At 70.8% G+C, this 57,337-nt stretch carries 52 protein-coding genes (2 of these 52 cut by a window edge); 13 read left to right on the top strand and 39 right to left on the bottom strand.

Annotation, left to right across the window (positions count from 1 at the left end; genetic code table 11):
* On the bottom strand, nucleotides 1-310 hold the 5' portion of the coding sequence (hisI, locus tag ABZ904_RS06370) for a phosphoribosyl-AMP cyclohydrolase (RefSeq protein WP_359389302.1). It extends 92 nt beyond the left edge of the window; 310 of the gene's 402 nt are visible here — the first part of the coding sequence; the start codon lies at nucleotides 308-310; the stop codon falls past the left edge of the window.
* An 82-nt stretch (nucleotides 311-392) separates the two neighbouring features.
* Here hisI and ABZ904_RS06365 point away from each other — a divergent pair, with 82 nt between their 5' ends.
* The gene (locus tag ABZ904_RS06365) at nucleotides 393-1,028 is read left to right on the top strand and encodes a TIGR03085 family metal-binding protein (RefSeq protein ID WP_361821488.1); all 636 of its coding nucleotides are present in this window, start codon (nucleotides 393-395) and stop codon (nucleotides 1,026-1,028) included.
* A gap of 87 nt (nucleotides 1,029-1,115) precedes the next feature.
* Here ABZ904_RS06365 and ABZ904_RS06360 read toward each other — a convergent pair whose 3' ends face one another.
* From ABZ904_RS06360 to hisD, 10 genes are all read right to left on the bottom strand, one after another.
* On the bottom strand, nucleotides 1,116-2,360 hold the full coding sequence (locus tag ABZ904_RS06360; RefSeq protein ID WP_361821485.1) for an MFS transporter: 1,245 nt from the start codon (nucleotides 2,358-2,360) through the stop codon (nucleotides 1,116-1,118).
* Between the two features lie 52 nt (nucleotides 2,361-2,412).
* A complete protein-coding gene (locus ABZ904_RS06355) occupies nucleotides 2,413-3,003 on the bottom strand; it encodes a helix-turn-helix domain-containing protein (protein WP_359389295.1) in 591 nt (196 codons plus the stop codon).
* Between the two features lie 212 nt (nucleotides 3,004-3,215).
* A complete protein-coding gene (hisF, locus tag ABZ904_RS06350; protein WP_359389291.1) occupies nucleotides 3,216-3,971 on the bottom strand; it encodes an imidazole glycerol phosphate synthase subunit HisF in 756 nt (251 codons plus the stop codon).
* Nucleotides 3,972-3,996: 25 nt separating this feature from the next.
* Nucleotides 3,997-4,389, bottom strand: coding sequence for a RidA family protein (locus ABZ904_RS06345; RefSeq protein ID WP_359389289.1), 393 nt, complete (start codon nucleotides 4,387-4,389; stop codon nucleotides 3,997-3,999).
* A complete protein-coding gene (gene priA / locus ABZ904_RS06340; RefSeq protein ID WP_359389286.1) occupies nucleotides 4,386-5,111 on the bottom strand; it encodes a bifunctional 1-(5-phosphoribosyl)-5-((5-phosphoribosylamino)methylideneamino)imidazole-4-carboxamide isomerase/phosphoribosylanthranilate isomerase PriA in 726 nt (241 codons plus the stop codon). Before priA ends, ABZ904_RS06345 begins: the two co-directional genes overlap by 4 nt.
* Nucleotides 5,112-5,114: 3 nt before the next feature.
* Nucleotides 5,115-5,765 (bottom strand): imidazole glycerol phosphate synthase subunit HisH, encoded by a 651-nt coding sequence (gene hisH, locus ABZ904_RS06335; protein WP_361821479.1) that lies wholly within the window; start codon nucleotides 5,763-5,765, stop codon nucleotides 5,115-5,117.
* Nucleotides 5,762-5,926 carry a hypothetical protein gene (locus tag ABZ904_RS06330; RefSeq protein WP_360989265.1) on the bottom strand — a complete coding sequence of 55 codons (165 nt, stop codon included), beginning with the start codon at nucleotides 5,924-5,926 and terminating at the stop codon, nucleotides 5,762-5,764. The genes hisH and ABZ904_RS06330 overlap by 4 nt, the downstream gene beginning before the upstream one ends.
* Nucleotides 5,927-5,930: 4 nt before the next feature.
* Nucleotides 5,931-6,533, bottom strand: a complete 603-nt coding sequence (gene hisB / locus ABZ904_RS06325; RefSeq protein WP_359389276.1) for an imidazoleglycerol-phosphate dehydratase HisB — start codon at nucleotides 6,531-6,533, stop codon at nucleotides 5,931-5,933.
* Nucleotides 6,530-7,639, bottom strand: a complete 1,110-nt coding sequence (locus ABZ904_RS06320) for a histidinol-phosphate transaminase (RefSeq protein ID WP_361821475.1) — start codon at nucleotides 7,637-7,639, stop codon at nucleotides 6,530-6,532. Before ABZ904_RS06320 ends, hisB begins: the two co-directional genes overlap by 4 nt.
* Nucleotides 7,636-8,961 (bottom strand): histidinol dehydrogenase, encoded by a 1,326-nt coding sequence (gene hisD / locus ABZ904_RS06315; protein WP_359389270.1) that lies wholly within the window; start codon nucleotides 8,959-8,961, stop codon nucleotides 7,636-7,638. Before hisD ends, ABZ904_RS06320 begins: the two co-directional genes overlap by 4 nt.
* Nucleotides 8,962-9,391: 430 nt before the next feature.
* Here hisD and ABZ904_RS06310 point away from each other — a divergent pair, with 430 nt between their 5' ends.
* The 4 genes from ABZ904_RS06310 to ybaK all read left to right on the top strand — a co-directional run bounded on the left by ABZ904_RS06310 (nucleotide 9,392) and on the right by ybaK (nucleotide 13,430).
* A complete protein-coding gene (locus tag ABZ904_RS06310) occupies nucleotides 9,392-10,972 on the top strand; it encodes an oxidoreductase (protein ID WP_361821473.1) in 1,581 nt (526 codons plus the stop codon).
* 151 nt (nucleotides 10,973-11,123) lie between these two features.
* On the top strand, nucleotides 11,124-12,152 hold the full coding sequence (locus ABZ904_RS06305) for a hypothetical protein (RefSeq protein ID WP_361821470.1): 1,029 nt from the start codon (nucleotides 11,124-11,126) through the stop codon (nucleotides 12,150-12,152).
* An 11-nt stretch (nucleotides 12,153-12,163) separates the two neighbouring features.
* Nucleotides 12,164-12,904, top strand: a complete 741-nt coding sequence (locus ABZ904_RS06300) for an LON peptidase substrate-binding domain-containing protein (RefSeq protein ID WP_361821467.1) — start codon at nucleotides 12,164-12,166, stop codon at nucleotides 12,902-12,904.
* A gap of 25 nt (nucleotides 12,905-12,929) precedes the next feature.
* Nucleotides 12,930-13,430: a Cys-tRNA(Pro) deacylase gene (gene ybaK, locus ABZ904_RS06295; protein WP_359389258.1), complete on the top strand. Its 501-nt coding sequence runs from the start codon at nucleotides 12,930-12,932 to the stop codon at nucleotides 13,428-13,430.
* Between the two features lie 267 nt (nucleotides 13,431-13,697).
* Here ybaK and ABZ904_RS06290 read toward each other — a convergent pair whose 3' ends face one another.
* From ABZ904_RS06290 to ABZ904_RS06275, 4 genes are all read right to left on the bottom strand, one after another.
* A complete protein-coding gene (locus tag ABZ904_RS06290; RefSeq protein ID WP_359389255.1) occupies nucleotides 13,698-14,384 on the bottom strand; it encodes an AAA family ATPase in 687 nt (228 codons plus the stop codon).
* Between the two features lie 34 nt (nucleotides 14,385-14,418).
* The gene (locus tag ABZ904_RS06285; RefSeq protein WP_361821462.1) at nucleotides 14,419-15,237 is read right to left on the bottom strand and encodes an ABC transporter permease; all 819 of its coding nucleotides are present in this window, start codon (nucleotides 15,235-15,237) and stop codon (nucleotides 14,419-14,421) included.
* Between the two features lie 91 nt (nucleotides 15,238-15,328).
* A complete protein-coding gene (locus ABZ904_RS06280; RefSeq protein ID WP_361821584.1) occupies nucleotides 15,329-16,303 on the bottom strand; it encodes an ABC transporter ATP-binding protein in 975 nt (324 codons plus the stop codon).
* A gap of 111 nt (nucleotides 16,304-16,414) precedes the next feature.
* Nucleotides 16,415-17,626: an NYN domain-containing protein gene (locus ABZ904_RS06275; RefSeq protein ID WP_359389249.1), complete on the bottom strand. Its 1,212-nt coding sequence runs from the start codon at nucleotides 17,624-17,626 to the stop codon at nucleotides 16,415-16,417.
* Between the two features lie 222 nt (nucleotides 17,627-17,848).
* Between ABZ904_RS06275 and ABZ904_RS06270 the strand changes: the two genes are divergently transcribed.
* On the top strand, nucleotides 17,849-18,028 hold the full coding sequence (locus ABZ904_RS06270) for a hypothetical protein (protein ID WP_359389246.1): 180 nt from the start codon (nucleotides 17,849-17,851) through the stop codon (nucleotides 18,026-18,028).
* 112 nt (nucleotides 18,029-18,140) lie between these two features.
* Here the strand turns inward: ABZ904_RS06270 and dnaE are convergent, their stop codons facing one another.
* The gene (gene dnaE, locus ABZ904_RS06265) at nucleotides 18,141-21,677 is read right to left on the bottom strand and encodes a DNA polymerase III subunit alpha (protein ID WP_359389243.1); all 3,537 of its coding nucleotides are present in this window, start codon (nucleotides 21,675-21,677) and stop codon (nucleotides 18,141-18,143) included.
* Between the two features lie 362 nt (nucleotides 21,678-22,039).
* On the opposite strand from dnaE, the gene ABZ904_RS06260 reads away from it, so the two are divergent.
* The 4 genes from ABZ904_RS06260 to ABZ904_RS06245 all read left to right on the top strand — a co-directional run bounded on the left by ABZ904_RS06260 (nucleotide 22,040) and on the right by ABZ904_RS06245 (nucleotide 26,955).
* Nucleotides 22,040-23,365 (top strand): DUF2252 domain-containing protein, encoded by a 1,326-nt coding sequence (locus tag ABZ904_RS06260; protein ID WP_359389240.1) that lies wholly within the window; start codon nucleotides 22,040-22,042, stop codon nucleotides 23,363-23,365.
* A gap of 90 nt (nucleotides 23,366-23,455) precedes the next feature.
* A complete protein-coding gene (locus ABZ904_RS06255; RefSeq protein WP_359389237.1) occupies nucleotides 23,456-24,142 on the top strand; it encodes a hypothetical protein in 687 nt (228 codons plus the stop codon).
* Nucleotides 24,143-24,216: 74 nt separating this feature from the next.
* Nucleotides 24,217-25,059 (top strand): thioredoxin domain-containing protein, encoded by an 843-nt coding sequence (locus ABZ904_RS06250; protein WP_359389235.1) that lies wholly within the window; start codon nucleotides 24,217-24,219, stop codon nucleotides 25,057-25,059.
* A gap of 234 nt (nucleotides 25,060-25,293) precedes the next feature.
* Nucleotides 25,294-26,955, top strand: a complete 1,662-nt coding sequence (locus tag ABZ904_RS06245) for an alkaline phosphatase D family protein (protein ID WP_359389232.1) — start codon at nucleotides 25,294-25,296, stop codon at nucleotides 26,953-26,955.
* A gap of 18 nt (nucleotides 26,956-26,973) precedes the next feature.
* Here the strand turns inward: ABZ904_RS06245 and ABZ904_RS06240 are convergent, their stop codons facing one another.
* On the bottom strand, nucleotides 26,974-27,543 hold the full coding sequence (locus ABZ904_RS06240) for a dienelactone hydrolase family protein (RefSeq protein WP_360989238.1): 570 nt from the start codon (nucleotides 27,541-27,543) through the stop codon (nucleotides 26,974-26,976).
* A 105-nt stretch (nucleotides 27,544-27,648) separates the two neighbouring features.
* On the opposite strand from ABZ904_RS06240, the gene ABZ904_RS06235 reads away from it, so the two are divergent.
* The gene (locus tag ABZ904_RS06235; protein ID WP_359389225.1) at nucleotides 27,649-28,758 is read left to right on the top strand and encodes a mechanosensitive ion channel domain-containing protein; all 1,110 of its coding nucleotides are present in this window, start codon (nucleotides 27,649-27,651) and stop codon (nucleotides 28,756-28,758) included.
* A 12-nt stretch (nucleotides 28,759-28,770) separates the two neighbouring features.
* Here the strand turns inward: ABZ904_RS06235 and ABZ904_RS06230 are convergent, their stop codons facing one another.
* The 6 genes from ABZ904_RS06230 to ABZ904_RS06205 form a co-directional block, all read right to left on the bottom strand.
* Nucleotides 28,771-29,511 carry an SDR family oxidoreductase gene (locus ABZ904_RS06230; RefSeq protein WP_359389221.1) on the bottom strand — a complete coding sequence of 247 codons (741 nt, stop codon included), beginning with the start codon at nucleotides 29,509-29,511 and terminating at the stop codon, nucleotides 28,771-28,773.
* Between the two features lie 89 nt (nucleotides 29,512-29,600).
* Nucleotides 29,601-31,184: a Na+/H+ antiporter gene (locus ABZ904_RS06225; protein WP_359389218.1), complete on the bottom strand. Its 1,584-nt coding sequence runs from the start codon at nucleotides 31,182-31,184 to the stop codon at nucleotides 29,601-29,603.
* 89 nt (nucleotides 31,185-31,273) lie between these two features.
* Nucleotides 31,274-31,741, bottom strand: coding sequence for a GNAT family N-acetyltransferase (locus ABZ904_RS06220; protein ID WP_359389215.1), 468 nt, complete (start codon nucleotides 31,739-31,741; stop codon nucleotides 31,274-31,276).
* The gene (locus ABZ904_RS06215) at nucleotides 31,738-32,682 is read right to left on the bottom strand and encodes an RluA family pseudouridine synthase (RefSeq protein WP_359389212.1); all 945 of its coding nucleotides are present in this window, start codon (nucleotides 32,680-32,682) and stop codon (nucleotides 31,738-31,740) included. The genes ABZ904_RS06220 and ABZ904_RS06215 overlap by 4 nt, the downstream gene beginning before the upstream one ends.
* Before the next feature lie 52 nt (nucleotides 32,683-32,734).
* On the bottom strand, nucleotides 32,735-33,361 hold the full coding sequence (lspA, locus tag ABZ904_RS06210) for a signal peptidase II (RefSeq protein ID WP_360989228.1): 627 nt from the start codon (nucleotides 33,359-33,361) through the stop codon (nucleotides 32,735-32,737).
* Nucleotides 33,362-33,443: 82 nt separating this feature from the next.
* The gene (locus ABZ904_RS06205; protein ID WP_361821453.1) at nucleotides 33,444-34,286 is read right to left on the bottom strand and encodes a TraR/DksA family transcriptional regulator; all 843 of its coding nucleotides are present in this window, start codon (nucleotides 34,284-34,286) and stop codon (nucleotides 33,444-33,446) included.
* A 10-nt stretch (nucleotides 34,287-34,296) separates the two neighbouring features.
* Between ABZ904_RS06205 and ABZ904_RS06200 the strand changes: the two genes are divergently transcribed.
* Complete coding sequence (locus ABZ904_RS06200) at nucleotides 34,297-35,478, top strand: hypothetical protein (RefSeq protein ID WP_361821450.1); 1,182 nt, start codon at nucleotides 34,297-34,299, stop codon at nucleotides 35,476-35,478.
* A 467-nt stretch (nucleotides 35,479-35,945) separates the two neighbouring features.
* The gene (ileS, locus tag ABZ904_RS06195) at nucleotides 35,946-39,086 is read left to right on the top strand and encodes an isoleucine--tRNA ligase (RefSeq protein ID WP_361821447.1); all 3,141 of its coding nucleotides are present in this window, start codon (nucleotides 35,946-35,948) and stop codon (nucleotides 39,084-39,086) included.
* Nucleotides 39,087-39,285: 199 nt separating this feature from the next.
* Here the strand turns inward: ileS and ABZ904_RS06190 are convergent, their stop codons facing one another.
* The 16 genes from ABZ904_RS06190 to rsmH form a co-directional block, all read right to left on the bottom strand.
* Nucleotides 39,286-40,452 (bottom strand): DivIVA domain-containing protein, encoded by a 1,167-nt coding sequence (locus tag ABZ904_RS06190; RefSeq protein WP_361821445.1) that lies wholly within the window; start codon nucleotides 40,450-40,452, stop codon nucleotides 39,286-39,288.
* 52 nt (nucleotides 40,453-40,504) lie between these two features.
* Complete coding sequence (locus ABZ904_RS06185) at nucleotides 40,505-40,795, bottom strand: YggT family protein (protein WP_359389193.1); 291 nt, start codon at nucleotides 40,793-40,795, stop codon at nucleotides 40,505-40,507.
* A 50-nt stretch (nucleotides 40,796-40,845) separates the two neighbouring features.
* On the bottom strand, nucleotides 40,846-41,478 hold the full coding sequence (sepF, locus tag ABZ904_RS06180; protein ID WP_359389190.1) for a cell division protein SepF: 633 nt from the start codon (nucleotides 41,476-41,478) through the stop codon (nucleotides 40,846-40,848).
* A gap of 129 nt (nucleotides 41,479-41,607) precedes the next feature.
* The gene (locus ABZ904_RS06175; protein ID WP_359389188.1) at nucleotides 41,608-42,327 is read right to left on the bottom strand and encodes a YggS family pyridoxal phosphate-dependent enzyme; all 720 of its coding nucleotides are present in this window, start codon (nucleotides 42,325-42,327) and stop codon (nucleotides 41,608-41,610) included.
* 6 nt (nucleotides 42,328-42,333) lie between these two features.
* On the bottom strand, nucleotides 42,334-43,062 hold the full coding sequence (pgeF, locus tag ABZ904_RS06170; protein WP_359389185.1) for a peptidoglycan editing factor PgeF: 729 nt from the start codon (nucleotides 43,060-43,062) through the stop codon (nucleotides 42,334-42,336).
* Nucleotides 43,059-44,255: a cell division protein FtsZ gene (gene ftsZ, locus ABZ904_RS06165; RefSeq protein WP_359389182.1), complete on the bottom strand. Its 1,197-nt coding sequence runs from the start codon at nucleotides 44,253-44,255 to the stop codon at nucleotides 43,059-43,061. Before ftsZ ends, pgeF begins: the two co-directional genes overlap by 4 nt.
* A gap of 278 nt (nucleotides 44,256-44,533) precedes the next feature.
* Nucleotides 44,534-45,319: an FtsQ-type POTRA domain-containing protein gene (locus ABZ904_RS06160; protein WP_359389178.1), complete on the bottom strand. Its 786-nt coding sequence runs from the start codon at nucleotides 45,317-45,319 to the stop codon at nucleotides 44,534-44,536.
* A gap of 185 nt (nucleotides 45,320-45,504) precedes the next feature.
* Nucleotides 45,505-46,599, bottom strand: coding sequence for an undecaprenyldiphospho-muramoylpentapeptide beta-N-acetylglucosaminyltransferase (gene murG / locus ABZ904_RS06155; protein ID WP_359389175.1), 1,095 nt, complete (start codon nucleotides 46,597-46,599; stop codon nucleotides 45,505-45,507).
* Nucleotides 46,600-46,632: 33 nt separating this feature from the next.
* Nucleotides 46,633-47,967, bottom strand: a complete 1,335-nt coding sequence (gene ftsW / locus ABZ904_RS06150) for a putative lipid II flippase FtsW (RefSeq protein ID WP_360989214.1) — start codon at nucleotides 47,965-47,967, stop codon at nucleotides 46,633-46,635.
* A gap of 202 nt (nucleotides 47,968-48,169) precedes the next feature.
* Nucleotides 48,170-49,597 (bottom strand): UDP-N-acetylmuramoyl-L-alanine--D-glutamate ligase, encoded by a 1,428-nt coding sequence (gene murD, locus ABZ904_RS06145; RefSeq protein WP_359389170.1) that lies wholly within the window; start codon nucleotides 49,595-49,597, stop codon nucleotides 48,170-48,172.
* Complete coding sequence (gene mraY / locus ABZ904_RS06140) at nucleotides 49,579-50,652, bottom strand: phospho-N-acetylmuramoyl-pentapeptide-transferase (RefSeq protein WP_359389167.1); 1,074 nt, start codon at nucleotides 50,650-50,652, stop codon at nucleotides 49,579-49,581. The genes murD and mraY overlap by 19 nt, the downstream gene beginning before the upstream one ends.
* Nucleotides 50,649-52,064: a UDP-N-acetylmuramoyl-tripeptide--D-alanyl-D-alanine ligase gene (gene murF / locus ABZ904_RS06135; protein ID WP_359389164.1), complete on the bottom strand. Its 1,416-nt coding sequence runs from the start codon at nucleotides 52,062-52,064 to the stop codon at nucleotides 50,649-50,651. The genes mraY and murF overlap by 4 nt, the downstream gene beginning before the upstream one ends.
* A 4-nt stretch (nucleotides 52,065-52,068) precedes the next feature.
* Nucleotides 52,069-53,589 (bottom strand): UDP-N-acetylmuramoyl-L-alanyl-D-glutamate--2,6-diaminopimelate ligase, encoded by a 1,521-nt coding sequence (locus ABZ904_RS06130; RefSeq protein WP_359389162.1) that lies wholly within the window; start codon nucleotides 53,587-53,589, stop codon nucleotides 52,069-52,071.
* Between the two features lie 216 nt (nucleotides 53,590-53,805).
* Entirely contained in the window at nucleotides 53,806-55,803 is a 1,998-nt protein-coding gene (locus tag ABZ904_RS06125) for a penicillin-binding transpeptidase domain-containing protein (RefSeq protein ID WP_361821436.1), read from the bottom strand.
* Nucleotides 55,804-55,808: 5 nt separating this feature from the next.
* Nucleotides 55,809-56,369 (bottom strand): septum formation initiator family protein, encoded by a 561-nt coding sequence (locus tag ABZ904_RS06120; RefSeq protein WP_360989203.1) that lies wholly within the window; start codon nucleotides 56,367-56,369, stop codon nucleotides 55,809-55,811.
* Nucleotides 56,370-56,558: 189 nt separating this feature from the next.
* Nucleotides 56,559-57,337 carry the 3' portion of a 16S rRNA (cytosine(1402)-N(4))-methyltransferase RsmH gene (gene rsmH / locus ABZ904_RS06115; RefSeq protein WP_359389155.1) on the bottom strand. It continues 178 nt past the right edge of the window, so only the last 779 of its 957 coding nucleotides appear in the window; its start codon lies beyond the right edge, outside the window; its stop codon occupies nucleotides 56,559-56,561.

The following is a 57,337-nucleotide window of genomic DNA, read 5'->3' as shown; positions in this document are numbered from 1 at the left end:
CCACCTGGTCGACCTTGACCAGCAGGGTGTCGGCGTCACAGTCCAGGGCGACCGACTTGACGTGCTGGACGTGGCCGGACGTGTCGCCCTTGACCCAGTACTCCTGCCTGCTGCGCGACCAGTACGTGCAGCGCCCCGTGGTCAGGGTGCGGTGCAGCGCCTCGTCGTCCATCCAGCCGAGCATCAGCACCTCCCCCGTGTCGTACTGCTGGGCGATCGCGGGGAGCAGCCCGTCGGCGCTGCGCTTGAGGCGCGCGGAGATGGCGGGGTCCAGGCCGCTGGGCCTGTTGGGGTCAGACGTGCCGGTCATGCGGACCATTGTGCCGCGCCGCACCGGCGGGCCGGGCCACCGTCCGGTGGGCGGACCCTTCCCCGGGTCGTACGCTGACTGCATGTCGACCCATGCCAAGCGTGAACGACTTCTCCTCGCCGACCTGTTGGAGGCGACGGGCCCGGACGCCCCGACCCTCTGCGAGGGCTGGGACACCCGTGACCTCGCCGCGCACGTCGTGGTGCGCGAGCGCCGCCCGGACGCCGCCGGGGGCATCCTGATCAAGCAACTCGCGCCGCGCCTGGAGAAGGTGATGGAGGAGTTCGCATCGAAGCCGTACGAGGAGCTGATCCAGCTCATCCGTACCGGGCCGCCGCGCTTCTCGCCCTTCTCGCTGAAGCAGATCGACGAGATGTCGAACACGGTCGAGTTCTACGTCCACACCGAGGACGTCCGCAGGGCGCAGCCCGACTGGACGCCGCGCGAGCTGGACCCGGTCTTCCAGGACGCGCTGTGGTCGCGGCTGGAGCGGACGGCCCGGCTGACCGGCCGGGGCGCGCCCACGGGTCTTGTGCTGCGCCGCCCCGACGGGCAGACGGCGGTCGCGCACCGGGGCACGCCGGTCGTGACGGTCACCGGGGAGCCCTCGGAGCTGCTGATGTTCGCCATGGGACGGCAGCGGGTGGCGGACGTGGAGCTGGAGGGCGACAAGGACGCGGTCGCCCAGGTGCAGGAAGCGAAGGAGCTGGGGATCTGAGAGCTGTTCCAGGCGCGCGCCGGGAGCGCGCGCCTGGAACACGCTCCCGGTCGCCGTGTTCGGCACCGTTGACGGCGGGCCGGGCGGTCAGCGAGGGAGTTCGGCACGGCGCAAGAGGCCCGAGCAGAGCGCCAGGATGCCGCTCACGGCGCAGATGACGGCACAGCCCGCGAAGACGGGACCGGTCCCCCACCGCTCCACAGCGACGCCGACCAGTGGGAAGGTGAGCGGTGCGACACCGAAGCTGACAAGGGTGGAGACGGCGGTGACCCGGCCGGCGTAGGCGGGGCCGGCCGCGGCCTGCACCAGCGCTCCGCTCAGTGCCCCGCCCAGCCCGGACAGCATCCCGATCAGCAGAGCGACACCGGTCGCGGCGGCCACGGCCGGCACCTGGGCGAGTCCGCCGATCGCCACCGCACTCGCGACTTCGGCCACCGCCAGGACCAGTCCCGCGCGGGGCAGCCGTCCGCGGAAGGTGAGCAGCAGTGACACGGCCCCCGCTCCGGTACCGAACCCGGCGAGCACCCAGCCCATGCCGGACGAGCCCCAGCCGCGCTGCTGCGCCAGCAGGGTCAGCCCGAGGTTCATCGGACCCACGAAGCCGAGGTCGCTCAGGGCGATGACCGGGACCAGCGCGCGCAGGACGGGGCTCCGGCGTACCTGCCGCAGGCCGTCGCACAACTCGGCCAGGACGCCGTGCCGCTCCTCGATGCCGTCGGGCCCGAGCACCCCGATGCGGAGGGTGGCCAGCAGCGGCAGGGAAGCGGCGATCAGCAGTGCGGCGAGCCCGAAGGCGCCCGCGGTGCCACCGAGCGCGACACCGAGTCCGCCGAGCGGCCCGCCGAGGACGGTGGCGAGCCGGACGGCGAGGCCCCGCATGCCCTGGACCCGGGCGAGCTGAGCCGGCGCGGCGATCCGGGCGGGCAGGGCGCCCGCGGCGGGCAGGAAGACCGCGTCGACGACGCCGAAGAGGACCGCCACCGCGCCCAGCGTCCACAGTCCGGGGCTGGTCGCGAGGAGCAGCGCCGCGGCGGCGATGACGAGGGCGCAGCGCACCGCGCTGCTGCCGACGACCACCCGCCGCGGTCCGTACCGGTCGGCCACCACTCCCCCACCGAGCATCAGCAGCGCCCGCGGCATGGCACTGGCGGCCGTCACGAGCCCCGCCTCGGCGGGCGTCCCGGCCCGTACGGCGGCCCAGGACAGGGCGATGTAGTAGACGCTGTCGCCCATCGCGGCCGAGGTGTACGCGCCCAGCCAGAGCAGCACGTTCGGATCGCGGTGGGCGGGCCGGTCCACGGCGGAGGCCGGGCGTACGGCGGTGACGGTCATCGACGGGTCCCCCAGGGCGCGGGTCGTGGCAGGGGCGCGGAGCGAGGGCGGATCAGATGCGGAACGGGAAGGCGTTCGCGTGCACGGCGACGGTCTCGCGGCCCTCGGTGTCCCCGGCCGCGTCGGAGGCCCGGCCCCGCTCCTCGTACCGGCGCAGGAGAGCCTGGAGTTCTTTGACCAGTTCGAGCAGTTCGCCGGGGGTCAGCCGGAGCACGGACTCCGTGGACTCGGCGGCGCGGTTCCACTCGGGGCCCCAGTACTCCCGCTCGTCCAGGTACCGCCGGTACATCTCGGCGCGCTGCTCGAAGAACAGCCGGCTCGCCGCCGTGTGCGCGGCCGCCTTCTCGGGGGCGTCGCGGAAGTCCTCGTGCCGGATGCTCACACCGTCGGAGGCGGGCTCCCACCAGCGCTCCCGGCTGTCGGTGCTGCGCGGTTCGGCCTCCTCGATGAGCCCGTAGTCGGCGAGCTTGCGCAGGTGGTAGCTGACCAGGGAGACCGCCTCGTCGACCTGCTCGGCCAACTGCGAGGCCGTCGCCGCGCGCGCGATGATCAGCCCTCGGTAGAGCTTCATCCGCAGCGGATGGGCCAGTGCCTTGAGGGTGCCCAGGTCGGTGATGCGGCGGTCTCTCTCCTTGTCGCCCATGCCGTCAGGCTAGATGCGAAGGAAAAATTGCGCAATAAATTTTGCGCAACTTCCCTTTCGCATCCGAACCGGCTCCGGTCAGTTCGCATCCGAACCGGCTCCGGTCAGTTCGCATCCGAACCGGCTCCGGTCAGTTCGCATCCGAACCGGCTCCGGTCAGCAAGAAGCCCCGGTCGCCCGAAGGCAACCGGGGCTCGAGGCCGGGCGCATCGTCACCGCACCGGGTGTCCCGCTCCCCGCAGCGTCTCCTTCACCTCGCCGATCCGCAGGTCCCCGAAGTGGAACACGGACGCCGCGAGCACCGCGTCCGCGCCCGCGGCGACGGCAGGCGGGAAGTCGGCGAGCTTGCCGGCGCCGCCGGACGCGATGACGGGCACGGTCACGTGCTTGCGTACGGCCGCGATCATCTCCAGGTCGTAGCCGTCCTTCGTGCCGTCCGCGTCCATCGAGTTGAGCAGGATCTCGCCCGCGCCCAGCTCGGCGGCCCGGTGCGCCCACTCGACCGCGTCGATGCCCGTGCCGCGGCGCCCGCCGTGGGTGGTCACCTCGAACGCACCGGACTCCGTGCGGCGCGCGTCCACCGACAGCACGAGCACCTGCCGCCCGAACCGCTCGGCGATCTCGCGGATCAGGTCCGGGCGGGCGATCGCCGCGGTGTTGACGCCCACCTTGTCGGCGCCCGCCCGCAGCAGCCTGTCCACGTCCTCCGCCGTACGCACGCCGCCGCCGACCGTCAGCGGGATGAAGACCTGCTCGGCGGTGCGCCGCACCACGTCGTACGTCGTCTCGCGGTTGCCCGAGGACGCGGTGATGTCCAGGAACGTCAGTTCGTCGGCGCCCTCGGTGTCGTACACCTTGGCCATCTCGACGGGGTCACCCGCGTCGCGCAGGTTCTGGAAGTTGACGCCCTTGACGACCCGGCCGTTGTCCACGTCCAGGCAGGGGATGACTCGGACCGCCAGGGTCATGAATCCACGGCTCCTCTTGCTGCTTCTAGCCTCTGAAGGCTTCCAGTTCCACTTCGACCAGGATGCGCGGGTCGATGAAGCCCTCCACGACCAGCAGGGTCGCGGCCGGGCGTACGGAGTCGAAGATCTCCTTGTGGGCCCGGCCCACATCGTCGACGTCCCGCAGATGGGTCAGGTACATCCGGGTCCGGAGCACCGACTCGGGACCGAGCCCGAACTCGGCGATCGCCTCGAGCGCGCTGGTGAACGCCACCTTCGCCTGCTCGTAGGGATCGCCCTCCCCGTAGAGCACGCGGCCCTTGAAGGCCGTCGTACCGGCCACCAGCACACGGTCGCCCGCCGCGACGGCCCGCGCAAAACCGAAGGTCTCCTCCCAAGGGCTTCCGCTCCGCACCCGCCGCACGGCATCCGACGTCATGACGACACAGCCTCCAAGGCCTCTTCCAGGGTGAACGCCCTCGCGTACAGGGCCTTCCCGACGATGGCCCCCTCGACACCGAGCGGGACGAGACCGGCGATCGCCCGCAGGTCGTCCAGGGACGACACGCCGCCGGAGGCCACGACCGGGCGGTCGGTGGCGGCGCAGACGTTCTTCAGCAGCTCCAGGTTCGGGCCCTGGAGCGTGCCGTCCTTGGCGATGTCGGTGACCACGTACCGCGCGCAGCCCTCCTTGTCGAGGCGCTCCAGCGTCTCGTAGAGGTCGCCGCCGTCGCGGGTCCAGCCGCGTCCGCGCAGGGTGGTGCCCCGTACGTCCAGACCGACGGCGATCCGGTCGCCGTGCCGGGCGATCACCTTGGCGACCCACTCAGGGGTCTCCAGGGCTGCCGTGCCGAGGTTCACTCGGGTGCAGCCGGTGGCCAGTGCGGCGGCCAGCGTGTCGTCGTCACGGATGCCGCCGGACAGCTCCACCTTGATGTCCATCGCCTTGGTGACCTCGGCGATGAGCGCGCGGTTGTCACCGGTGCCGAACGCGGCGTCCAGGTCGACCAGATGCAGCCACTCGGCGCCCGCCGCCTGCCAGGTGAGGGCGGCCTCCAGCGGGGAGCCGTACGAGGTCTCCGTGCCGGACTCGCCGTGCACGAGCCGGACGGCCTGGCCGTCACGGACGTCGACCGCGGGGAGGAGTTCGAGCTTGGCCATGGTCTACAGGGTTCCGATCCAGTTGGTGAGCAGCTGCGCTCCGGCGTCGCCGGACTTCTCGGGGTGGAACTGCGTGGCCCACAGGGCGCCGTTCTCCACGGCGGCCACGAAGGGCTTGCCGTGCGTCGACCAGGTCACCTTGGGCGGGTGCAGCAGCGGGTTGGTGGGCTCCAGCCGCCAGTCGTGGACGGCGTAGGAGTGCACGAAGTAGAAGCGGGCGCCCGCGTCCAGGCCGGCGAACAGCTCGGAGTCGGCCGGTGCTTCGACCGTGTTCCAGCCCATGTGGGGGACGATGTCGGCCTCGAGCGGCTCGACCGAGCCGGGCCACTCGTCCAGGCCCTCGCTCTCCACGCCGTGCTCGATGCCGCGGGCGAACAGGATCTGCATGCCGACGCAGATGCCCATCACCGGACGCTCGCCGGACAGGCGGCGGTCGATGATCCAGTCGCCGCGCGCCTCCCTCAGCCCCTGCATGCAGGCGGCGAAGGCGCCGACTCCCGGCACCAGCAGGCCGTCCGCGTTCATGGCCTCGTCGTAGTCACGGGTGATCTCGACGTCGGCTCCCGCGCGGGCGAGGGCGCGCTCGGCGGAGCGCACGTTGCCGAAGCCGTAGTCGAAGACGACGACGCGCGGCTTCGTGCCCGTACTGCTCAATTCCACACCTCCAGCCGCATGACGCCCGCGACGAGACACAGGCCCGCGCTGATCGAGAGCAGCACGATGAGGCTCTTCGGCATCTGCTGCTTGGCGAAGGAGATGATTCCGCCGACGAGGAAGAGGCCGACGACGATCAGGACGGTGGACAGACCGTTCATGGATTTACAGCGCGCCCTTCGTGGAGGGGAGGATGCCGGCGGCGCGGGGGTCGCGCTCGCTCGCGTAGCGCAGCGCCCGCGCCAGGGCCTTGAACTGGCACTCCACGATGTGGTGCGCGTTCCGTCCGTACGGCACGTGCACGTGCAGCGCTATCTGCGCCTGGGCCACGAAGGACTCCAGGATGTGCCGGGTCATGGTGGTGTCGTACTCACCGATCATCGGGGCCATGTTCTCGGGCTCGGTGTGCACGAGGTAGGGGCGGCCGGACAGGTCGACCGTGACCTGGGCGAGCGACTCGTCCAGCGGGACCGTGCAGTTGCCGAAGCGGTAGATCCCCACCTTGTCGCCGAGCGCCTGCTTGAAGGCGGCGCCGAGCGCGAGGGCGGTGTCCTCGATCGTGTGGTGCGTGTCGATGTGCAGATCGCCGTCGGTCTTGACGGTCAGGTCGAACAGACCGTGCCGGCCGAGCTGGTCCAGCATGTGGTCGTAGAAACCGACACCCGTCGCGATGTCGGTCTTCCCGGTGCCGTCGAGGTCGATCTCGACCATGACCGAGGTCTCCTTGGTGATGCGCTCGATTCTTCCGAGGCGCCCCTCGCGAGTCATGCGCTCTGCTCCTTCTTCAGTTCACGTACCGCGTCGAGGAACGCGTCGTTCTCCTGCGGGGTTCCGGCGGACACCCGCAGCCACCCCGGGACGCCGTTGTCCCGGACCAGGACGCCCCGGTCGAGGATCCTCCGCCAGGCCTCGTGGGCGTCGGCGAACCGTCCGAACTGCACGAAGTTCGCGTCGGACTCGGTGACCTCGTAGCCGATCGCGCGCAGTTCGGCGACCAGCCGGTCCCGCTCGGACTTCAGCTGCTCCACGAACTTCAGCAGCGTGTCGGTGTGCTCCAGCGCGGCCAAAGCGGTCGCCTGGGTGACCGCGGACAGGTGGTACGGCAGCCGTACGAGCTGGACGGCGTCCACGACCGCGGGGTGCGCGGCCAGGTAGCCGAGGCGGAGGCCGGCGGCCCCGAACGCCTTCGACATGGTCCGCGACACGACGAGATTCGGCCGACCTTCGAGCAGCGGCAGCAGCGATGCGCCGTGGCTGAACTCGATGTACGCCTCGTCCACGACGACCATGGACGGCTTGGCCGCCTGGGCGGCCTCGTACAGGGCGAGGACCGTCGTGGCGGGCACCGCGTTGCCGGTGGGGTTGTTGGGGGTCGTGATGAAGACGACGTCCGGCCGGTTCTCGGCGATGGACTGCTCGGCGGCGGCGACGTCGATCGTGAAGTCCTCGCCCCGCGGGCCGGAGATCCAGCCGGTGCCCGTGCCGCGGGCGATCAGCGCGTGCATCGAGTACGACGGCTCGAAGCCGATCGCCGTGCGGCCCGGTCCGCCGAAGGTCTGCAGCAGCTGCTGGATGACCTCGTTGGAGCCGTTGGCCGCCCAGACGTTCTCGAGGCCGACCTCGTGCCCGGCGGTCTTCGTCAGGTACTCGGCGAGCCTGGTGCGCAGTTCGACCGCGTCCCGGTCCGGGTAGCGGTTGAGATCCCGGGCGGCCTCGCGCACACGCTCGGTGATCCGTTCGACCAGCGGCTCGGGCAGCGGGTACGGGTTCTCGTTCGTGTTCAGCCGTACGGGGACGTCCAACTGGGGCGCTCCGTAAGGGGACTTGCCGCGCAGCTCGTCCCGTACGGGGAGATCGTCGATTCCGAAGCTCACTTGCTCTCAGGCACCTTCCAGCCGAACCTGGCCTTGATCGCCGCGCCGTGCGCGGGCAGGTCCTCCGCCTCCGCCAGCGTCACCACGTGGTGCGCCACATCGGCCAGCGCGTCCTTCGTGTAGTCGACGATGTGGATGCCGCGCAGGAACGACTGGACGGACAGTCCCGAGGAGTGGCAGGCGCAGCCGCCGGTCGGGAGCACATGGTTGGAGCCGGCCGCGTAGTCGCCCAGCGAGACCGGCGCCCAGGGGCCGACGAAGATCGCGCCCGCGTTCCGTACCCGCTCGGCGACCCGGGCGGCGTCCGCCGTCTGGATCTCCAGGTGCTCGGCACCGTAGGCGTCGACCACCCGCAGGCCCTCGTCGACCCCGTCCACCAGCACGATCGCGGACTGCTTCCCGGCGAGTGCCGGACGGATCCGGTCCTCGATGTGCTTGGTGGCCTCGACCTGCGGCGCCAGTTCCTTCTCCACCGCGTCGGCGAGCTCTGCGGAGTCGGTGACGAGGACGGCGGCGGCGAGCGGGTCGTGCTCGGCCTGGCTGATCAGGTCCGAGGCCACGTGCACCGGGTCGGCCGTCTCGTCCGCGAGGACCGCGATCTCGGTGGGTCCGGCCTCGGTGTCGATGCCGATCCTGCCGGTGAAGTAGCGCTTGGCCGCGGCCACCCAGATGTTGCCGGGGCCGGTGACCATGTCGGCGGGCGGGCAGGACTCGGTGCCGTACGCGAACATCGCGACCGCGGTCGCGCCGCCCGCCGCGTACACCTCGTCGACGCCGAGCAGGGCGCAGGCGGCGAGGATCGTGGGGTGCGGCAGTCCGCCGAACTCGGCCTGCGCCGGGGAGGCGAGGGCGATCGACTCGACGCCGGCCTCCTGCGCGGGCACCACGTTCATCACCACGGACGACGGGTACACCGAGCGTCCGCCGGGCGCGTAGAGGCCTACGCGCTGCACCGGCACCCACTTCTCGGTGACCGAGCCGCCGGGTACGACATGTGTGGTGTGTGCGCTGCGGCGCTGCTCGCGGTGGACCAGGCGGGCACGGCGGATGGACTCCTCCAGGGCCGCGCGCACATCCGGGTCGAGCTGGTCGAGCGCCTTGGTGAGCGCCTCGGCCGGGACCCGTACGGACTCAAGGCGCACCCCGTCGAACTTCTCGGCGAAGTCGATCAGCGCCGCGTCGCCGCGATGATGCACGGCTTCGCAGATCGGACGCACCTTCTCCAGGGCGGCCTGAACGTCGAAGTCGGCTCGGGGCAGCAGGGCACGCAGGGCGGGACCCTCGGGGAGGGCGTCGCCGCGCAGATCGATTCGGGAGATCACAGGGCCAATTCTCTCAGACGGCCTTGCTCTGCTGGACGGCCGTATCAATGGCTGATACAGAGCGTGGGCGCGCGGGCCGCTTCCGTGGCGGCCGGAGCGCGGGTGGTGGGGAGGGCCGGGAGCGGCGAAACGGGCACCACCCGGAACCGGCAGTCGCGCGTGTCGGACCCGCCGCCGTCGCTGCGGCCACCCACCCACGCCACCCGGTCCGCGGCCCGGCCGCGGCGGCCAGGGGCGCTGCCCGGCTCGCGGCTCCCGGGTCTCGCGGGCGGCCGGATCCGATGCCGGAGGCGGCGCCCGGATGGCCGGATCAGGGTGGCCGGTACCGAACCCGGAAGATCATCTTCACCAATAGCGTTCGGTCCGTCACACAGCGGGCATCAACGGTCGGTACCAAACCCGCGAGTAGCCGGGGAGGGAGGGAAGTGCTGTGACCGAGGGTGCCGGCATCCGCACCGGCGAGCCGCCGGAGGACCTGACCGCCGCCGAGGCCGGGATGTGGCAGGCCTTCCGCGACGGCAGCGTCTACGACCTGCGCAGCGGGGACGCCGCCGTGGACGATCCGCACGGCGAGCACCCCTGGGGACCCGAGCGCAGTGTCCGGGCGCGGATCGTGGCATGGCTGCTCCTGGACGGACCGCCCGCGCTGGCGGGCCGGGTCGCCTCCCTCAAGCTGACCGGAGTGCAGATCACGGACACGCTGGATCTGGCCGGCGGCACGATCGTGCCCTACGTGGAATTCAGTGGCTGCCGGTTCGAGAAGGAGGTCCTGCTGCCGGAGGCCCGCTTCACTACCGTACGGCTGGCGGACTGCTCGGTCCCGCGGCTGGAGGCGGCGCGGCTGCAGACCGAGGGCGATCTGCACCTGCCCCGCTGCCGCATCCACAACGGGGTACGGCTCACCGACGCGCACATCGGCACCGATCTGCTGATCAACCAGGCCGTCGTCCACCAGGACCGGCGCGGCCGCTCGATCATCGCGGACGGGCTGACCGTCGGACAGGACCTGCAGGCCGAGATGCTGGAGACGCACGGCGAGCTGAGCCTGCGCAGCGCCACCGTCGGCGTCTCGCTGAGCCTGCGCGGGGCCCGGCTGAACAACCCGTACACCCGGCTGGCGCTGAACGCCCCCCAGCTGACGGTCGAGCGGACGCTGTATCTCACCCCCGCGGGCATCGGCAATCCGCCGCTGACCAGCGGCACCACACCCGCGCGCGGAACGCGGGTGCAGCGCTTCGAGTGCCGGGGCGGGGTCCGGCTGGACGACGGGCGGTTCGGTGACGCGCTCGACCTGGACCAGGCCCGGTTCGTGCTCGACGACGACCAGGAGCTGTCCCTGCGCCGGGTGCAGGCGCCCGAGCTGCGCTTCCTGGGCGAGCGGCCGGAGCGGGGAAAGGTGGTCCTCTCCGGAGCGAGGATCGTGACCCTCGTCGACCGGTGGACGAGCTGGCCGGCCCTCGGCAACCTGCACATGGGCGGCTTCACCTACGAGAACCTCGTCCCTCAGGACGCCTTCCCGCTCGCCCGGCGCCTGGAGTGGGTGGCCGCGGCGACCGCGGAGTACCACCCGGAGCCGTACGAGCGGCTCGCGACCGTGCTGCGCAACTCCGGTGAGGACGAGGACGCGCGGGAGGTGCTGCTCGCCAAGCAGCGCCGCCGCCGCGAGACCCTGCCTCTCGCGGCCAAACTGTGGGGGTACGCGCAGGACTGGACGGTGGCCTACGGCTACCGGCCGGGTCGCGCGGCGGTGTGGATGGCGGTGCTGTGGGCGGCGGCCTCACTCGCGTTCTCGCATGCGAGCCATCCGCCGGTGAACAAGGACGGTCACCCGGCGTGGAACCCCTCCCTCTTCGCCCTCGATCTGCTGCTGCCGGTCATCGATCTCGGCCAGGTGGGCCAGTGGCAGCTCAGCGGCGGCTGGCAGTGGCTGTCCGCAGTGGTGATCCTGCTGGGCTGGATCCTGGCGACGACGGTCGCGGCGGGGGCGACGAGGCTGCTGCGGCGGGGCTGACGGCCTCCGGCCGGGTGGTCTGCGCATAGGTCTCAACACCTATGAAACAGTTGCATTTTACCTATTCTTGACTGCCGGGCGTACAACCAACCAGAGATTCCGTGACAGCTCTGGCGCATCCCCGACCTGCGGCTTTTCAATGGTCGATACCATGGCAATGCTGCGCGCGTTCACCCGTCCGGGCCGGACTTCCCCCCACCTCGCCGCCGGGCTGCCCGCGGACGACGAGGTCCTGCTCGACGCGCCCGACGGGCGCCTCGCACCGGTGCTGGTCGCGGCGGGCCGCGGCGATCACGGCCCGGCGGCCACACTGCTCGCGACCACGCGGGAGGCCGCCGAGTGGGAGGACCGCGACCGGTACGTGGTGCGGCTGGCGGCCTTCGCTCGCTCGCGCGGCGAGTGGTTCGCGGACTGGTGCGCCCTGGCACCGGACGATCCGGACGCGCTGCTGGTGAAGGCGGAACTGGCCCTGGCCGGCGCCTGGGAGTCGCCCGCTCGCGCCGAACTCCTGCGCAAGATAGCCCCGTTGGTCAAGGCGGCCACCGAGGGCGATCCGCGCGACCCGGTGCCGTGGCGGGTGGCGCTGGACCACGCCCACGGCACCGGCGCGGGGCACCGTGAGTTCGAGCGGCTCTGGGGCGAGGCGGTGAGCCGCTCCCCGCACCACTACGGCTGTCATGTGGCGGCCCTGCGCCATCTCTCCTCGTCCTGGCACGGGTCGCACAGCGAGTGCTTCGACTTCGCCGAGACCGCCGCCCAGGACGCGCTGCCCGGCTCCCTGGTGCAGGCGCTGCCGCTTCGTGCGGCCTACGCCTATCTGCGGGACGACGGCGGGGCGGTCGTGGACCGCGGCCGGCTGGACGCGGCGGCGGACCGGGCGGCCGCACTGTCCGTGGGGTATGCGGCGGGCGACCCGGGGCTCGCCGAGACACGCAACCTCCTCACCTTCGTGCTGGTCGGGCTGAGTCGCTGGGAGGACGCGCTGACGCAGCTGCGCATGACCGGCCCGTACGCCACGTCGTTCCCGTGGGACCGCGTCGGTGACGATCCCCTGGGTGTGTTCCTGGACCTGCGGCAGGGCGTGCTCCGGGAGGTGGCGGCGGCACGATCCGCGGATTCGGTGCGCCGGCTCCTTCCGCGGAGTGAGCATGCCGGACGCGCGCCCGCTCGCGACCATTAGGCTTTCCCGTCGTGACCACCGTCCGGCTCCCGCTCTTCCCGCTGAACTCGGTGCTGTTCCCGGGGCTCGTGCTCCCGCTGAACATCTTCGAGGAGCGTTATCGCGCCATGATGCGCGAGCTCCTGAAGACCCCCGAGGACGAACCGCGCCGCTTCGCCGTCGTCGCGATCCGCGACGGCCACGAGGTGGCGCCCAGCGCCCCGGGCATGCCGGATCCGACGGCGCTGCCAGCGCACGGACCCGCCGCGGGCTTCGGCCCCGATCCGGCCAAGGCGTTCCACGGGGTCGGCTGCATCGCCGACGCGGCCACGATCCGGGAGCGGGCCGACGGCACCTTCGAGGCGCTCGCCACGGGCACCACGCGCGTCCGTCTGCTCTCGGTGGACGCGTCGGGCCCCTATCTGACGGCGGAGCTGGAGGAGCTGGCGGAGGAGCCGGGCGACGAGGCGGGCGCGCTCGCCGAGGGCGTGCTGCGGGCGTTCCGGCAGTACCAGAAACGGCTGGCGGGCGCCCGCGAGAGGTCGCTGTCGACGGGCGCGGACCTGCCGGACGAACCGGCGGTGGTGTCCTACCTGGTCGCGGCGGCGGTGATGCTGGACACGCCGACGAAGCAGCGGCTTCTCCAGGCCCCGGACACCGCCTCCCGGCTCCGTGACGAGCTGAAACTGCTTCGCTCGGAGACGGCGATCATCCGTAGTCTGCCGTCGTTGCCGGCGTCGGAGCTGACGCGCGGTCCGACGAGTCTGAACTGACGCGCACCCTCGAGGAACGGCCGGGATGGCTAAGAAGACGAAGAAGCAGCAGCCGGGCGGGACGCCCGCGACGGTGGCGCTGACGGCCGCTGGGATGGAATTCACCGTCCACTCCTACGAGCACGACCCGTCCCATCCCTCCTACGGCGAGGAAGCCGCCGAGGCGATGGGCGTGTCCCCCGACCGGGTCTTCAAGACGCTGGTGGCGGACGTGGACGGCGCGCTGGTGGTCGGGGTGGTCCCGGTGGCGGGCTCGCTGGACCTGAAGGCACTGGCGACCGCGGTGGGCGGCAAGCGGGCCGTGATGGCCGACCCGGCGCTGGCGGAGCGCACGACGGGGTATGTGCGCGGCGGCATCTCTCCGGTCGGCCAGCGCAAGAAGCTCCGCACCGTGCTCGACGAGTCGGCGTCGGCGCACACCACGATCTGTGTCTCGGCGGGCCGCCGCGGCCTCGAGGTGGAACTGGCCCCGGGTGACCTGGCGAACGTCACGGAGGCGACCCTGGCGCCGATCGCACGCGCGTGACCGTCCGACGTGACCGCTCGACGTACGGGCCGTTCTCGGCTAGTACGGCAATATGTCGAAGAGGACGCGCAAGCGCAAATGGCGCATGAAGAAGGGCCACGCGAACCACGGCCACCGTCCGGCGTGAACACGCCCTGAATCCGGCGCCGGGCAGCCGCCCTCGGCTGCTTCGGCGCTCGGCGGAGTCCCGGGAGGGGACGGAGGCGGCAGCGGCCTGGATCCCACGGGCGTCCACCCGCGCCGTGGACCCTGTGAGCCGTGTACCCCTTACGCGGGCGGCACGGCCGACCCGTACGGTGCCCCGTACGGGTCTGGGTCGCGCGGGCCGAACAGGGCCGTGAGCCCGAGGTGGACCACCAGCGTGGCCACCGACCACGCCAGCAACGCACCCTTCGCGCCCAGCTTCAGCGGCGCGGAGAACGTCACGCCCTTGCCCACCGCCTTGGCGTGCGCGATCACGTTCTGGGAGGGTCCCAGCCAGACCCCGATGCGCCAGGCGATCAACGATCCGAGCAGCCCGCCCACGGCCAGCGCCACGACCAGCGGCACCCCGCCGCGCCTGCGCACCAGGAAGACGATCAGGGCGCTGACGACACCGAAGCCGATGGCGAGCAGGGTGAACGTCCCGTCCACCCCGATGGCCTGCTCCCCCTCGGTGTCCTTCAGATAGACGACCCAGTTCTTGTCGACCAGGTCCCCGACCAGCGGCACACGGGGCGCCAGCCACGCCCACAGCACCCCGAGCAGCACCCCGGCGAGCGCGACGCCCACCGTGATCACGGCTGCGTCCCGCACCTCGGTCTTCATACCGGGGCCCTCCGTCCCGTACAGGGAGGTGGCACCGTGCGGGGCGGGTCCGGCTCCCGGCGGGACGGACATTGCTTGCCAGGCATGGGGCGAAGAATGCGGGGACTGTTCGTGCGGCGGCGGAGGCGGAGTCAACGGAGCGGTCACCTTCACATCCTGCCAGTCGAGTCTGTCAGAGGTGTCATCGGACGGCCGCCCGGCGGTAGGCCCAGGTCGCCAGGGCCAGCGAGGCCACACCGACAGCCGTGCACACGCCGAGGTCTCCGAGTACGGACGCCCAGTCAGGACGGTTCGCGAAGGTCCGCGCGAGCGCCTCCACACCGTACGTGGACGGCAGCAGATCCCGTGCGAACCGCACGGCCTCCGGCATCCGGTGCGCCGGCAGCACCCCGAGGAGCAGCGCTGCCGACATACCCAACTGGCCCAGCAGCGTGGCGAGCTCGGGCCGCGGTGCGAGCAGGCCGAGTGCGGCGCCGAGCCCGGACAGCGCGGCCCCGGCAAGGGGGATCACCGCGACCAGCACCCACAGATGGGCGAGCGGCAGCCCGAACAGCGCACTCCCGAACACGGCCGTCACCACGGTCCCCGGCACGGTGAAGGACGCGTACGCCCCCGCCGCTCCCAGCACCACCGCGGCCGCCGGCACCGGCAGGGTGGCGTAGTGGTCGAGCCCGCCGCTGCCGCGCAGCTGGCCGAAGTACTGCGCCAGCAGGTTCAGTCCGACGTACGCGACCACCAGCACGGACGACCCGGCGACCACGGAGCGTGCGTCGGCCCCGCCGTTCACCACTCCCCGCATCATGATCATGATGCCGACCGACTGGAACGTCGCCACGAAGAGCAGCGGGATCCGCGCGACCCGGGCCCTGGACAGCTGCGCCCGGTACACGGCGGCGAGCGAAGGCCACAGCCGCGCCCTGGGGCCGAGGGCGGCCGCGTCCTGGAAGCCGCCGTCCACCGCCGCTGCGCCGGGCAGAACCTGTGCGGGTACGACACTCACGTCGCGCTGCTCCTCTTCGTTCCTGCCGCCGCCCCGCCCCCGACGGACACGGCGCCCTTACCGCTGCGTACGGCCACGGTGCCCCGCGCGCTCATGCCTTCACCAGCCCCTGGGTGCTGCCGCCGCCGAGTGCGAGGTAGACGTCCTCCAGGCTCGGCGTGGCCAGTGTGAAGTCGTCGAGGGCGGTGAAGGCGGCACCGCCGGTGACGGTGGCGACGGCGGCGCGTGCCTCCTCGGGGGCCATCCGCAGCGACCATCGGCGGCCTGACTCGACGGCGCGGGCACGCAGCGCGGCCACCTCGGGCACCTCCAGCGGCGCCTGCTCGCGCCACACCAGTTCGACCCGCACCTCGCCCGCCACCCGCTCCTTGAGCCCCGCCGGGGTGTCGCAGGCGATGACACGGCCCCGGTCGAGCACGGCGACCCGGTCGAGCACGGTCTCCGCCTCGATCACGTTGTGGGTGACCAGCACCACGGTCGTCCCAGGCTCGGCCCGCCGCCGGTCCACGGCAGCCCACACGGCCCGGCGGGCGATGGGGTCCATCCCGGTGGTCGGCTCGTCGAGCACCAGCAGGGGCCGTTCGCCCACGAGCGCGGCGGCGAAGCAGGCGAGCCGGCGCTGACCGCCGGAGAGCTTCTTGAGCGGGCGGGAGGCGACCGCCGTGAGCCCGAGTTCCTCGAGGACGGCGTCCCGCTCCGCACGGGCCTGCCCGAGACCGAGACCGCGCAGCCTTCCGGTCGTCTCGGCGGCGAGCGAGACGGTCAGCTCGTCCAGGGCGCTGGACTCCTGCCCCAGATAGGCCAGGATGCGCGCGGCCCGCTCCGGGTGGCGCACGATGTCGTGCCCGAGGATCTCGACGCTGCCGCGGTCGGGGCGCATCAGTCCCGTCAGCTGCCGTACGAGGGTGGATTTGCCGGCGCCGTTCGGCCCGAGCAGCCCGAAGATCTCCCCGCGCCGGATGTCCATCCGCACGTCGTCGGTGGCCCGCACCTCGGGGGTTCCCGGCGTGCCGCGCCGGCCCCGTACCGCCGGGTAGGTCTTGGTCAGCCCGCGCACGGCGCACACGACATCGCGACCCTGCGGTTGTGCCTGTGCGGTGCGCGTACTCACAAGGGACGAGGGTACGGGGTGCGGCGCACCGCGCGGTTCCCGGGGCCCGGACACCGGCCCGGTGGGTCATTCCCCCGCGGAGGCGTGTTCCGTCGCCGTGCGCTGGTCGATCTCCCGCCAGAACCCCGCCCGGATGGCGTAGCGGTCGTGCTCGTCGATCTGGTCGTCCTTGTGCGCGAGCAGGCCGAACCGTGCCGCGTACCGGAGCAGTTCCCCGTCGATGCGGTGCGGCACGCGCGGATACATGCCCGACAGCTTCTGCAGATGCGACTGGTCGGCGAGCCGCCCGATCCAGCGCCGCGCGAACACCTGTCCCACCTCGTAGGGATCGCCGCCGACCGTGGTGATGTCCTCCTCGCGGTCGGCCCAGCGCTGCTCCGCTGTGGTCAGTTGAGCCAGCGTCGGCAGCGAGGCGGCGTCCGGCGACTCGGCCGCGACGGGCCGGTCCACCCAGCCCTTGTCGGAGGACCACCGCAGGGTGGCCCCTGCGGGCTGCACAGCCTGGGGTCCGGGTGCCCGCAGTGCCGCGAGGTCCTTCGGCGTGGGGACGCCCCTGGGGGCCTGTGTGCGCTCCTGGGCACCGTTCGGCGAGCCGGCCGCGACGGTGTGCTGCGGCTCGACGGACGGCCCCTCCGTGGCGGCGGGGGGCGCCGACTCGGGCAGCGGCGCCGACAGGATCGCGGCGATCTCCGGCCGCGGCGCGGGCGGGGGCGCGCAGATCCCGCCCAGTTCCTTGGCCCGTACGGCCTGGGTGATCCATGCCCGGTCGAGCACACGCCGTTCGTCGGCCTCGGCGACCAGGTCCTCGGACTGGTTGTAGTCGCCGTCGGCCGCCTGCACGGCCCACAGGTGCACGGCGACCCCGTGCTCCTTCGCGGCCATCATGCCCGGCAACAGGTCCCCGTCGCCGGTCACGAGCACGACATCGGAGCAGGCGCGGTTGCGCGCCAGCTCGGTCAGCTCGGCGTGCATCGCGGCGTCGACGCCCTTCTGGGCCCACCGCCCGTCACTGCGGGTCAGCGCGCCGAGACGCACGGTCACTCGCGGCATCACCCGCAGCCTGCGGTGCTCGGGCTGCGGTACGCGGTCGGGGGCGCCGTCGAACCAGTAGATACGCAGCAGCGGCCGTTGCGTGTCCGCCTCGGCGCGTTCGCGCAGCCCCTGGATGAGGGCCATGTGGTCGACAGTGATCCGGGACCTGGAGGGCTCCCCGGCGAGCAGGCTGGCGGCAGCCCCCAGCAGATACCCGGCGTCCACCAGGACGATGCAGCGGTCCACGCGTTCCACCCTCTTTCCGGGAGGTTTGCTTCGGGCTTCTTTCGAGTCTGCCCGACGGCGCCGAGGTTAACGGCCCGAACTCGATCTTCGGCGTGGCGGAACGGGGCCTTTCCTTCTCACTACCTTTGTCACACACGGTAATTGCACGAAATGCGTTCTTTATCAGCCTATGTGAATCTGGTCCCGGCCCTGGCCCCTAGATCCCCCACAGGAGGCATCACCATGGCCAAGAACAAGAACCGCAAGCAGGCCGGCCCGCAGAACCGCTCCTCACAGGCCAAGGAGACACAGGAGCAGGCACACAGGCCCGCAGCGGAGACACATCAGTCCTCGGTGCCGCAGGCCCAGGGCAGTCCCGCGGATGTCGCCCGTAAGAAGCAGAAGAGCTTCGGCCACAACTGAAGCCGGTGCCAGGGCCTTTGAAGCCCGGTGGGGCTGCTGAAGCCCCGATACGCACAGAGGGGCGCACCCATCAATGGGGTGCGCCCCTCGCGTCTGTGGGCGGTCCGGGCGATCAGCCCGCCAGGCAGGCGGGTCCGAGCAGGACCTTCAGATCGCCGTAGAGCGCCGGGTCCGCCTTGACCCGGTGGCGATCCAGCCTGAGGACGGTCGTCTTGCGTGGTCCCTGGAGTTTGATCCGCACCTCGCTGTCGCCCTTGTGCTGGCTGAGGATCTCGCCGAGGCGGCTCACCATCGGCGGGGTGACCTTCACCGCCGGGATGGTGAGCACCACGGGCGCGTTGGTGCCCGCGTTCGACAGGTCCGGGATCATCAGCTCCATCGCGACCAGCCGCGGCACGTCCTCGCGCTTGTCCAGGCGGCCCTTGACGAACACCACGGCGTCCTCGACGAGTTGGGTCGACACCAGCTGGTAGGTCGCCGGGAAGAACATGCACTCGATGGAGCCCGCGAGGTCCTCGACCGTGGCGATCGCCCAGGCGTTGCCCTGCTTGGTCATCTTGCGTTGGAGGCCGGAGATGATGCCGCCGATGGTGACCACCGCGCCGTCCGCGTGCTCGCCCCCGGTGAGCTGGGCGATGCCCGCGTCGGCCTTGTCGGACAGCACGTGCTCCAGGCCGAAGAGCGGGTGGTCGGAGACGTACAGGCCGAGCATCTCCCGTTCCTGGGCGAGCAGATAGGTCTTGTCCCACTCGTCGTCGGTGAAGGTGACGTCGAGGCCGAAGCCGGGCTCGCTGCTCTCCTCCTCCATGCCGCCGAAGAGGTCGAACTGGCCCTCCGCCTCCTTGCGCTTGACCGCGACCACGTTGTCGATCATCGGCTCGTACTGCGCGGTGAGGCCCTTGCGGGTGTGCCCCATCGTGTCGAAGGCGCCGGCCTTGATCAGCGATTCCGTGGTGCGCTTGTTGCAGACCACCGCCTCTACCTTGTCGAGGTAGTCCGGGAACGACGCGTACTTCCCCTTGGTCTTGCGGGTCTTGATGACCGACTCGACGACGTTCGTACCGACGTTGCGCACGGCGGAGAGGCCGAAGAGGATCACTTCGTCACCCTGGGCGGCGAAGTTCGACTCGGACTCGTTGACGTTCGGCGGGAGCACTCTGATGCCCATGCGCCGGCACTCGTTCAGGTAGACGGCCGACTTGTCCTTGTCGTCCTTGACCGAGGTGAGCAGCGCGGCCATGTACTCGGCGGGGTGGTTCGCCTTCAGGAAGGCGGTCCAGTACGACACCAGGCCGTACGCCGCGGAGTGGGCCTTGTTGAAGGCGTAGCCGGCGAACGGGACCAGCACGTCCCACAGGGCCTGGATCGCCTCGTCGCTGTAGCCGTTATTGCGGGCGCCCGTCTGGAAGATGGTGAAGTTCTTCGCCAGCTCCTCGGGCTTCTTCTTGCCCATCACACGGCGCAGGATGTCTGCCTCGCCCAGCGAGTAGCCCGCGATGATCTGGGCGGCCTTCTGCACCTGCTCCTGGTAGACGATCAGGCCGTAGGTGACGTCCAGGACCTCCTTGAGCGGCTCCTCCAGCTCCGGGTGGATCGGCGTGATCTCCTGCTGGCCGTTCTTGCGCAGCGCGTAGTTCGTGTGGGAGTTCATGCCCATCGGGCCCGGGCGGTACAGGGCCGACACGGCGGAGATGTCTTCGAAGTTGTCCGGCTTCATCAGCCGCAGCAGGGAGCGCATCGGGCCGCCGTCGAACTGGAAGACGCCGAGTGTGTCGCCGCGCTGGAGCAGATCGAAGGTCGTCGGGTCGTCCAGCGGCAGACTCAGCAGGTCGATGTCGGCGCCCTTGTTGGACTTCACCATCTTGACGGCGTCGTCCATGATCGTCAGGTTGCGCAGACCGAGGAAGTCCATCTTCAGCAGGCCGAGCGACTCACAACTCGGGTAGTCCCACTGGGTGATGGTCACGCCGTCGGTGTGCCTGACCCAGACGGGCACATGCTCGGTGATGGTCTCGCTGGACATGATCACACCGGCCGCGTGCACACCCATCTGCCGCACCAGGCCCTCGACGCCCTTGGCGGTGTCGATGACCTTCTTCACGTCCGGCTCGTTCTCGTACATCCCCCGGACCTCGCCCGCCTCCGAGTAGCGGGGGTGCTCGGAGTCGGTGATGCCGGACAGCGGGATGCCCTTGCCGAGGACGTCGGCGGGCATGGCCTTCGTGATCCGGTCGCCCATCGCGTACGGGTAGCCCAGCACACGCGCGGAGTCCTTGATGGCGTTCTTGGCCTTGATGGTGCCGTACGTGCCGATCATGGCGACCTTGTCGGCGCCGTACTTCTCCGTCACGTACCTGATCACCTCGACGCGCCTGCGCTCGTCGAAGTCGATGTCGACGTCGGGCATGGAGATGCGCTCGGGGTTGAGGAACCGCTCGAAGATCAGACCGTGCGGGATCGGGTCGAGGTCGGTGATGCCCATGGCGTAGGCGACGATCGAGCCCGCCGCGGAACCTCGGCCGGGGCCGACCGCGATGCCGTTGTTCTTGGCCCACATGATGAAGTCGGCGACGACGAGGAAGTAGCCCGGGAAGCCCATCGAGATGATGACGTCCATCTCGTAGTCGGCCTGCTTCTGGCGGTCCTCGGGGATGCCGCCCGGGAAGCGGCGCTCCATGCCGCGGCGGACCTCCTCCTTGAACCAGGTGACCTCGGTGTAGCCCTCGGGGATGTCGAACTTGGGCATGAGGTCGCGCTTCTCGAACATGCCGGTGGTGTCGACCATCTCGGCGACGAGGAGCGTGTTGGCGCAGCCCTCCTGCCAGGCGTCCGAGGAGTCGATGGCGTACATCTCGTCCGTGGACTTCAGGTAGTAGCCGGTGCCGTCGAACTTGAAGCGGTCGGGGTCGGAGAGGTTCTTGCCGGTCTGGATGCACAGCAGGGCGTCGTGGGCGCCGGCCTCGTGCGCGTACGTGTAGTGCGAGTCGTTCGTGACCAGGGGCGGGATGCCGAGCTTGCGTCCGATCTCCAGCAGACCGTCGCGGACCCGGCGCTCGATCTCGATGCCGTGGTCCATCAGCTCCAGGAAGTACTTGTCCTTGCCGAAGATGTCCTGGTACTCGGCCGCGGCCTTCAGGGCCTCGTCGAAGTGGCCGAGGCGCAGCCGGGTCTGCACCTCACCCGAGGGGCAGCCCGTGGAGGCGACGATGCCCTCGGACCACTGGGCGATGGTCTCCTTGTCCATACGGGGCCACTTCTGCAGCCAGCCCTCGGCGTACGCGTCCGAGGACAGGCGGAAGAGGTTGTGCAGGCCGGTCCTGTTCACCGCCCACATCGTCTTGTGGGTGTAACCGCCGGAACCGGAGACGTCGTCCCTCTTCTGGTGCGGCTGGCCCCACTGGATCTTGCGTTTGTTGCGCCGGGACTCGGGGGCGACGTACGCCTCGATGCCGATGATCGGGGTGACGCCGGCCTTCTTCGCGGAGTGGAAGAAGTCGTACGCCCCGTGGAGGTTGCCGTGGTCGGACATGGCGATGTGCGTCATGCCCATCTCGTTGCACGCGTTGAACATGTCCTTCAGCCGCGCGGCACCGTCCAGCAGTGAGTACTGGGTGTGGACGTGCAGGTGCGTGAACGGCGGCTTTGACACGGCTTCGGCCTCCAAGGCGAACAGGCGTCGACGGGGGTCCGACAGGCTGCGGACAGTCTGGGGGACAGCGTCGAAGTCTATGCCTCGGCACTGACACCCGGCGCTCTTCCACACGTACCTTCATCCGGGGGACACGGGCCGCGCAGCCGTGCCTTCATCCGGGGGACACGGGCCGCGCAGCCGTGCCTTCATGCGGCGGACACGGGCCATGCACCCGTACCTTCGTGCGACGGACACGGACCCTGTCGCCCGTGTCTTCGTGCGGGGGTCGCGGGCACTCGCGCGTACCGTCGTCCGTTGGAAGGGGGCGGACGGCTCCGTCCCACACGTCATGCACCACCTGTACCTGGAGGCACCCAGCGATGTCGGTTCCGCAGCTCAGCGCCGAGCAACGCGGCGAGGAGATCCTCGCCGTCTTCGACACCGCCTTCGGCGAGCTGCTCGCCGCCGACCCGGCCGCGTTCCGCGTGAAGTTCCGCAAGATGGCGGCTTCCGCCTTCGCGTTCTACCGGGGCACGGCGTGCCTCTTCTACCACGACGTGCACGCCGAGAAGCGCGGCGGTCCCTATCTGGACGAACGCACCTCGCGCGTGTGGATCCACGGCGATCTGCACGCGGAGAACTTCGGCACGTACATGGACTCCACGGGCCGCCTGATCTTCAACGTGAACGACTTCGACGAGGCGTACGTCGGCCCCTTCACCTGGGACCTGAAGCGCTTCGCCGCCTCCACGGCGCTGATCGGGTACGCGAAGGCGCTCAGCGACGAGCAGATCACCGAGCTGGTCAAGATCTACGCCGCGGCCTACCGCGAGCGCATCCACGCCCTCGCGACCGGCGCCAAGCAGGACGAGGTGCCGCCCTTCACCCTGGACACCGCCCAGGGCCCGCTCCTGGACGCGCTGCGCGACGCCCGCTCCCTCACCCGCTTCGGGCTGCTGGACTCGATGACCGAGATCCGCGACTTCGAGCGCCGCTTCGCGCCGGGCGGCGGCTCCATCGAGCTGGACGCGGCCACCCGCTACAAGGTGCTCGCGGCCTTCGACGGCTATCTGGAGACGCTGCCGGAGTCGTCCCTGGCCCGTCCGGACTCCTACCGCGTCAAGGACGTCGTCGGCCGCCGCGGCATCGGCATCGGCTCCGCGGGCCTGCCGTCGTACAACATCCTTCTCGAGGGCAACAGCGACGCCCTGGAGAACGACGTCGTGATCTACATCAAGCAGGCCCAGACCCCCGCCGTCTCCCGGCACATCACCGACCCGGCGATCCGCGACTACTTCCAGCACGAGGGCCACCGCACGGTGATCTCCCAGCGTGCCCTGCAGGCCCACGCCGACCCGTGGCTGGGCTGGACCGAGCTGGACGGCTCCGGCCAGCTGGTCGCCGAGGTGTCGCCGTACGCCGTGGACCTGGACTGGAGCGACATCGACGACCCGGAGGAGATCGCAGCCGTCGTCGCCGACCTGGGGCGGTCCACGGCCACGATGCACGCGGCGGCGGACGACCAGTCCGGAGAGTCCCTGGTGCCCTTCTCCACGGAGCGGGCCATCGACGCGGCGATCGCAGCCGACGAGGCCGGCTTCCCGGAGCTGCTCGTGGACTTCGCACACGGATACGGGGCGCGTACGCGTACCGACCACCAGATCTTCGTGGACCTGTTCCGCAACGGGCAGATCCCCGGCCTCTGAGCCGGCCCCGCCCGTCCCGCACAACGCTCCCGTAACGCATCCGGCCCTTTAAGGGGCCCTTACGGGAGCGCATGCGACACTCTCCACGCTATGGACATATCCGGGACCCAGCTCAGAGCCGTGCGCGCGGCGCTGTTCACGGCCGTGGTCGTGACGCTCAGCACCGCGTCGCACGTGCTGCTGTCCGAGGTCCCGCTCCCGGCGGCGGCGGTGGCCGCGACCGCCGCCGCCGTCTTCGCCGTCGCGTACATGCTGGCGGGCAGCGAGCGCGGCTTCGGGAAGATCGCCGCCCTGCTGGTCCCCCTGGAGCTCACCGCCGACACCCTGTTCACCACCGGCCAGCACGCCTGCTACGGCCCGGCGGGCGGCCCGGTCACCGGTCCGCTGCACTCGGTCGGCCTGGACGTGCTGTGCAGCGGCGGCAGCGTGGGCAGCCCGCTGACCCAGGTCACCGGCACCGGCACCGACCGGGTCGCGGCCTTGCTCGCCCACTCCGACCCGGCGACCGCCTGGCTGCTGCTCGCCGCGCATGTGAGCGTGGGGCTCCTCGCCGCCGTCTGGCTGCGCCGCGGCGAGCGGGCTCTGGCCCAGTTGCTGCGCGCAGTGGCCGCGACCACCTTCCGGCCGCTCCTGGTCGCGGTGGCCGCCGTGACGGTACGGCTCGCCCCGGCGGGCCGGGCTTCGCGCCCCCTCCACCGCGTCACCACCACCCGCACCCAGCTGTTCACGCACTCCCTGGGACGGCGGGGTCCGCCGCGCTCGGCCGCCTTCGCCTGAAGCATCCGAGCACCGGAAGTCCCCCTTACACATTCCGCGCACAGCGTGTGCGCGTTTCCCATGGAGATCACCCAATGAGCAAGCGAAACAGCCAGGACGCCAAGACGGCGGCCCGTGAGCGGCTGCGTGTCGAGCGCGAGCGGCAGGCCAAGCGGGCCAAGGTCAGGCGGCAGGTCATCGTCGCCTGTTCGGTCGTCGCCGTTCTGGCCGCGGCCGGTGGCATCGGTTACGCCGTCGTCCAGGCCAACAAGCCCGGCCACTGGGAGGCCATGAAGGACGAGAAGGTCGTCGCACCGGCCAACACCACGGGCACCGACGGCACGACCGTGGTCATCGGCAAGAGCAGCGCGCCCAAGACCCTCAAGGTCTACGAGGACCCGCGCTGCCCGATCTGCGCCCAGTTCGAGCAGACGGTCGGCTCGACCGTCAAGCAGGACATCGACGCCGGCAAGTTCAAGATCCAGTACATCGGTGGCACGTTCATCGACGGCGACGCCCTCGGCAAGGGCACGATCGGTTCGCGCGGCGAGGGCTCGAAGAACGCGCTGAGCGCCATGGGCGCCGCGCTCAACGTCAGCCCCGAGGCGTTCCTCGAGTACAAGACCGCGCTCTACTCGCAGAAGTGGCACCCCGACGAGACGGACGACAAGTTCAAGAAGGACGACTACCTCATCGAGGTCGCGAACACCGTCCCCGCGCTCAAGGACAACGCCAAGTTCCAGACCGCGGTGAAGAACGGCACCTATGACGCCTGGGCGATGGCGATGTCGAAGTCGTTCGACACCAACAAGGACGGCGTGACCGGCACCCCGAGCTTCGTCATGGACGGCAAGATGCTCACCACGCCGGGCAGCCAGAACCCGCCGATGACGGTGGCCGACTTCACCTCGGTGGTCGACGCGGCCCTCAAGGCCTGACCGACCGGCAGGGCACGGACACCGAGGGCCGTGGTGCGAGCGGGCGTTACCCGCCGCACGACGGCCCTCGTCCGTCGGGGCGCGAAGGCGCAGGACGACAACAACGGCTGCGGCAGCCGCTGTTGAACGGCGCGGTCTTCCACGACCGGATGCGATTCAACGCCGGTGGAAGAGCGGACGAACTTTTGTCGGTCCGCCCGCTCAAGCGCCTACTGGCCAGTAATCTGAGCGCCCGTGACCAAACCAAACAGACCACTGGAGAGTGACAACTCCCTCTCCCCGCGCCGCCGTACGGTCGTCAAGGCCGCGGCCGCCACCGCCGTTCTCGGTGTTCCCCTCGCGGCCGCCCTCCCCGCCCGGGCGGCCGCCGAGGCCCCCGCCTTCCTGCATGGTGTGGCCTCCGGCGACCCACTGCCCGACGGCATCCTGCTGTGGACCCGGGTGACGCCCACCTCCGACGCGCTGCCCGGCTCCGGAATCGGGCCGGACACCGAGGTGAGCTGGGTCGTCGCCAAGGACAAGGCGCTGACCGACATCGTCGCCAAGGGGTCCCTCACGGCGACCGCCGCCTCCGACCACACCGTCAAGGCGGACATACGTGGCCTCGCTCCCGCCACGACCTACTGGTTCCGCTTCTCCGCCGGCGGCACCGACTCCCCCGTCGCCCGCACCCGCACGGCCCCGGCTGCCGACGGCGCCGTGCCCGGGCTCCGCTTCGGCGTGGTCTCCTGCGCCAACTGGGAGGCCGGCTACTTCTCGGCCTACCGCCACCTGGCCGCCCGCGGCGACCTCGACGCCTGGCTGCACCTGGGCGACTACATCTACGAGTACAAGAGCGGCGAGTACGGGACCCGCGGCACGGTCGTCCGCCCGCACTCCCCGGCGAACGAGATCATCACACTCGCCGACTACCGGACCCGGCACGGCCGTTACAAGACCGACCCCGACCTCCAGGCCCTGCACCACACGGCGCCGGTCATCGCGATCTGGGACGACCACGAGTTCGCCGACAACGCCTGGTCGGGCGGCGCGGTCAACCACACCGAGGGCGCCGAGGGCACCTGGACGGCCCGCAAGGCGGCGGCGAAGCAGGCCTACTTCGAGTGGATGCCGGTCCGTCCGGCGATCGAGGGCACCACCTACCGCCGGCTGCGCTTCGGCAAGCTCGCCGATCTCTCGCTGCTCGACCTGCGCTCCTTCCGGTCGCAGCAGGCGTCCACGGCGAGCGGTTCGGTCGACGACCCGGACCGCACGATCACCGGGCGCGCCCAGCTCGACTGGCTGAAGGCGGGCCTGAAGGCGTCCGACACCACGTGGCGGCTGGTCGGCAACTCGGTGATGATCTCGCCGTTCGCCATCGGCTCGCTCACCGCCGACCTGCTCAAGCCGCTGGCGAAGCTGCTGGGCCTGCCCCAGGAGGGCATCGCCCTCAACACCGACCAGTGGGACGGCTACACGGACGACCGCCGCGAACTCCTGGCCCACCTGCGCGGCAACGCCATCAGGAACACGGTGTTCCTGACCGGCGACATCCACATGGCATGGGCCAACGACGTGCCGGTCGACGCCGGCACCTACCCGCTGTCGGCCTCGGCGGCCACCGAGTTCGTGGTCACCTCGGTCACCTCCGACAACCTCGACGACATCGTGAAGGTCCCCGAGGGCACCGTCTCGGCGCTGGCCTCGCCGATCATCCGCGCGGCCAACCGGCACGTCCACTGGGTGGACACCGACCGCCACGGCTACGGCGTGCTGGACATCACCGCCGACCGGGCGCAGATGGACTACTACGTCCTGTCCGACCGGACCAAGCCGAACGCCACGTCGTCCTGGACGCGTTCGTACCGCACGCGCACCGGCACGCAGACGGTGGAGCGCACCTACGACCCGGTATAACCCCGCGGATCCGTACCGCTACAGACTGTCGAGGAAGCCGAGCGCCACCCGCCAGGTGGCCTCGGCCGCCTCTTCGTCGTAGTCCGGCAGCTCCGGGTCGGTGTAGAGGTGACCCGCGCCGGCGTACCGGTAGATCTCCACGTCCGCGCCCACCCTGCCCATCTGCAGATACCAGGCGCTCAGCCAGTCGTCCGTCTCGAACGGGTCCGGCTCGGCGACGTGCAACTGGACCGGCAGCGCGTCCACCGAGGCCGTCGGCGAGATGTCCGAGGTGCCGTGCAGCAGCAGGAGTCCGCGGGCGTCGCTGTCGCCGAGCGCCAGGGTCTGCGCGGTGGCGGCGCCCAGCGAGAACCCCGCGTAGACGAGTCCTCGCCCCGCGTAGGGCGCGGCGGCCAGGACCGCCCGCTTGAGCAGCTCCTCCTTGCCGATCTCGTCCTTGAAGGCCATGCCCTCCTCGACCGTCTCGAAGGTGCGGCCGTCGAACAGGTCGGGGGTCCACACCTCGTGCCCCGCGGCGCGGAGCCGGTCGGCGGCGGCCCGGACGGCGGGCCGCAGTCCGTACGTCGAGTGGAAGAGCATGATGTTCATGAGGACATGGTGCCAGCCGGGACGGACGGTGCCGTCAGCAGCGCGTTCACGACGGGACCAAGGTCACAGGTTCAGGATCCCGTGGGCCTGGTTACGTTCGAAGGCATGGAGAACGTACTGCGCCCGGTGATCGTCGTCGGCGGCACGGTCGTGCTCACACTGCTTATCGGGTGGGGCACTGACCTGCTGCTGCGCAAGGCGAACGGCCGGCACCCCGAGACGCCCCTGTGGGAGCTGCTCCGGCGCGGCCGGGTCCCCTACCAGCTCGTCCTGTGCGCGGCCCTGCTCAGAGGTTCCTACGACCAGGCGGAGGTCCTCGAGGCGCACCGGGTCGGCGTCGGGCGGACCCTGACGCTGGTGCTGATCGGTTCCGCGGCCTGGCTGGTGATCCGTATCGCGGCCGCGGTCGTCGAGACCTCGTACACCCGCTACGCCCGCGCCCACCACGACCCGGCCCGGGTCAGGCGCGTGCGCACCCAGGTCTCGCTGATCACACGCGTGGTGGCCGCGGTCGTCGGAGTGGTGGCCGCCGCCGCCATGCTGCTGACGTTCCCGGCGATGCGGGCGGCCGGAGCCTCGCTGCTGGCCTCGGCCGGCATCCTCGGCATCGTCGCCGGTGTCGCCGCCCAGTCGACGCTCTCGAATCTCTTCGCCGGGCTGCAGATCGCGTTCGGCGACATGGTGCGGCTCGGCGACACCGTCGTGGTGGACGGCGAGTGGGGCACCGTCGACGAGATCACGCTGACGTTCCTGACGGTACGGACGTGGGACGAGCGCCGGATCACCATGCCGGTGTCGTACTTCACCTCCAAGCCGTTCGAGAACTGGTCCCGGGGCAGCCCGCAGATGACCGGCATCGTGTACTTCCACGTCGATCACGCAGCGCCCGTGGAGGCGATGCGCGACAAGCTCCGCGACATCCTGCGCGAGTGCCCCGCGTGGGACGGCCGCGCCTACGGCCTCCAGGTCACGGACACGACGCCCAACACCATGCAGGTGCGAGCGCTGGTGACCGCCAAGGACGCGGACGACATCTGGACGGCCCGGATCACGGTCCGCGAGCAGCTGATCCGCTGGCTCGTCGACCACCACCCGTACGCGCTGCCGCGGGTCAACACGGCGGAAGCGGAGCAGCCGCCGAGCCGGAACGGGCATGTACCGCCGGGCGGGCCGGTCCACAGGGCGTACGAGACGCCGCGGACGGGCCGGGGCTGAGGTACCGCCGCGTCAGTGGCCGCGCTCGGCGCCGCCGTTCACCTGGATCACCTGAGCGGTGATGTGGCTGGCCCCGGGGGAGGCCAGCCAGTGCAGGGTCTGTGCGATGTCGCCCGGCGTGCCTGCGCGGCCGGTCGACGTCTCCGCGATGCGCTGGTCGCGTCGCGCCGGGTCCATCGGGCCGCCGAAGAACTCGGTGTCCTCGATGTACCCGGGCGCGACCACGTTCACCGTGATCCCGCGCGGACCCAGTTCCCGGGCCAGATCGAAGGCGTACGGATGCAGCGAGGCCTTGGCCGCGGCGTACGCGCCGCTGCCGGAGCCGCGGTAGGCGGCGATGGAGCTGAGGAACAGCACACGGCCGCCGGGTGAGGCGAGCCGGTCCCGCAGCGCCTCCGTGAGAAGGACCGAGGTCAGCACGTTAAGCCGGAAGTTGACGGTCCAGGTGTGTGCGACGGCCTCGAGCGGCTCCTCGACGGCGGTGCCGGGCTCAAGACCGCCGTTTCCGCCCGCGTTGTTGACGAGGACGTCCACGGTGCCGAGCTCCTCGGCCACGAACCGGGCCACGCCGCGCACCGCGTGGGGATCGCTCAGGTCGGCGGCGTAGGTGAATGCCCCGGGCACTTCGGCCTTCTCCAGTACCTCCGCCCGCCGGCCGAGGAGCAGCACCCGGTCCCCGTCCGCGGCGAACGCCCGCGCCGACGCGAGCCCGATTCCCGTCCCGCCACCGCTGATCACCACATTGCGCGCCATGATCCCGATCGTACAAAGCCGGGCGCCCGCGAACCGATTGCTCGGCCGGGCCGTTCACGCGCGTCGGCCCCGCGCACCCGTCGTGGCGGTCAGCGCAGACTGCGTACGTCGAGGTGGCGCAGCACCCGGTCGACGACCTCCGGGTCCGCCCCGGGTTCGCTGCGCGCCGCGAGCACCTCGTGCCGTGCCGCGCTGAGCATCTCCTGCTGGATCCGGCGGAGCCTTTTCAGACGCCTGGCACGCTGCTGGTGTGCTTCGCGCCGCTCCTCGTCCGCGAGGTCGGGGCTGATCCGCACGCCGATGTCGGAGGCCCGCCGCAGGAGTTGCTCGGACAGGTCCTCCGGCAGCTCCTCGACCTCCTCGATCTCCCTCAGCCTCCGTTTCGCCGCCTTGGCCGCGCGGACCGCCAGCCTGCGCTCGAACGCCTTCTCGCTCTCCGGGTCGGCCCGCACCCCCAGCCCCTTCACCAGCCACGGCAGCGTGAGTCCCTGGAGCACGAGCGTCGCCATGATCACCCCGAACGCGATGAAGACGATCTCGTCCCGGTCGGGGAAGGGCGACCCGTCGGCCATCCGCAACGGAATGGCCAGGGCCAGGGCCACCGACGCCACTCCCCGCATCCCGGACCACCACATCACGATGGTCTCCCGCCAGGACGTCGGGATCTCCTCGTCGTAGTCCCGGATGGCGTGAAGGCGCTTCGTCAGCCAGGTCGCGGGCAGCAGCCACACGAGCCGTACCAGCACCACGACGGCCACGATCGCGGCGGCCCAGCCGAGCAGCTCGCCCCACCGCCCGGACGCCGTGCGGATCGCCAGGGGCAGTTCGAGCCCGATCAGACCGAAGGCGACCCCGGTGACCAGCGTGTCCACCACGTCCCAGAACGTGTGCCCGGCCAGGCGCATCAACACATCGTCCGGGTCCTTGGACTCGGCCAGGAACAGCGCGGTGACGAGCACGGCCAGCACACCGGAGCCGTGCAGTTCCTCGGCCAGGACGTAGGAGGCGTACGGCACCAGAAGCGTCAGGCCGACCTGCAGGGTGGCGTCGTCGAGCATGCTCAGCAGCCTGTTGGTGATCCAGCCGAGCGCAAGCCCGACAGCGAGGGCGACCACTGCGGAGAGCGCCAGTTCGAGCACGGCGCCCGGCAGCGAGAACGTCCCGCTGACCGCGACGGCGATGGCCACGTGGTAGAGCACGATCGCCGTCACGTCGTTGAACAGCCCCTCGCCCTCCAGGATCGACACCAGCCGGCGGGGCAGCCCGAGCTGTCCCGCGACGGCCGTGGCCGCGACCGGGTCCGGCGGCGCGACCAGCGCGCCGAGCACGACCGCGCCGGCGACCGGCAGCCCCGGCACGATCGTGTGGGCCACGACGGCCACACACACGGTGGTGATGAAGACCAGCGCCACCGCCAGCAGGAAGATCGGCCGCTTGTTGGCGGCGAACTGCCGCCAGGAGGTGCGGCGTACCGCGGCGTAGAGCAGCGGCGGCAGCAGGGCGGGCAGGATCAGCTCGGGCGGGATGTTCACGTTCGGCACGAAGTTGAGCAAGGCCAGCGCGATCCCGACCAGCGTCATCAGCACCGGGGCGGGCAGTTTCAGCCGGTCCCCGACCGGGACGCTGACCACGGCCCCGAGCAGCAGCAGGAGCAACAGGGCCAACTGATCCACGTCAGGCGCTCCGGGGGAGTTCGGCGTTCACACAGCGGACCCCCAGCCTGCCACGCGGCCCTCCCCACGGGGCTTTTCGGCACCTTCGGCTACAGGGTGCGCCGCATCGCTCGGTGCGCGATCCCCGCATCGGGGAACTCGGGTCCGTACGCCTCGTACCCCAGCCGCTCGTAGAACCCGAGCGCATGGGTCTGGGCGTGCAGGTCCACCGCCGCCAGCCCGCGCGCGCGTGCCGCGTCCTCGATCGCCCGCACCAGCGCGGCGCCCACACCGAGCCCACGCGCCTCGCGGGTCACCGCGAGCCGTCCCAGGGCCCCCACGGACGGGTCGCCGCCGTTCTTCGCCGCGGCAGCCTCCCCGTACAGCAGTCGGCCCGTGCCGAGCGGCAGACCGTCCTCCCGGACGGCCAGCACATGCACGGCGCCGGGGTCGTAGGCGTCGTACTCGATGTCCTCGGGGACGCCTTGCTCACGGACGAAGACCTCCTTGCGGACCGTGAAGCACGCTTCCCGGTCGCCGGGGTCCTCGGCGACCCGTATCACGTAGGCGGCGGTCATGCCCAGCTCTCCTCACGTACCTTGTCCAGCGCCTTCTGCAGGTCGGCGGGGTAGGCGCTCTCGAACTCCACCCACTGTCCGTCCGCCGGGTGCTCGAAGCCGAGCCGCACGGCGTGCAGCCACTGGCGGGTCAGGCCGAGCCGCTTGGCGAGCTTCGGGTCCGCGCCGTACGTCAGGTCGCCGACGCAGGGATGACGGTGCGCGGCCATGTGGACCCTGATCTGGTGGGTGCGCCCGGTCTCCAGCTTGACGTCGAGCAGGGAGGCCGCGCGGAAGGCCTCCACCAGGTCGTAGTGGGTGACCGAGGGCTTGCCGTCGGCCGTGACCGCCCACTTGTAGTCGTGGTTCGGGTGGCGGCCGATGGGCGCGTCGATGGTGCCGCTGGTGGGGTCGGGGTGTCCCTGGACGAGAGTGTGGTAGCGCTTGTCGACCGTGCGCTCCTTGAACTGGCGCTTGAGCGAGGTGTACGCGCGCTCCGACTTGGCCACGACCATCAGACCGGAGGTGCCGACGTCGAGCCGGTGCACGATGCCCTGGCGCTCGGCGGCGCCCGAGGTCGAGATGCGGTAACCGGCGGCGGCGAGACCGCCGATCACGGTCGGCCCCGACCAGCCGGGCGACGGGTGCGCGGCCACGCCGATCGGCTTGATGATCACGACCACGTCCTCGTCGTCGTGCACGATGTCCATGCCCTCGACGGGCTCGGCGACCACCTGCACCGGCGCGGGCGCCTGCGGCATCTCGACCTCGAGCCAGGCACCCCCGCTCACCCGCTCCGACTTGCCGACCACCGCCCCGTCGACGTGTACCTTGCCCGCCGCGGCCAGCTCGGCCGCCTTCGTGCGGGAGAAGCCGAACATGCGGGAGATGGCGGCGTCGACGCGCTCGCCCTCCAGGCCGTCGGGTACGGGCAGGGTACGGATCTCGGGAAGCGTGCTCACCCGTCGAGTATGCCGGACGGTGCAGACACAGCCGTACGAGAGTCCCGGGTGCTCAGTCCTTGTGGACCGTTCCGTCCGGGTCCAGGCCGCGGAAGGACAGCAGCACGATCAGGATGCCGCCGCAGACGATCGCCGAGTCGGCCAGGTTGAAGACGGCGAAGTGCTTCGGCGCGATGAAGTCGACCACGGCCCCTTCGAAGACTCCCGGCGACCGGAAGATACGGTCGGTGAGATTGCCCAGGGCGCCTCCGAGCAGCAGGCCGAGCGCGATCGCCCAGGGCAGGCTGTAGAGCTTGCGCGCGAGTCGGGCGATCACCACGATCACGACGGCCGCGATCACCGTGAAGATGATCGTGAAGGCCTCGCCGAAGCCGAAGGCCGCGCCCGGGTTCCGGATCGCCTCGAGCTTCAGCCAGTCCCCCACGATCTCGATCGGCGCGTGGTGCTCCAGCTTGGCGACCACGATCAGCTTGCTGACCAGGTCGAGGGTGTAGGCGAAGGCGGCGACCGCGAACAGGACCGCGATCCTGCGCCTGCCCTTGGGGCGCTCGGCTGCGCCGGACCCCGACTCTCGCGGGCCGGGGCCGTCGGCGGGTGCCTGTCCGCCGGACTGCTCCGGCCCGGCCCCCGACGCGTCTGGGATGTCCGGCGTACCGATGATGCGCTCCGCCTCTGCCACGTGAGTCCCTCAACCTAGGTGCCCTGACTGAGGACGAGACTACGACACCACCCGACTCTGCCAGATGCTCAGGAGGGGATCGTCAGCGGCGTTCCTGCTTCTGCTTGCACTCCACGCACAGCGTGGCACGGGGAAACGCCTGCATACGGGCCTTTCCGATGGGGTTGCCGCAGCTCTCGCACAGCCCGTAGGTCCCGGCGTCGAGGCGGTCCAGGGCACGTTCGGTCTGCTCGAGCATCTCGCGCGCATTGGCGGCGAGCGCCAGCTCGTGCTCGCGCGTGATGTTCTTCGTGCCGGTGTCCGCCTGGTCGTCGCCCGCGCCGTCTCCGGAGTCGCGCATCAGGCCGACCAGCGCCTGCTCGGACGCCTCGAGCTCACCGCGCAGCCGCGCCTCGTCCGACTCCAGCTCCGTGCGCGCCTCGGCCACCTCCTCGGCGGTCCAGGGGTCCTCGCCGGGGCGCACCGCAAGCTCGCCGGGCTCCGCGGCGACGACCCGTGCCTTGGGGACCGCGGTGGGGTTCTTCGCCGCTGTGGCCGTGCCAGGTGTCTTCTTCGCAACCACCGTCGTGGCTCCCGTCTGCTTCGCGGCCTTCGCGACGCCCGCCTTCTTGGCCGTGCTCTTCTTGGCCGCACTCCCTGTGGGCGTGCTCTTCGTGGTGCCGCCTTTCGCGGCGTTCTTCGCGGCAGCGGCCTTCCGAGGGGCCGCCTGAGGTGCGGCGGTCTTCCCGCCCGCCGCCTTCTTGCTGGTCGCCTTCTTGCCGGGGGGCCTCTTCGCCGCCGTCTGCTCGGCGGCCGCCTTCTTGGCCGCCGTCGCCTCGGCGGCGGGCTTCTTCGCCGCTGCCGCCCGGTCGACGGCGCTCGGGGCCGCCTTCTTGGCGGCGGGCTTCTTCGCCGCTGTCGCCTTCTTCACGACGGTGCTGGTCACGGCTGCCTCCTTGGCGACGGACCTCTTCGCTGCCGGCCGCTTCGCCGCCGCCTTCCTCACGCCGGCACCGGCCTCCGCTGCCTCCTTGCCGGCCGCCTTCCTCGCGACCGGTTTCCTGGGCCCGCCTTTCTCCTCGGCCGCCTTCTTCGACGGGGCCGCTTTCCCGGCCGTCCCGGCAGGGGTCCGCTTCCCGGCAGCCGCCTTCTTGCCGGCCGCCTTCTTGCCGGTTGCCTTCCTCGCGGGACTCCTCTCGGCGGCCGACGTGGTCTCGCCCGTCTGGGAGAGCGGTTTTCCGCCCGTCGGCGTCGTGGCCACCGCCTTTCCCGCGGCCGCCGAACGAGCGGCGCCCGTGGTGGAGGCCGTCCTGCCGACGGTAGTCCTGGCGGCGGCCGTCTTCCTCTCGGCAGCCGTCCGGTCGGCCGTCCGCTTGCCGGAGGCCGCCTTTCCAGGCGTCTTCGTCGAGGCCGCCTCGGCCGCCGTCGCCGCGGACGTCCCCTTCGGGGCCTTGGCTCCCGTGGAGGCCGCTCTCCCGGCGGTCGGACCCGCCGTGGAGTCCGCCCGCCCGGCCGTCGCCCTCGCCCCGGCCTTCTTCGCGGGACCCGCCGCTTCCGACGACGCCCCCTTCGCCGCACCCGCCGCCCGTGGGGCCTTTCCCTCCTGGGCCACCGCCTCCGCGATCCGCGTCTTCCCCGCAGCGGTCCGCCCGGCCGACGTCCTGGCGGCGACCCTCCCTCTGCCGCCCCCGGAGACCTTCCCCGCACCGCGCGGGTTCCCGGCCGGCGCCCCTCGCCCCGTCGCACCCGTGCGTCCCCGTGCCGCCGTCCGGGCGACGCCCGGCTTCTCCTTCCCGGCCTCGGTGCCTGCCCCCCTCGGGGCCACGCCGACAGCCGCGCCCAGCCTCTTGACCAGCCCCGCCGTCCGGCTCGCCAGAGTCCTCCCGCGCGTGTCCTTGGACAGCGAGCCGCCGGAGGCGGCCGCATCCGAGGTTCTGCCGGACGCGGACTGCTGTACGGCGGTCTTTTTCGCCACCATGGGAGCAGCCCCTTCACATATTGTGATCTTGCGCGCGAATCGTGCTGGGACGATAAATCGACTTCCGGTCCGCGGCAACGGGGCACGCCAACGATTCGCCCGCCGCGCGCGTGCCGCACGGCGAGCCTGCATCCGTTGTGCCCAGCTCTCCGCCGGGTAATCCGCCGTCTCCGGCGTCCTGTGCGATCCGGGAACCCGCGTCGCGCCGTTCGGGGCATCTGCAAGCAGATGCGTCCCCCGGCCACGGGAGAGGAAATCCGGTCGGCCGCCGTCCGTGTGGCGCCGTACACTGGGCGGAGCGAAAAGCGTGGATGGGGACGAGTAGCGGCGTACGCAGCCATGAGCGACCCGGGGACGGTGGAAGCCCGGGGGCGAGCGCGACGTGAACATCACCCCGGAGCCGCCGGAAGAAAGCCTTGGCCAGTGGGCTTCGCCCACGGGACGGCCAGGGCCGGTAGAACCGGCTTCGCGATCCCAATGAGGGGGTTCACCGGCGCGTTCGGCGCACCGGGGAGCCAAGGAGGGTGGTACCGCGGGAGCGCGCCGCACAGGGCGTACGGAGAATGCACGACATTCCCGGCTCTCGTCCCTCCGACGGAAGGCAGCACATCCGCCGGAGGAAGATCGATGACGCAGTACCGCCAGGTGCCCGCCCAGGTCGACCTGCCCGCGCTCGAGCACGCGGTGCTCGACTTCTGGCGCGAGCAGAAGATCTTTGCCAAGAGCCTGGAGCAGTCCGAGGGCCGCCCCGAGTGGGTGTTCTACGAGGGCCCGCCCACCGCCAACGGCATGCCGGGCGCTCACCACATCGAGGCCCGCGTCTTCAAGGACGTCTTCCCGCGCTTCCGCACCATGCGCGGCTACCACGTGGCCCGCAAGGCCGGCTGGGACTGCCACGGCCTGCCGGTGGAGCTGGCGGTCGAGAAGGAGCTCGGCTTCAGCGGCAAGAAGGACATCGAGGCCTACGGCATCGCCGAGTTCAACGACAAGTGCCGCGAGTCCGTGCTCCGCCACACCGACGCGTTCTCCGAGCTGACGACCCGTATGGGCTACTGGGTCGACCTCGACGAGGCGTACGTCACGATGGAGCCCGAGTACATCGAGTCCGTGTGGTGGTCCCTGAAGGAGATCTTCAAGAAGGGCCTGCTGGTCCAGGACCACCGCGTGGCCCCCTGGTGCCCCCGCTGCGGTACGGGCCTGTCGGACCACGAGCTGGCGCAGGGCTACGAGACGGTCGTCGACCCGTCGGTCTATGTCCGTTTCCCGCTCACGTCCGGCCCGCTCGCCGGTGAGGCCGCCCTCCTGGTGTGGACCACGACCCCGTGGACCCTGGTCTCCAACACCGCGGTCGCCGCGCACCCCGAGGTCACCTACGTCGTCGCGACGAACGGCGAGGAGAAGCTCGTCGTCGCCGAGCCGCTTGTCGGCAAGGCGCTCGGCGAGGGCTGGGAGACCACGGGCCAGACCTTCACCGGCGCCGAGATGGAGCGCTGGACGTACCGGCGTCCCTTCGAGCTGGTCGAATTCCCCGAGACCCCGGGCGGCACCCACTACGTGGTGAACGCCGAGTACGTCACCACCGAGGACGGTACGGGTCTGGTCCACCAGTCCCCCGCCTTCGGTGAGGACGACCTCAAGGTCTGCCGCGCCTACGGCCTGCCCGTCGTCAATCCGGTGCGCCCCGACGGCACGTTCGAGGAGGACGTCCCCCTGGTCGGCGGGGTCTTCTTCAAGAAGGCGGACGAGCGGCTCACCGAGGACCTCCAGCAGCGCGGACTGCTCTTCAAGCACATCCCGTACGAGCACAGCTACCCGCACTGCTGGCGCTGCCACACCGCCCTGCTCTACTACGCGCAGCCGTCCTGGTACATCCGCACCACGGCCATCAAGGACCGCCTGCTCGAGGAGAACGAGAAGACCAACTGGTACCCGGAGACGGTCAAGCACGGCCGCTTCGGCGACTGGCTGAACAACAACATCGACTGGGCGCTCTCCCGCAGCCGCTACTGGGGCACCCCGCTGCCGATCTGGCGCTGCGAGGACGACCACCTCACCGTCGTGGGCTCGCGCGCCGAGCTCAGTGAGCTGACCGGCACCGACCAGTCCGAACTCGACCCGCACCGCCCCTTCATCGACGAGGTCACCTTCGGCTGCCCGCAGTGCGGCAAGACGGCCACGCGGGTGCCCGAGGTGATCGACGCCTGGTACGACTCCGGCTCGATGCCGTTCGCGCAGTGGGGCTACCCGTACAAGAACAAGGAACTGTTCGAGTCCCGCTACCCGGCGCAGTTCATCTCCGAGGCCATCGACCAGACCCGCGGCTGGTTCTACACGCTGATGGCGGTCGGCACGCTGGTCTTCGACAAGTCCTCGTACGAGAACGTGGTGTGCCTGGGCCACATCCTCGCCGAGGACGGCCGCAAGATGTCCAAGCACCTGGGCAACATCCTGCAGCCGATCCCGCTCATGGACCAGCACGGCGCGGACGCGGTGCGCTGGTTCATGGCAGCGGGCGGCTCACCGTGGGCGGCCCGCCGCGTGGGCCACGGCACCATCCAGGAGGTCGTCCGCAAGACGCTGCTGACCTACTGGAACACGGTCGCCTTCCAGGCGCTGTACGCCCGCACCTCCGGCTGGGCGCCGAGCGAGGCCGACCCGGCCCCGGCCGACCGCCCGGTGCTGGACCGCTGGCTGCTCTCCGAGCTGCACGCGCTCACCGACCAGGTGACCCAGGCTCTGGAGTCGTACGACACCCAGCGCGCCGGCAAGCTCCTGTCGGCCTTCGTGGACGACCTCTCGAACTGGTACGTCCGCCGCTCGCGCCGTCGCTTCTGGCAGGGCGACAAGTCGGCGCTGCGCACGCTGCACGAGGTCCTCGAGACGGTCACCAGGCTCATGGCGCCGATCACCCCGTTCATCACCGAGCGGGTCTGGCAGGACCTGGTGGTGCCGGTGACCCCGGGCACCGTGGAGTCCGTGCACCTGGCGGCCTGGCCGGAGGCGGACCTGTCCGCGATCGACCCGGAGCTGTCGAAGCAGATGGTGCTGGTCCGCCGCCTGGTGGAGCTGGGCCGTGCCACGCGCGCGGAGTCGGGCGTCAAGACGCGCCAGCCGCTGTCCCGCGCGCTGATCGCCGCGGCCGGCTTCGACACCCTGGACGGGGAGCTGCACTCGCAGATCACCGAGGAGTTGAACGTCGAGGCGCTCGCCTCCCTCGCCGAGGTCGGCGGCTCGCTGGTCGACACCACGGCAAAGGCGAACTTCCGCGCGCTGGGCAAGCGCTTCGGCAAGCGCGTCCAGGATGTGGCCAAGGCCATCGCGAACGCCGACGCGGCGGCGCTGTCCCTGGCGCTGCGCGAGGGCACGGCGTCGGTGGACGTCGACGGGGAGAGGGTCGACCTGGCCCCCGACGAGGTGATCATCACGGAAACCCCGCGCGAGGGCTGGTCGGTGGCGTCCGACGCCGGCGCGACGGTCGCCCTCGACCTGGAGATCACCGAGGAGCTGCGGCAGGCGGGCCTCGCCCGTGACGCGATCCGGCTGATCCAGGATGCCCGGAAGAACAGCGGCCTGGACGTCGCCGACCGGATCGCGCTGCGCTGGACCGCGACGGACCCGGAGGTCATCGCGGCCCTGAGTCGGCACACGGAGCTGCTGGCCGAGGAGGTGCTCGCCACGGACTTCGCCCAGGGCGAGGCGGACGACAGCTACGGTGAGCCGTTCACCGACGAGTCCCTGACCCTCACCTTCCGCCTGCGCAAGGCGTAGCGGCACACGCGAACGCCCGGGCCCACCGAAAAATCTTGGTGGGTCCGGGCCTTCGGCGTTGCGTACGACGCACAACCGCTCCCACACTCGAACACAGAGGGCATAACCCCCGAACACGCGTAGCAACAGGGCGGGGCTCCGGATCGAATCCGGAGCCCCGCCCTGAATGTTGCCGACGCCTACGGCCTGGTCGTTCCCGTCAGTTGTCGTCCTCGTCGATGAGGAACCCGCGCATCGGCGAGGGTGCCTGACCCATCGGTCCCGGACCCTGCGGACGCACCGGCGCCATCGGCTGGGTCATCGCCGGGGACATCTGCTGCTGACCGCCGTAGGACGGAGCAGCGGGACCACCGTGACCGTGACCGCCCATCGTCTGGTTGCCGCCGTACGACGGGGCGCTCGCCCCTGCGGGAGCCATCGAGGGCGCCGCCGGCGACGGCAGGGAGGGCGCGGCCGGGGTGCGCGGCGGGGCCAGCGAGTCGTCGGCCTGGGTCTCCAGCTGGCGCAGCTGCGACTCCAGGTACGACTTCAGCCGCGTGCGGTACTCGCGCTCGAAGCCACGCAGGTCCTCGACCTTGCGCTCCAGCGTGGCGCGGGCGGACTCCAGGGAGCCCATCGCGACACGGTGCTTCTCCTGCGCGTCCCGCTCCAGGGCGTCGGCCTTGGCACGGGCGTCGCGCTCCAGACCCTCGGCGCGGCTGCGGGCCTCGCCGACGATCTTGTTGGCCTCGGAGCGGGCCTCGGCGATCGCCTGGTCGGCGGTCTGCTGGGCCAGCGAGAGGACACGCGCGGCGCTGTCGCCGCCAGGGCCCTGACCGGGCATGCCCGGACCGCCCATGGGGCCGCCCATCGGACCGCCCATGGGCCCACCCATCGGCTGCTGCATCGGGGGCTGGCCCATCGGCCCCGGACCCATCGGACCCTGGCCCATCGGACCCTGGCCCATCGGACCCTGGCCCATCGGACCCTGGCCCATCGGGCCGGGACCCTGCGGACCGCCCGGTCCACCCGGACCGGGGGGCAGCTGCGGGGCACCGCTCGGCAGCTGGGGCGGGCCACCCATGGGGCCACCCATCTGCTGCTGCGGCGGGCCCGATATCCCGGCGGGGACGGGAGCACCCGGACCGCGCATGCCCTGCGGCTGGTCCTGCGGCTCCGGGGGCTTGCGCATGTTCTGCTGGTTCTGCGCCGCGGCACGCGTGGCAGCGGCCAGCTTGGCGCGCAGGTCCTCGTTCTCCCGCAGCAGGCGGGTCAGTTCGGCTTCGACCTCGTCGAGGAAGGCATCGACCTCGTCCTCGTCATAGCCTTCTCGGAGGCGGACGGTCGTGAACTGCTTGTTCCGCACGTCCTCGGGGGTCAACGGCATCTCTTCACCTCAACGTAGTCATCGGCAGTCGACAAGACCGTATCGTCCACATTCACCTCGCGAGACTGCCCACGATAGAGATCAGGATGTAGACGATGATCATCAGAACGAAGAAGGACAGGTCAAGCGCCACGCCCCCGAGACGCAGCGGCGGAATGAACCGCCGCAGAAGCTTCAACGGTGGATCGGTGACAGTGTAGGTGGCCTCCAGAACGACCACCATCGCCTTGCCGGGTTGCCATGAGCGGGCGAACTGGAAGACGTAGTCCATGACCAACCGGAAAATCAGCACGACGAGGAAGCACATCAGCACGATGTAGACAACCTCCAGGAACACGCCCATGATCCGTGTGCTTCCCTCTCCCCTGTTCCGCGCTCTCTCCGGTGGTGCTCTCAGCTCTGGTTGAAGAACCCGCCCTCTGCGATGCGGGCCTTGTCCTCCGCCGTGACATCGACGTTAGCAGGAGACAACAAGAACACCTTCTGCGTCACCCGCTCGATACTTCCATGAAGACCAAACACCAAACCGGCCGCAAAGTCGACAAGTCGCTTCGCATCTGTGTCATCCATCTCAGTCAGATTCATGATCACCGGCGTGCCCTCACGGAAGTGTTCCCCGATGGTACGGGCCTCGTTGTAGGTCCGGGGGTGAAGCGTGGTGATCCGGTACGGCTCTCGTTCGGACACGACCTTTGGCATGATCACCGGCGCGTTCTTCTCCAGACTCTGACGTTCTTGTGTGATGGACGCCACGGGCGCGATGCGAGCCGGACGCCCTGATTCCGCGGGCAGCGACGCCGATTGGGGTGCCGGATCACGCGGTGCCGGCGGCTGCACCATTCGCACCGATTCGTCTCTTTGAGGCTGAAGTGCCTGATGTGACGGATCATGCCGCCTGCGATCCCGCTCCGGCTCCGGGTCGAGCTCGGGCTCGAAGTCGTCGTCGGGGTCGAAGCCCCGGCCGTCGTACCCATCGTCCTCCACGAGGCCGAGGTAGACCGCCATCTTGCGCATCGCGCCGGCCATGCTCTGAGTCCTCCGCTCTGTGGTGGATCTGCTGACGACTGCCAAGTGCCTGCGATCCACGAGGTCGTTATGCCCGTCTATGGGCGGTAATGACCATATTTTCTGCTGTGGTCCGACTTCTTGGCGACGTTACCCGAGCCTGGGGCGGACTCCGAGTACCGCAGTGCCGACGCGCACATGTGTCGCCCCGGCGGCCACGGCCTCCTCGAGGTCCGCACTCATTCCCGCCGAGACCATGGTTGCAGCCGGATGGGCTCGGCGCAGGTCGGTCGACAAATCCATCAACCATCCGAACGCCGCCCGTTGACGCCCCGCGTACTCTCCGGTGAGTGGCGCGACGGTCATCAGCCCGTCCAGCCGCAGTCCCGGAGCGTCCGCGACAAGGTCGCCCAACTCTTCGATTCCCGGGGGCGCCACGCCCCCGCGCTCTCCGCGCTCGCTCTCGTCCGCGTCGAGCGCGACCTGGATGAGGCAGCCCAACTCGCGGCCGGTCCGCACGGCCTCCTTCGAAAGCGCCGTGACGAGCCGGGAACGATCGACGGACTGCACGAAATCCGCGTAACCGACCACGGATCGCACCTTGTTGGTCTGCAACTGACCGACAAAATGCCATCTGAGCGGCAGATCCGAGCAAGCGGCCGCCTTGGGCGCCGCGTCCTGGTCGCGATTCTCGGCGACGTCCCGGACGCCCAGTTCCGAGAGAATGCGCACATCGCTCGCGGGATAGGTCTTGGTGACCACGATCAGGGTCACCTCCTCGCGCTTACGCCCCGCGGCCGCGCACGCAGCCGCGATGCGGTCCTCGACCTTCGCGAGGTTCGCGGCGATTTGATCCTTACGGTCCGTCATGCCCCATCAGTCCAGCCAGACATATCCCGCGAGTCGCCCTGTGGTGCGGTCGCGGCGATACGAGAAGTGATCGCCCGATTCCAGCGTGCACACCGGCGACTGCGCCCGGTCGCACACCCCGAGCCTTTCGAGCTGCGCGTGCACGCCGGCGGCCACGTCGACCGCGGGCGTACCCCAGCTGGTCTCGGAGTGTGCGGCCGGTTCGACGGCGGCCACCTCGGCGCGCATCGTCTCCGGCACCTCGTAGCACCGGCCGCAGACCGTGGGTCCCGTGCGGGCGACGATCCGGGACGGCTCGGCGCCCAGTTCCATCATCGCTCGCACCGCGGCGGGGACGACTCCGGCGACCATGCCGGGCCGGCCCGCGTGGGCGGCGGCGACGATCCCGGCGACCGGATCGGCGAGCAGGACGGGGGTGCAGTCCGCGGTGAGCACGGCGAGAGTGAGTCCGCGCCGTGCGGTGACGATCGCGTCAACCTCGGGCACCGGGTTTTCACCCCAGGGTGCGTCCACCACGGCGACGCCGGACCCGTGCACCTGGTTCATCCAGACCACGTGGCCGGGGTCGAGCCCCAGCGACTTCGCGGCCAGACCCCGGTTGGCGGTCACGGCCCCGGGGTCGTCCCCGACGGCGCCGCCGAGGTTGAGCTCCTCGTACGGAGCGGCGCTCACCCCGCCCCACCGGTCGGTGAAGGCGAAGTGCGCGCCGCTCGCGGTGTCGCGCTGTCCTATCACTTGAGGAAGTCCGGGACGTCCAGCTCCTCGGCCGTGCTGTCCGAGTAGGTCCGCGACGAGGGGATCGGCGGGGTGATCGGGCGCTCGCTCACCGGCTCCGGGGCGGGGGCGGGCTCGGGCACCTCCTTCGGCGTGACGCTGCCGAGCGAGCCGAAGGACGGGCGGCTGTCGGCGGGACGCGACGGAGCCGGCTCCTCGCGCCGGGCCGAGGACGAGCCGAGGACGTTCTCCCGCTTGGCCGGGGGCTGGCCGCCGTCGAAGCCGGCGGCGATCACGGTGACCCGGACCTCGTCGCCGAGGGCGTCGTCGATGACGGCACCGAAGATGATGTTCGCCTCGGGGTGCGCGGCCTCGCTCACCAGCTGGGCGGCCTCGTTGATCTCGAAGAGACCGAGGTCGGAGCCGCCGGAGATGGACAGCAGCACCCCGCGGGCGCCGTCGATGGAGGCCTCGAGCAGCGGCGAGGAGATGGCCATCTCGGCCGCGGCCACCGCGCGGTCGTCGCCGCGGGCCGAGCCGATGCCCATGAGGGCCGAACCGGCTTCGGACATAACGGACTTCACGTCGGCGAAGTCGAGGTTGATCAGACCGGGCGTGGTGATGAGGTCGGTGATGCCCTGGACACCGGAGAGCAGGACCTGGTCCGCCGACTTGAAGGCGTCGAGCACGGAGACCTGGCGGTCCGAGATGGACAGCAGCCGGTCGTTCGGGATGACGATGAGGGTGTCGACCTCTTCGCGAAGCTCGGCGATGCCGTCCTCGGCCTGGTTGGCCCGGCGCCGGCCCTCGAAGGTGAACGGGCGCGTGACCACACCGATGGTGAGGGCGCCCAGCGAGCGAGCGATGTTGGCCACGACGGGCGCGCCGCCGGTGCCGGTGCCGCCGCCTTCACCGGCCGTCACGAAGACCATGTCGGCCCCCTTGAGGACCTCCTCGATCTCCTCGCGGTGATCCTCGGCGGCCTTGCGGCCGACGGCCGGGTTGGCTCCGGCGCCGAGTCCGCGGGTGAGTTCGCGGCCGACGTCCAGCTTGACGTCGGCGTCGCTCATCAACAGAGCTTGCGCGTCGGTGTTGATGGCGATGAACTCGACGCCCTTGAGACCGACCTCGATCATCCGGTTGATGGCATTGACACCACCGCCGCCGACACCGATGACCTTGATGACTGCGAGGTAGTTCTGCGGTGCTGCCACGTCGAAGGCCTCTCGCCTCGAATTACGTGCCGCCGTCCCGCGGGTGCTCCGCGGCCCGACGGCTGATGCCGAATGGGACGGTCCGAACGCCGACCCGAACCCTAACCCTGAAGTTTAGGGTTACCAGTGTGTCTGTTCCTTGGACTCTTCCGAACAGGACACTAAGTCGACAAGTGGCGCACGTTCAACGAACACGCCGAACCTCCCGTCTTTCTTTTCACCCTATGTGATCAGCCGTAGCGCTGCCCAATCAGGGTGCGGGCCTGTTTCGACGGGCGTCAACTCCCCGATGACGCAGGGGCGGTGGGAACACTCACGTCGAAGTGCCGGGCGCCGGGAGCCGCTTTCATCAGCGCAATCAGCGTGACCGCCTTCGCCCGGCCCTTCTCGCTACTGCCCCACATGACGGTCCGCCCGCCGCTCAACTCCAGGGAGATGGAGTCGTAGGAGCCGACCTTGACGTTCCTCACGTCGCGGGCCACTGCGGCGGGAATGTCCTGGACCACTCGGGCCGCGGCACGGTCGAGCCGGCCGACGCCGAAGCGCCGCTGAGCGGCGGAGTGCCCCACGGTCAATTGCAGCGCGGGAACGGCCTTCGGAGGGCTCGAAACCGTGGCGAACCGGACGCCTTCCCGGTCCACTTCGATGAACTTTCCGGCGTTCCCCACGAGCAGAACCGGAGTACGCTCAGTCACTTTCAGCCCGATGCCCTGCGGCCAGGACCGGGCGACCTCGACCGAGTCGATTCGCGGCAATTTCCGGCGCAGCCGCGCCTCGATCGCATCGGTGTCCAGTGAAATCAGGGGCGTTCCGAGCCGTACGCCGGCCGCCTCACGCACCTCGGCGCGGGTGAGGACGCGCGTACCGGAGACGGAGACGTGCCGCACGCGCAGCCACGGAGAGCCGTACAGCAGCCAGATGGAGCCGCCACTCGCCAACACCACCGCGAGCGTAAGGATGATGAGCATACGAAGACGGCGCAATCGCCACAGACGGGACTGCCGGGGCGAACCGGACTCCAACTTCTGCCGTTCGCCGCGTTCGGCGGTGGTCGGTCCGGCCACGCTCCCTGCCTTCCCTCGTTCCGGTGCGGTTCGCCTCCGGGGCGCGCCGTCCGGTGCCGAGAGCCCGGTCGTGCTCAGCCCTGCGGGCTTCCGCGTTCCCCCGGTGTCCCGGCCTCGCCGGAGCGGGGGGAACCCCACGACCTCCCGGCACCGGTGCGCGCCCCTTCGGCTCACTCACCGATGCGTTACTGGTGGTGACGCGAGGCGATCGCCTCGTACACCATGCCGACGAGCAGGTCGTCGGCGTCCCGGCGGCCGAACTCACCGGCGGCACGGGACATCTCGTAGAGCCGGTGCGGGTCGGCGAGCACGGGCAGAACGTTCTGCTGGATCCACTCGGGCGTGAGTTCCGCGTCGTCGACCAGCAGCCCGCCCCCGGCCTTGACCACCGGCTGGGCGTTCAGCCGCTGTTCGCCGTTGCCGATGGGCAGCGGAACGTAGGCGGCCGGAAGTCCGACGGCGGAGAGTTCGGCGACGGTCATCGCGCCCGCGCGGCAGAGCATCAGGTCGGCCGCGGCGTACGCGAGGTCCATCCGGTCCACGTACGGTACCGGGATGTACGGCGGCATCCCCGGCATCTGGTGCACCTGTGGCAATTCGTTCTTGGGGCCGACCGCGTGGAGGATCTGGATACCGCACTGCTGGAGGTACGGGGCGACCTGCTGGATCACCTCGTTCAGCCGGCGGGCGCCCTGCGAGCCACCGGAGACCAGCAGTGTCGGCAGATTCGGGTCGAGCCCGAATGCGGCGCGGGCCTGCGGACGTACGGCGGCACGGTCCAGGGTGGCGATGGAGCGGCGCAGCGGGATGCCGATGTAGCGGGCGCCCCGCAGCTTGCTGTCCGGGGTGGAGACGGCGACCTGGGCGGCGTACCGCGAGCCGATCTTGTTGGCCAGACCGGGCCGTGCGTTGGCCTCGTGGATGATGATCGGCACCCCGAGCCGCTTGGCGGCCAGGTAGCCGGGGAGGGCGACATAGCCGCCGAATCCGACGACGGCGTCCGCCTTGGTGCGCTCCAGGATCTGCTCCGCCGCCTTGATCGTGCCACGCAGCCGCCCGGGGACGGTGATCAGCTCGGGGGTGGGCCTGCGCGGCAGAGGGACGGCGGGGATCAGCGCGAGCTCATAGCCCCGCTCGGGGACGAGCCGGGTCTCCAGGCCGCGCTCAGTACCCAGGGCCGTGATCCCCACGGTCGGGTCCTGCCTGCGCAGAGCGTCCGCGAGGGCGAGCGCGGGCTCGATGTGGCCGGCGGTCCCCCCACCGGCGAGTACGACATGCACCGAAATTCACCGCTCTCCGGACGAACGCGCCACTCAGGCACGCCGTCGCATCGTGTTCCATCTCCGAGGCCCCCGGTTGAGCACGGCGCCTCCAGACCGCTTTCTACCAAAGCGGGGTTGCCGCATGGCAAGCGCCGCCCGCGCAGCGGGCTCCTCGCGCGCGAAGGCGATCAGCAACCCGATGGCGAACATGGTCGGCAGCAGGGCGGATCCCCCGTAGGAGAACAGCGGGAGGGGGACACCGGCGATCGGCAGCAGGCCGAGCACCGCGCCGATGTTGATCACCGCCTGAGCGATGATCCATGTCGTCACACCTCCTGCGGCATACCTCACGAAGGGGTCCTCCGTGCGTCCGGCCACGCGGATACCCGCATAGCCTAGAGCCGCGAAGAGGGCGAGCACCGACAGCGTCCCCGCGAGACCCAGTTCCTCACCGGTGACGGCGAAGATGAAGTCGGTGTGCGCTTCGGGTAGTTGGCCCCATTTCTCCACACTCGCACCGAGTCCGGAACCGAAAATTCCACCCGAGGCCAGGGCATAGATGCCGTGCACGGCCTGCCAGCAGTCGACGGGACCCGCCTGCGGTTCGGTGGCTCCGATGCAGTCGAGGCGAGCCATGCGGTTCGGGCTCGTCTTGATCAGGAGGAAGCCGATGGCCGCGGCGACGGACAGCACCCCGGCGAACATCCGGGTCGGCGCCCCGGCCAGCCACAGCAGCCCGAAGAGGATCGCCGTAAGGATGATGGCCGTGCCCATGTCACCGCCGAGCATGATCAGCCCGAGCAGCAGGAACGCCACCGGGACCAGCGGCACCAGCATGTGCTTCCACTGCCCGAGCAGCCGCTTCTCCTGCTTGCGCGCGATCAGGTCGGCGCCCCACAGCACGAGCGCGAGCTTGCCGAACTCACTGGGCTGGATCTGGAAGGAACCGCCCAGCGAGATCCAGTTCTGGTTGCCGTTGACCGCCATCCCTATCCCCGGCACCTGCACCAGCACCATCAGGAAGACGGCACCCGCCAGGATCGGGTACGCCAGCGCCCGGTGCAGCTTCACCGGCATCCGGGTGGCGACGAGCAGCAGCACGGCACCGATGGAGGCGGCCAGGAACTGCTTGCGGAAGAAGTAGGACCCGGGCAGCGACATCTGCAGCGCGGTGATCTGGGAGGCCGAGTAGACCATCACCAGCCCCAGCACGGTGATCAGCAGACTCCCGCCGAGGATCAGGTAGTAGGCGGTGAGCGGCCGGTCCCAGGCCCGCCGGGCGCGGAGGAAGAGACGGACCACCGCCTTGTGACGCGGGGCCCGGGAGCCTGCGGGCCGCTTGGGGGTGCGCTGGACGGGAGGACGGCCCGTACGGCTATCGGCCACCGGCGCTCACCCCATCCCGCCGTCGCAGAACGTCCCTCCCCGGGGCTGGGCTTCGCCCGCCCCGGGGGCACCCCCAGGGCGGCAGCGGCTGGCACGGCACCGTGCCACCGGCGGGAAACCGCCGACGACGCCCCGACCACATCCGAGTCACGCGTCCCTCCAAGGGTCCCCGAAGCGCACCCGCCGTGGCGGAGACCCGCCGTCAGGCGCCCGCTGAGCCGAGCTCGCGCACCGCTTCCGCGAACGCGTCCCCGCGCTTGTTGTAGTTCGCGAACATGTCCATGGAGGCGCACGCGGGGGCCAGCAGCACCGTGTCCCCGGCGTGTGCAAGCCGTTGCGCCTCCCGCACAGCCGCACGCATCGCCCCAGTGTCGGTCCGTTCGAGGTCGACGACGGGTACCTCCGGCGCGTGTCGCGCGAGGGCCTCGCGGATCAGCGCACGATCCGCGCCGATGAGCACCGCGCCGCGAAGCCGCTTCGCCGACGCGGCGACCAGTTCGTCGAAGGTCGCGCCCTTGGCGAGCCCTCCCGCGATCCAGACGATCGACTCGTACGCGGCCAACGAGGCCTGCGCCGCATGCGTGTTGGTGGCCTTGGAGTCGTCGACGTACGCGACCCCGTCCACCTCCGCCACATGCGCGATGCGGTGGGCGTCCGGGGTGAAGGCCCGCAGGCCGTCCCGTACGGCCTGCGCGGGCACCCCGAAGGCGCGCGCGAGGGCCGCCGCGGCAAGGGCGTTGGCGATGTTGTGCGGGGCCGGCGGGTTGACGTCGGAGACCTCGGCCAGCTCCTGCGCGTTCTTCTGCCGGTTCTCGACGAAGGCGCGGTCGACCAGGATGCCGTCCACGACGCCGAGTTGGGACGGGGCGGGCGTGCCCAGCGTGAAGCCGACGGCCCGGCAGCCCTCCTCGACGTCCGCCTCGCGCACCAGGTCCTCGGTCGCCTTGTCGGCCACGTTGTAGACGCAGGCGACCCGATTCCCCTCGTAGATGCGGCCCTTGTCGGCGGCGTACGCCTCCATGGAGCCGTGCCAGTCGAGGTGGTCTGGCGCGAGGTTGAGCACGGCGGCCGAGTGGGCGCGCAGCGACGGGGCCCAGTGGAGCTGATAGCTCGACAACTCCACCGCGAGGACGTCGTACTGCTCCTCGCCGAGGACGACGTCCAGCAGCGAGACCCCGATGTTGCCGACGGCGGCCGTGCGCAGGCCCGCCGCCTTCAGGATCGAGGCCAGCATCTGCACGGTCGTGGTCTTGCCGTTGGTGCCTGTCACCGCGAGCCAGGGCGCGGCGGCCGGGCCGCGCAGCTGCCAGGCCAGTTCGACGTCGCCCCAGACCGGGACGCCCGCCTTCGCCGCGGCCGCGAAGAGCGGCTTGTCGGGCTTCCAGCCGGGTGCGGTGACGATCAGCTCGGTGCCTTCGGGCAGGGTCGCTCCGTCGCCGAGCCGGACCGTGACGCCGAGCGCCTCCAGCTCCGCGGCCTGCGCCCGGGCCCGCTCGTCGTCGCCGTCGTTGACGACGGTGACGATCGCGCCGAGCCCGTGCAGCACCTTGGCCGCCGGGACGCCGGAGACGCCGAGTCCGGCGACGGTGACGTGCTTGCCCTGCCAGTCGGTCACTTTTCCGCTGCCCATCCCGCGTAGAAGATGCCCAGACCCACGATGACGCAGATGCCCTGAATGATCCAGAAACGGACCACCACAAGGACCTCGGACCACCCCTTGAGCTCGAAGTGGTGCTGGAGTGGAGCCATCCGGAAGACCCGGCGGCCGGTGAGGCGGAACGAGCCGACCTGGATGACCACCGACATGGTGATCAGGACGAAGAGGCCGCCGAGCAGCGCGAGCAGCAGCTCTGTGCGGGAGCAGATCGCGAGACCGGCGAGCGCGCCGCCCAGGGCCAGCGAACCGGTGTCGCCCATGAAGATCTTGGCGGGCGAGGTGTTCCACCACAGGAAGCCGAGGCAGGCGCCCATCAGCGCGGAGGAGACGACCGCCAGGTCGAGCGGGTCCCGTACCTCGTAACAGGCGGCCGGGTTGGTCAGGGTCTGCGCGTTGGCGCAGGACTCCTGGAACTGCCAGACGCCGATGAACGTGTAGGCGCCGAAGACGAGCACGGAGGCGCCGGTGGCGAGGCCGTCGAGACCGTCGGTGAGGTTCACGCCGTTCGACATGGCGAGGATCATGAAGATCGCCCAGACCACGAAGAGCACCGGGCCGATGGTCCAGCCGAAGTCCTGCACGAAGGAGAGCTTCGTGGAAGCCGGGGTGTTGCCCCGGGCGTCGGCGAACTGCAGGGCCAGCACGGCGAAGGTGATGCCGACGATCAGCTGGCCGGCCATCTTCGCCTTGGCCCGCAGACCGAGCGAGCGCCGCTTGACGATCTTGATGTAGTCGTCGAGGAAGCCGACCAGGCCCATGCCGGCCATCAGGCCGAGCACCAGCACCCCGGAGAAGGTCGGCGGCTTGCCGGTGATGACCTTGGACAGGAAGTACGCGGCGATCGTCGCCAGGATGAAGGCGATACCGCCCATGGTCGGCGTACCGCGCTTGCTGTGGTGCTCGCGCGGGCCGTCGTCACGGATGTACTGGCCGTAGCCCTTGCGGGCCAGCAGCTTGATCAGCAGCGGGGTGCCGATCAGGGTGAAGAACAGACCAATGACTCCTGCGAACAGGATCTGCTTCATCATCGGGCGGCAACCTCACCCTCGGCACCGGTCTCGAGCAGCGCCTGCGCCACGCTCTCGAGTCCGACCGACCGGGACGCCTTCACGAGCACGACGTCTCCTGGGCGCAACTCGCTGCGCAACAGGTCGACCGCCGCCTGTGCGTCGGACACGTGCACCGACTCCTCACCCCACGAACCCTCGTTATATGCGCCCAGTTGCAGCCAGGACGCTTCCCTGCCCCCGACCGCGACGAGCTTGCTGACGTTGAGTCGGACGGCGAGCCGTCCGACGGCGTCGTGCTCGGCGAGCGCCTCGTCCCCGAGCTCGGCCATCTTGCCGAGCACCGCCCATGTGCGCCGCCCCTTGCCCATCGCCACGAGCGCGCGCAGGGCGGCCCTCATGGACTCGGGGTTGGCGTTGTAGGCGTCGTTGACGACCGTCACGCCGTCCGGGCGCTCGGTGACCTCCATCCGCCAGCGGGAGAGGGTGCCCGCCTCGGAGAGCGCGGTGGCGATCTCTTCCGCGGACATGCCCAGCTCATGGGCGACGGCGGCCGCGGCGAGCGCGTTCGACACGTGGTGCTCACCGTACAGGCGCATGGTCACATCGCTGCACCCGGAGGGTGTGTGAAGGCTGAAGGCAGGCTGTCCACTGTCCGTGAGTCGCACATTCTCGGCGCGTACGTCCGCTTCGTCGGACTCTCCGAAAAGCAGCACCTTCGCCGGCGTACGGGTCGCCATGGCCCGTACGAGCGGATCATCAGCATTGAGTACCGCGACGCCGCCCTCGTCCTTGGAGGGCAGGCTTTCGACGAGTTCGCCCTTCGCCTGGGCGATCTGCTCCCGGCCGCCGAACTCGCCGATGTGGGCGGTGCCGACGTTGAGCACGACGCCGATCCTCGGCGGGGTCAGCCCGGTGAGGTACCGGATGTGGCCGATACCGCGCGCGCCCATCTCCAGGACGAGGAACCGCGTCTCCTCGGTGGCGCTGAGAGCCGTGAGCGGCAGCCCGATCTCGTTGTTGAACGAGCCGGGCGTCCACACCGTCGGCGCCTTGCGCTGGAGCACCTGGGCGATGAGGTCCTTGGTGCTGGTCTTGCCCGCGGAGCCGGTGAGGGCCACGAGGGTCACCCCGAGCCGTCGTACGACGTGCCGCGCGAGGGCGCCGAGGGCGGCCTGTACGTCGTCCACGACGATCGCGGGCACACCCACGGGGCGGGACGCCAGGACGGCGGCGGCACCCGCCTGCACGACCGCGGGCGCGAAGTCGTGTCCGTCCACGCGCTCACCGACGAAGGCGACGAAGAGGCAGCCGGGCTCCACTTCGCGGGAGTCCCGGACGACGGGCCCGGTGACCCGGGCGGACGGGTCCGGTATGTCATGCATCTGCCCGCCGACGACTGTTGCGATCTCGGCGAGGGAGAGGGCGATCACAAGTTCATCCCTGGGTCTTCTGGATAGCTGCGCGAAGCACCTGGCGGTCGTCGAAGGGACGGATCACTCCGGCGATGTCCTGGCCCTGTTCGTGGCCCTTGCCCGCGACCAGCACGGCGTCCCCGGGCCGCGCACGGGCGACGGCGGCGGCGATGGCGGCGGCACGGTCCTCGAAGACCTGCACCTCGCCGCGCTCGTGCGCGGGTACGGACGCCGCGCCCTCGAGCATGGTGGCGAGGATCGCCAGGGGGTCCTCGGAGCGAGGGTTGTCGGAGGTCAGCACGGCGGTGTCGGCGAGCCGGGCCACGGCGGCGCCCATCGGGGCGCGCTTCGTGGTGTCCCGGTCGCCGCCGCAGCCGAGCACGACGTGCAGCTTGCCCTCGGTGACCTTGCGCAGGGCGCGCAGCACCGATTCGACGGCGTCGGTCTTGTGCGCGTAGTCGACGACCGCGAGGTAGGGCTGCCCGGCGTCCACGCGCTCCAGGCGGCCCGGGACACCCGGCACCGCGGCGACGCCGTCGGCGGCGGTCTGCGGGTCGATGCCGGCCTCGGCGAGGGCGACGATCGCGGCGAGGGCGTTGGCCACGTTGAAGGGGCCGGGGAGCGGCGACCTGGCGGCGACGCGCCGGTCCTTGGGACCGATCACGGTGAACGTGGAGTCCAGCGGGCCGACCTTGACGTCCTCGGCGCGCCAGTCCGCGTCGGGGTGCCCCTCGGCGGAGTACGTGACGACCGGGACGTCGGCGTCCTTCACCAGCCTGCGGCCGTACTCGTCGTCGTGGTTGACGACGCCGAGGCGGCTGCGCCTGCGGGTGAACAACTGTGCCTTGGCCCGGTAGTAGTCCTCCATGTCGGAGTGGAACTCCATGTGCTCCGGGCTGAGGTTGGTGAAGACCGCGATGTCGAAGACGCAGCCGTCGACCCGGCCGAGAACCAGCGCGTGGCTGGAGACCTCCATCGCGACCGCCTCGACACCGCGCTCGCGCATGACCGCGAACAGGGCCTGCAGATCGGTCGCTTCGGGGGTGGTGCGCTCGGACTTGATGCGCTCGTCGCCGATGCGCATCTCGACGGTGCCGATGAGTCCGGTGCTGCGGGTGGTCCGCAGACCGCCCTCGACGAGGTAGGCGGTCGTGGTCTTGCCGGAGGTGCCCGTGATGCCGATCTGGAGCAGGTCCCGTCCCGGATCGCCGTAGACGGTGGCCGCCAGTTCGCCCATCCGCCCCCGTGGATCGTCGGCCACCAGGACCGGGAGTCCGGTGGCGGCGGCGCGCTCGGCGCCGGCCGGGTCGGTCAGCACGGCGACCGCACCGAGGCCGGCGGCCTGGGTGACGAAGTCGGCGCCGTGGGCCCGGGCACCGGGCAGGGCGGCGTACAGGTCGCCGGGGCGGACGGCGCGTGAGTCATGGGTGATGCCCGTGACCTCGGCGGCGCTCTCCGGGGCGGCGACTCCCAGCTGATCGGCGAGCTCCGCGAGGGATGCGGCGGAGACGTGCACCGGTCGCGGCGGTCCCGGATATGTCACGGAAGCGCCTTTCTGGGTGGTGGGGGACTGATCGGCGTGTGGCACGGCGGTGAGCGTACCGGGAGTACCCCCGACGGGGCTAAAAGGGAGCCCGGCCGAAGCGTGGTCCGGTGGCGCGGCACGGGTGGGCGGGGACGAGGGCGGGGCGTGGTTTCCCGGATCTGGGGTGATCGTTGTCACGAGCTGGTTCCTGGTCGGTCTTTCCCGTAGTGCTGATCATGGCGTGAACGTGACGGGCAGGTTCGCGGCGGGTGCCCCGGTGGGCGGGACCTGGAGCGTCTTCAGGGCGAACTCCATGACCTGCTTGAAGATGGGGCCGCAGATCTGGCCGCCGTAGTAGCTGCCCTTGGTGGCGTTCTGGATGGCGCAGTAGACAGTGACACGGGGGTTGTCCGCGGGGGCGAACCCGGCGAAGGAAGAGGTGTAGCCGCGGTACTTGCCGGTGGCCGGATCCACGCGGTTGGCCGTACCCGTCTTGCCCGCCACCCGGTAGCCGGGGATACGGGCCTTGGTGCCCGTGCCCTCCTGATCGTCCACGACGGACTCCAGCATCTGGGCGAGGGTCTTCGCCGTCCGGTCGCTGACGACCCTGTTCTCCTCGGGCTTGGGTGCCGGTGTGAAGCGGCCGTCCGGGCCCTTCGTGCCGCGCACCAGGGTGGGCTCGACGCGCACGCCGCCGTTGGCGATGGTCGAGTACACGGATGCGGCCTGGACCGCGTTGATCGACACGCCCTGACCGAAAGGAATCGTGTACTGCTGCGACGTCGACCACTTGTCCGGCGGTGCGAGAATGCCGTTCGTCTCGCCGGGGAACCCGAGGCCGGTGGGGCTGCCGATGCCGAACTTGCGCAGATACGAGTAGAGGACCCGGTTCGCGTCCTGCTGCGTCTTGCCCAGCTGGCCCGTCGCGAGGATGGTGCCGATGTTGCTGGACTTGGCGAGGACACCGTTGAGCGTCAGGTCCCAGGTCGCGTGGTCGACGTCGTCCTGGAAGAGCCGGTCGCCGCGGTGCAGCCGGTTGGGCACGACGACGTGGGTCATCGGAGTGGCGACGTTCTCCTGGAGCACGGCGGCCATCGACATGACCTTGGCGGTGGAACCGGGCTCGTAGGCGTCCTGGAGGGCCGCGTTGCCGAGCGACGAGGCACTGGCCCTGGACAGGTCGTTGGGGTCGAAGCCGGGCGAGTTCGCCATGGCCAGGATCTGGCCGGTCCTGGTGTCCTGCACCACCACGTATCCCCGGTCGGCCTTGGACTGCTTCACCTGCTCGGTGATGGCATTCTGGGCGGCCCACTGGATGTCGCGGTCGATGGTCAGCTCGACTTCGGAGCCGGCCACGGCGGGTGTCTCGGCGGAGCCCGCGGTGGGCACCAGCCGCCCGCCCGACTGGGCGTAGCGGATCTTGCCGTCCTTGCCGGCCAGCTCCTCGTTCAGCTGCTGCTCGACACCGCCGCCGCCCTTGCCCTCGGCGTTGACCCAGCCCAGTATCCCGGCGCCGAGGTCGCCGTTGGGGTAGACGCGCTTGGTGGTGGGCTCGGCGAGGACGCCCGCGAGGACGTTGACCGTGCCCTTGTCGGTCCTGGCCTTGGTCGCGAGCGTGTTCTTCAGGTCCTTGATCTGGTTCCACACCTGAGGGGTCTGCCGGTGGGCCAGCAGGACATAGCGGGTGTGGGGGGTCCTGAGCTTCTTGGTGACCGCGTCGGTGTCCTGGCCGATGATCGGGGCGAGCAGCGCGGCGGCCTGCTCGGGGGCGTCGGGGACACCGGTCGAGTCCGAGGTGAACAGGGTCGGGTCGGCCGTGATGTCGTACGCGTCCTCGCTCGTCGCGAGCTCGACGCCGTTGCGGTCGACGATCTCGCCGCGGACGGCGGCCAGGGTGCGGCCGACATACCGGTTCTGGTCCGCCTTGGCCGCGTACGCGCTCGCGTCCACGGCCTGCACCTGGAGCAGCCGAACGACAAAGGTGATCAGCACCAGGGTCAGGGCGAGTCCGACCATCCGCAGCCGGGGGCGGGGGCTGCCGAGCCGGATGGCACCCCGCGCGGCGCCGCGGGCCTGGACCGGGCGCCGCGCGGGGCGTGCGCCGGGACTCTGCCGGGCGCCTGGGCTCTGCCGGGCGCCCCGGCTCTGGCGGGCGCCCGGGCTCTGGCGGCGCCGGGGGTCGGGGCGTGCGGGGCCGGGCACGCGGCGCCGAGGCGGTTCCCTGTCGGACACTTCCGTCACCTGCCGGGGGTCGTGGAGGGGTGTGCGGACAGGGTGGAGGACGCCGTCGGGGAGGTGGGTGCGGTCGGTGAGCCGGACGCGGCCGAGGGGCGGGCCGCCGGGCGCCCGCTCGGTGACGGCGCCGCCGTGCTGGGGTTGGGGCCGAGCACCTCGGGCGGGCGCAGGGCGGCGGGGCCCGCAGCGGGCTGCTGGGGGGCGGCCGAGGGCACGCCCTTGACGCCTCCGCCGGGATTGAGGAAGGCGGGGTCGCCACCGGGGACCATGCCGAGTTCACGGGCGCGGCGCTGAAGGGCGTCGGGGGCCGAGTAGGCGTCCACGTCGCGCTGGAGAGCCTGCTCCTCGTCGGTGAGGTTCTTGGTCTGCCGCTGCAGGTCGTCGAGCTGGAACGACCCCTCGCTGAGCGCGGAGTTCAGCACCAGGAGCCCGATGAGTCCGCCGCCGAGCAACGCGACGACGAGCAGGACGAAGGGGGTGCGGGCGGCTCCGGAGCCACCGCCGACGGGGATCAGCCGGGCGAGCCGCGCGGCCCGCCCCTTGAGTACGGGTTTCCCGCTCACACACCCTCCCGCCGCGCGTTCACGTCCGCACGTCCCCTCGTCATCGGCAACCGGCGCCCTAGAGGTGGCCCGGTGGCGGCGCAGTACCGCTTCCCGGGCGTCCGGGGCCCGGGCGGGCGCCCGGCGGCCGTCCGCACGCCCGCGGGTACGCCGGGTCTCCTGGTCACTCCCCCACCCCTCCCGTCCGGCTCACTCGGCGTCCTCACGGATGCGCTCGGCGCCACGCAGACGTGCCGGGGCCGCCCGGCGGTTCACGGCGACCTCCTCCTCGGTGGGCAGTTCGGCACCGCGGGTGAGGAGCTTGAGCCGGGGCTGGTAGCGCTCGGGGACGACCGGCAGCCCGGGCGGGGCGGTCGTGGCGGCTCCGGCCGCGAACACCTGCTTGACCAGGCGGTCTTCGAGGGAGTGGTAGGACAGGACAGCGATCCGGCCCCCCACGGCGAGCGCCTTCACGGCCGCGGGGATCGCCCTCTCCAGGACGGCGAGTTCGCCGTTGACCTCGATACGCAGCGCCTGGAACGTGCGCTTGGCCGGGTTGCCGCCGGTCCGCTTGGCGGCCTGCGGCAGCGCGTCCCGGATCAGCTCCACGAGGCGTGCGCTGTTGCTGAAGGGCTCCTTCTCGCGCTCGCGCACGATCGCGGACACGATCCGCTTGGCCTGCTTCTCCTCGCCGTAGGTGCGCAGGATCCGCACGAGTTCGCCCGCCGGATAGGTGTTGAGGACCTCGGCGGCGCTCATGCCCGTCGTCTGGTCCATGCGCATGTCGAGCGGGGCGTCCTGGGCGTAGGCGAAACCGCGCTCCGCCTCGTCGAGTTGCATGGAGGAGACGCCGAGGTCGAACAGCACTCCCTGGACCCTGGGGATGCCCAGCCGGTGGAGCACGACGGGGAGTTCGTCGTAGACGGCGTGCACCAGGGTGGCGCGCTCCCCGAACGGAGCGAGCCGCTCACCGGACAGGCGCAGCGCCT

The sequence above is a fragment of the Streptomyces sp. NPDC046900 genome (genome assembly GCF_040644975.1).
Taxonomy (GTDB): domain Bacteria; phylum Actinomycetota; class Actinomycetes; order Streptomycetales; family Streptomycetaceae; genus Streptomyces.
Note: the sequence above shows the minus strand (reverse complement) of the source record. Positions and strands in the feature narration are given on the sequence as shown.

Excerpts from the sequence above, each read along its gene's own strand:
- ABZ904_RS06365 (WP_361821488.1), top strand. The coding sequence starts at position 393 with ATGTCGACCCATGCCAAGCGTGAACGACTTCTCCTCGCCGACCTGTTG.
- ABZ904_RS06360 (WP_361821485.1), bottom strand. The coding sequence starts at position 2,360 with ATGACCGTCACCGCCGTACGCCCGGCCTCCGCCGTGGACCGGCCCGCC.
- ABZ904_RS06355 (WP_359389295.1), bottom strand. The coding sequence starts at position 3,003 with ATGGGCGACAAGGAGAGAGACCGCCGCATCACCGACCTGGGCACCCTC.
- hisF (WP_359389291.1), bottom strand. The coding sequence starts at position 3,971 with ATGACCCTGGCGGTCCGAGTCATCCCCTGCCTGGACGTGGACAACGGC.
- ABZ904_RS06345 (WP_359389289.1), bottom strand. The coding sequence starts at position 4,389 with ATGACGTCGGATGCCGTGCGGCGGGTGCGGAGCGGAAGCCCTTGGGAG.
- priA (WP_359389286.1), bottom strand. The coding sequence starts at position 5,111 with ATGGCCAAGCTCGAACTCCTCCCCGCGGTCGACGTCCGTGACGGCCAG.
- ABZ904_RS06330 (WP_360989265.1), bottom strand. The coding sequence starts at position 5,926 with ATGAACGGTCTGTCCACCGTCCTGATCGTCGTCGGCCTCTTCCTCGTC.
- hisB (WP_359389276.1), bottom strand. The coding sequence starts at position 6,533 with ATGACTCGCGAGGGGCGCCTCGGAAGAATCGAGCGCATCACCAAGGAG.
- ABZ904_RS06305 (WP_361821470.1), top strand. The coding sequence starts at position 11,124 with ATGGCAATGCTGCGCGCGTTCACCCGTCCGGGCCGGACTTCCCCCCAC.
- ybaK (WP_359389258.1), top strand. The coding sequence starts at position 12,930 with ATGGCTAAGAAGACGAAGAAGCAGCAGCCGGGCGGGACGCCCGCGACG.
- ABZ904_RS06270 (WP_359389246.1), top strand. The coding sequence starts at position 17,849 with ATGGCCAAGAACAAGAACCGCAAGCAGGCCGGCCCGCAGAACCGCTCC.
- ABZ904_RS06260 (WP_359389240.1), top strand. The coding sequence starts at position 22,040 with ATGTCGGTTCCGCAGCTCAGCGCCGAGCAACGCGGCGAGGAGATCCTC.
- ABZ904_RS06255 (WP_359389237.1), top strand. The coding sequence starts at position 23,456 with ATGGACATATCCGGGACCCAGCTCAGAGCCGTGCGCGCGGCGCTGTTC.
- ABZ904_RS06250 (WP_359389235.1), top strand. The coding sequence starts at position 24,217 with ATGAGCAAGCGAAACAGCCAGGACGCCAAGACGGCGGCCCGTGAGCGG.
- ABZ904_RS06240 (WP_360989238.1), bottom strand. The coding sequence starts at position 27,543 with ATGAACATCATGCTCTTCCACTCGACGTACGGACTGCGGCCCGCCGTC.
- ABZ904_RS06235 (WP_359389225.1), top strand. The coding sequence starts at position 27,649 with ATGGAGAACGTACTGCGCCCGGTGATCGTCGTCGGCGGCACGGTCGTG.
- ABZ904_RS06230 (WP_359389221.1), bottom strand. The coding sequence starts at position 29,511 with ATGGCGCGCAATGTGGTGATCAGCGGTGGCGGGACGGGAATCGGGCTC.
- ABZ904_RS06220 (WP_359389215.1), bottom strand. The coding sequence starts at position 31,741 with ATGACCGCCGCCTACGTGATACGGGTCGCCGAGGACCCCGGCGACCGG.
- ileS (WP_361821447.1), top strand. The coding sequence starts at position 35,946 with ATGACGCAGTACCGCCAGGTGCCCGCCCAGGTCGACCTGCCCGCGCTC.
- ABZ904_RS06190 (WP_361821445.1), bottom strand. The coding sequence starts at position 40,452 with ATGCCGTTGACCCCCGAGGACGTGCGGAACAAGCAGTTCACGACCGTC.
- ABZ904_RS06185 (WP_359389193.1), bottom strand. The coding sequence starts at position 40,795 with ATGGGCGTGTTCCTGGAGGTTGTCTACATCGTGCTGATGTGCTTCCTC.
- sepF (WP_359389190.1), bottom strand. The coding sequence starts at position 41,478 with ATGGCCGGCGCGATGCGCAAGATGGCGGTCTACCTCGGCCTCGTGGAG.
- ABZ904_RS06175 (WP_359389188.1), bottom strand. The coding sequence starts at position 42,327 with ATGACGGACCGTAAGGATCAAATCGCCGCGAACCTCGCGAAGGTCGAG.
- murD (WP_359389170.1), bottom strand. The coding sequence starts at position 49,597 with ATGGGCAGCGGAAAAGTGACCGACTGGCAGGGCAAGCACGTCACCGTC.
- mraY (WP_359389167.1), bottom strand. The coding sequence starts at position 50,652 with ATGATGAAGCAGATCCTGTTCGCAGGAGTCATTGGTCTGTTCTTCACC.